The organism is Acinetobacter sp. HA (assembly GCF_000264725.1).
Lineage (GTDB): Bacteria > Pseudomonadota > Gammaproteobacteria > Pseudomonadales > Moraxellaceae > Acinetobacter > Acinetobacter schindleri.
The window spans coordinates 1-57671 of record NZ_AJXD01000096.1 but is presented as its reverse complement, the minus strand read 5'-3'; the positions used below and the strand labels follow the sequence as shown (position 1 = coordinate 57671).

Here is a 57671-nt window from a genome sequence, read left to right as displayed (position 1 = left end):
GCTGACGGAAGCCAAAAATAATATTATTGCTATCTCTGGCCCGGCCCCAGAAGTAGGTAAATCTTTTATTGCAGCAAATCTGGGTGCCATTCTGGCGCAGGGCGGTAAAAAAGTCCTGGTGATGGATGGTGATATGCGCCGCGGCTATTTACACAAGTATTTTAATCAGGATACAGCCCCAGGACTGTCTGAGCTTCTGCTGGGTACTCATACTTTGGAGCAAGTCATCAAGGCCGACAGCTATGAGGGTCTGTACTTTATTTCACGGGGTAAAAACCCATCTAATCCTGCAGAGTTATTAGGTTCACAAAAGTTCCAGGCACTTTTGAGCGAGTTATCTGCTCAGTTTGATCATATTCTGATTGATACGCCGCCTGCCCTGGCAGTCACAGATGGTGTGATCATTGCACAGTCTGCTGGTGTGAACCTGCTGGTGGTACGTCATGCCAAAACTCAGATGAAAGAGCTTGAATTGACCATCAACCGTTTTGAGCAGGCGAAAGTCAAAGTGAATGGTGTGATTCTGAATGATGTACAAAAAGGGGTGGCAAGTAGCTATGGTTATAATTATGCTTATGTATATACTGCAAATAAAGACAATGACTAATTCATTGTAAGCTTTGATTTCACATCCTGCCTTAAGCAGGGTGTGAAATCACCCTCTATTACATTTATCCCAAATGATCATTGTTGAAAAAATCAACTAAAAAACCTATCGTGGTTACAGTTTAAAACTCCTGAGAATTTACAAGAATGTTTAAATCGAAAACACTGCTCGCCAGCTTGGCATTAAGCTCCTCACTAACCTTTGCGCAAGGCATCGTTTTAAATGAGCAAAACCTGCGTACCGATTTAAACTGGTTAAATCAGCAAGGTGTGATTCAAATCAGCACTTCGACCTGGCCAATGAGTGGTGATGAAATTCAACGTGCCCTTTCTCAGGCAAAAGTTAGCAATAGTAATCAACAAAAAGTCATTGATTCTGTCATGGCTCACTTAAATACCAATAACCAGTTACTCAAAGCATCCTTGTTTGCAGAGACAGATCAAAAAAATATTCCTCAAGCCTTTGGTGACCAGCAAAAAGCTCAATATCAAGCAGGTATAGAGTTGAATACAGGTAATCAGAATTGGGATGCTAGACTTCGCGTGAATGCAGAAAAAGATCCCCAGATTGATCATGATCAAGATGTGAATGTTGAAGGGTCTTACCTCGCAGGTAAACTATGGAATCAATGGCTAATTGCTGGGCAAATCCCGACCTACTGGGGACCTGGCCATGATGGCAGCTTAATTCGGGGTGATGCCAGCCGCCCAATCTATGGCATTACTGCGCAGCGTGCCGAACAGCATGCTTTTGCAAATAAATGGCTATCCTGGATCGGACCTTGGCAATATCAAGCCTTTGCCGGACAACTAGATAACTACGATGCTGTACCTGATGCTAAGTTGATTGGTTTACGTGTCACCGCGCAACCTTTACCTTATTTGGAGCTGGGTGCTTCGCGAGCTATTCAATGGGGGGGAGAAGGAAGACCTGAAAGCCTAAGCTCACTTTGGGATGCTTTTGTCGGGAATAAAGACAATGGCGGCACAGGTGAACATGATCCATCAAATCAAATTGCGGGTTTTGATGCACGCTTAAATCTACAACCATTGCTACAAGTCCCAATGGGAATGTATGCACAATATGTTGGTGAAGATGAAGCCGGCGGCTTACCGGCCAAAAAAATGTATTTGGCTGGAGTCGATTATTCCTCTAGCTATAATAATATGCCTTTTCAGCTATATACCGAATGGGCAGACACCCGCACCAATGGCAAGGCCCAAGGTATTTCTTATAATCACAGTGTATATACCGATGGTTTTTACCAGCATGGTTATCCATTAGCGCATGCGATGGGTGGTGATGGGCAAATGATTTCTGTGGGTGGTGATATTCGTTTCGATCGCCTGAATCGTGTTAATGCACGAGTACTGTTTGCCAAGTTGAATGAATCCACCCGAACTACTAATTTAGCTTTTCCAGCGCAAGATAATTTAAAAGCTGTTGATGTGAGCTGGACCCATTATCTACGTCCCGATATTCCACTAAAATTAAATGGCTGGATCAGTAATTCAGACCTATATGGTAATGATGGCGGTGCATCGATTGGAATTGAATTTCCTTTAGAAAAAGGCTTATTTTCCTACTAAGTTCTTTTCAAAAGATACTTTTAGTTGTGACAATCATTGTTGCTAGACATTCTCGAACAATGATTAAAAGCTAAAATAAAAAACCAGCAATAGCTGGTTTTTTATTTTATAAAACTCTACCAAACGGCGATGTTTGCTTGCTAAAAAACCACCCATTCTGCAAGATTTCTTAAAAATTTCTGCTAAGATGGAACGAACATTAACGATAACATCATATTGGAATAATACATGAGTAAGGCCTTACCGATTGCTGTCGCTGTTCTTCTAGGCGGTGCTGCGCTCGTTCCTGTTTACTATGCAACTCAACATCCGGTAAATCAAACTTCTAAGGCATCTAAAGATGCATCTGCAGTTTCTAAGATCAGCTATGCTCTCGGTTATGAAGTCGCACATCAAACTCCACCAGAGCTGGATATCAATAGCTTCATTACTGGTGTTCGTGATGGCCATGCCCGTAATGAGGCAGCCTATAATGAAGAAGAGCTACAGGCAGCTTATGAGCAGTTCCAGAAGGATATGCAGCAAAAGCAGCTTGATGATGCTAAAAAGGCTCAGGCTTCAAGTGATTCTTTCCTGACTGAAAATGGGAAAAAACCTGGCGTCAAGACCACCGCTTCAGGCCTGCAATACCTGGTAACCAAAGAAGGTACAGGAAAATCACCTGCTGCAGATTCTATGGTCAAAGTTCACTATACTGGCAAGCTGGTTGACGGTACGGTATTTGACAGTTCAGTAGAACGTGGTGAACCGATCGAATTCCCACTGAATCAGGTCATTCCAGGCTGGACTGAAGGTCTACAGCTGATGAAAGAAGGTGGCAAAGCCACCTTATATATCCCATCTCAGCTCGGTTATGGTCAGCAAGGGGTACCAGGTACCATCCCGCCAAACAGCACCTTGATTTTTGATGTTGAACTCATCGAAGTAAAATAATACGGTTTAGGGAGAGCAATATGCTCTCCCTTGTTTTTGAGATACTAGAATGAAAATACAAATTAGTCTTGCTGCCCTGCTGTTATGTTCCGGTAGCTTATATGCCAAGGATATCACCACCAAAAGTACAGAAGCAGAACAGGTGGGTTACAGCTTTGGCTATCTTATGGGTCGCAATAATGCCGATTCATTAAAAGGTATCAATCTGGATGCTTTTAGTGCTGGACTGAAAGCTGCCGCAGCAGGGCAAAAAGCCAGCTTGACTGAAGAAGAAATGGCCAAGGTACTGATGCAATACAAGCGTCAGGCAGATGCTCGCGAGTTAATTGAGCTCAAGAAAACAGCTGAAGAAAATGCCAAAATTGGCCGTGAATTCCTGGCTGAAAATGCTAAAAAACCAGAGATTAAAACGACTAAATCAGGACTTCAATACCAGATCTTGCAAGATGGCAAAGGAAAATCGCCAAATGCGAACAGCAATGTCAAAGTACATTATGAAGGTCGTCTGATTGATGGTACTGTGTTTGACAGCTCAATTGCACGTAATCAGCCGGTTGTATTCAAGACCAGTCAGGTGATTATGGGCTGGACCGAAGGTCTGCAACTGATGAAACCTGGTGCCAAATACCGTTTCTTTATACCCGCAGAACTTGCTTATGGACAAATTGGTTCAGGTGATGTGATTGAACCGAATAGCACCTTGATCTTCGATATTGAACTGATTGAAGTCATGAAATAATCAAAAAGGAGATATCCGGGCATATCTCCTTTTTTTGACTAAAAAGAACAAATTAATCTGCTGTAATCCTGTGACATCTGTTTGGCTTTTGCTATGTTTATACTTTCATCCAAATACTGAGCAACAATAGAGGAACTTCCATGGCAGCAATAAAGACACGTGAGATTCAATATACGGCGCAGGATGGCAGCCAGCTAATTGGTTATTTTGCAGCGCCTGAATCCGATACGCCTGTTCCAGGTGTAATTGTGGCACCTGAATGGTGGGGGCGTAATGACTATACCGAACAGCGTGCCCGTGAACTGGCTGAACACGGCTATGCTGCCTTGGCGATTGATATGTATGGCGATAAAAAAGTCACTACGGCATCGAATCAAGCCTATGAATGGATGATGCAGACTTTTGAAGATCCCGATACGATTGTGAACCGTGCTACTGCTGCCCTGAATACCCTCGCGGCACAAGATGAAGTTGATGCAGATAAACTGGCCGCAATCGGTTTCTGTTATGGCGGTAAAGTCGCACTCGATCTGGCGCGTTCTAATGCCCCATTGCAGGCAGTGGCAACTTTCCATGCCAATCTGTCACCCAAAGCACCTGCTCAAGAAGGTCAGGTTCAGGCTGAAATTCTTGTCCTGCACGGTGAACAGGACAGCATGGTTTCACTAGATGATGTTGAAAGTTTCTGTAAGGAAATGCAGGCCGCCAATGTGAAACACGACGTGATCATTTTCAAAGAGGCCAAACATGGCTTTAGCAACCCGCTTGCCGATGAACGGGCCAAAGCCAATGGTGTAGACCTTGGTTACAATGCTGAAGCAGAAAAACAGAGCCTTGAGGCAATGTATGCCCTGCTGGCACGTCGCCTGGCGTAAAGAATATTTGTGCTACTTCACTCTGAGGGGGAGCGGATTAGTGTAAAAAATGATTATTCAAGAAGAAATAAGGAGAATGAAATGGCTGAGAACAACTGTCCATACTGCAACTATGACGAATATGATGTCATTGCCAAAAATGACTTTGGTGTGGTGTTGCCTGAACCGAATTCATTGTCCCAAGGGCATAGTGTAATCGTTCCACTGCGTCATGTGGCTTCCTTTTTTGAAATTACCGATAAGGAACGTAAAAGCTTGATGTCTTTGCTGGAACAGGCACGTAATGAACTGAATTTACGTTATCAGCCATCTGGCTTCCATGTAGGTTTTAATGATGGTGAGGTATTTAAGGCAAAGTCTGAACACCTGCATATTCACCTTATTCCACGTTATGAAGGCAAAGTGCTGAAACTGGATGCCCGTTGGGGAATTGAAGACTAAATTCAGTTTTTAGCTCAAGTTTTACCAGAGTGAATGAACTTCGGATCATTCACTTTTTTATTGCCTGATCTGCCTATTTACCTTGATACACTTTTCACCGATTCCTTTAGCTGAATCCGCTATAATGCCTTCCTGTTTCCCTGCCTTGTCCAGTATTCATGTTTGTATTTTCAGATGCGCTTTTAGAATGGTTTGATGTTCATGGCCGGCATGACTTGCCGTGGCAGGTAGCAGATGATCCCTACAAAGTCTGGGTCTCTGAAATTATGCTGCAGCAGACTCAGGTCAAAACGGTATTACAGTACTTTGACCGTTTTATTGCACGCTTTCCTACGGTTCAGGACTTGGGAACCGCGACCTGGGATGAAGTTGCCCCCTACTGGGCTGGACTTGGCTATTATGCCCGGGCACGTAATCTGCATAAAGCAGCTGGAATTGTAGCTAAGCAAGGTCATTTTCCTGAAACCCTGGAAGAATGGATTGCCCTGCCGGGTATTGGCCGCTCGACGGCTGGTGCATTGATGTCTTTAGGGCTACGTAAATATGGCGTGATTATGGATGGTAATGTCAAACGGGTTTTGTCGCGTTTCTTTGCCATTGAAGATGATCTGTCTAAGCCCATTCATGAACGTGCCATGTGGCAACTGGCTGAAGAGCTATGTCCTCACGAGCGTAATCATGACTATACCCAGGCAATTATGGATCTGGGAGCCACAGTTTGTACGCCCAAGAAACCGCTGTGTCTGTATTGTCCGATGCAACAGCATTGCCAGGCACATCAACAAGGCTTAGAAAACGAGCTGCCTTTTAAGAAAGCTAAAAAACCAGTACCGGTGAAATCTGCCCAGGTACTGATCTTACAATGTGGTGATCAATGGCTGTGGCAGCAACGTCCTAATACTGGACTTTGGGGTGGTCTGTGGTGCTTGCCGATTATCGAAGAAGTACATGAACTGGATATATTAAAACAGAGTCTAGGCTTAAAACAGTTCATACAAAAAGTCGAAATTTCGCATAGTTTTACCCATTTTACCTGGCAACTGGAAGGTCTGGTATTTGTCATTGATGCTGATCTGCAAGAGCATTTAGCTATTGAACTGAATGGCATCTGGCTGGAGCCAACCGCGGCAGTTCAGGCCGGCATCCCCACAGCAATGAAAAAATTGATCTCTGCAACTCAACTGTGACATATTTAGAAATACGAGATTTTTAACTTAATAATTTTGAATTTGATACAGGCGCACAAGGAAGGATGCTTTGCAGCACAATATTCGTTTTGCCATTATTTCTGTTTTGATGCTGCTATTGGCAGCGTGTAGCTCTACTCCCAAACAGCCGGGTTCTGCAGTACTAAATCCGATTCTGGTGCAGCAACTGAGGAATACAACAATGCCCTCCCGGCTGCCGATCCCGGTAGATAACATTAAGACACGCCAGCTCAAGGATACCTGGGGAGCTTCCCGCAGCAGTGGCCGCCTGCATGAAGGTATCGACATTATGGCTCCACGTGGAACCAAGGTTCTGAGTGCGACGGAGGGCCTGATTGCAGACTTACGCAATAACAATTTGGGTGGTAAAGTGATCTGGATACTCGGCCCGGGTGGAACCTGGCATTATTATGCGCATCTCGACGGGCATAAGCGCGGCTTGAGTGTCGGGGACTATGTCAAAAAAGGTCAGGTGATTGGCTATGTTGGCAATAGCGGTAATGCACGGCATACTGCGCCTCACCTGCATTATGGGCTTTATCTGCAGGGTAAAGGCCGTGGTGCGGTAAATCCCTATCCATATTTACGTTAATTTTAGGAAATGTACATGTCAGAAGCGTTGATCAACCGTCTGGTAGAATTTGCTGAGTCAGGCAATCAACAAAAAATCGTGCTCAATGACCAGACTTATCAGGGCTGGATTATGGAAATCACCGAAGATGCACTTCTGATCAGTACCGGTTATGCCGATAAGAGCGGCAAAGATGCCTGGATCCAGTTTAGTGATCTGGAGCAGGCAGAGTTGTCTTACTGGGATAACCAGCAAGATCAATGGACCACATTTAAACTCTAAAAATAAGGAGCATTACATGACCATTCAACGCTGTGGCTGGTGCTCCGATAATTCTCTTTATATTCAATATCATGACCAAGAATGGGGACAGGTTATTCTGGATGAACCGCGTCTGTTTGAAATGCTGTGTCTGGAAGGACAGCAAGCAGGATTGGCCTGGATCACGGTCCTGAAAAAGCGTGAAGCATACCGTGAACATTTCTTTCAATATTCTATTGCAACCATTGCTGCCTTTACAGATGAGCAACTCACAGCAAAACTGCAAGATGCTAGTCTGATCCGGCATATCGGTAAACTGACCGCAATTCGGGATAATGCCCGAGCCTGGCAACAGCTGAAATCTCAAGGTCATGATGTGGTCGAATGGTTATGGTCTTTTGCCTGGCAGCCGCGTTTAAATAATGATGTAGCAAATTATCGTCAGGCTCCGGCGCAAACTGCTGAAAGTCAGCACATGTCCAAAGCCTTGAAGAAAGCCGGTTTCAGATTTGTTGGTCCAACGATTTGTTATGCCTTTATGCAGGCAGTGGGCATGGTCGATGACCATGAAAATCACTGTCACTTTAAAAACAAGATCCTCTCATTCAAATAAGAGCTGAGCCCATGTCTAATAATACCATTCAAGCCTATGCCGCAATGTCTGCAGGTGCAGCACTAGAGCCTTATCAATTTGATGCAGGTGAACTTCAGCCACATCAGGTCGAAGTCAAAGTTGAATATTGTGGCCTATGCCATTCCGATATTTCAGTGCTCAATAATGACTGGGGATCTTCAGTCTATCCTGTTGTAGCCGGCCATGAAATTATTGGCACAATCACACAACTGGGTTCGGAAGCCAAAGGTTTAAAGGTTGGTCAGCGCGTCGGCATTGGCTGGACAGCAGAAAGTTGCCAGCATTGTGACCCGTGTATTTCAGGTCAACAGGTCATGTGTACTGGCGGTCAGGTGGCCACAATTGTGGGTCATGCCGGTGGGTTCGCCGATAAAGTCCGTGCTGGCTGGCAATGGGCAATTCCTCTACCGGAAGATCTGGATCCGACCAGTGCCGGTCCTCTGCTCTGTGGTGGTATTACCGTATTTGATCCGATTCTGAAACATCAGATTCAGGCCATTCACCATGTCGGGGTTATTGGCATTGGCGGTTTAGGGCATATCGCCATTAAATTGCTCAAAGCTTGGGGCTGTGAGATTACTGCTTTTACCTCCAACCTGGATAAAACCGATGAGCTCAAAGCCATGGGTGCGGATCATGTGGTGAACAGCCGTGATCCGGCAGCGATTAAAAAACTGCGTGGTAAATTCGATTTACTGCTCAGTACCGTGAATGTCACGTTGGACTGGCAGGCTTATCTGGCGACACTGGCACCGAATGGTACCGTGCATATGCTGGGCTTACCTTTAGAGCCGATGCAGATTTCGGCTGGCTCATTAATTGGCGGTGCCAAATCCGTGACTGGTTCACCGACAGGTTCTCCAGCAGCTTTACGTCAGTTACTGAAATTTGCCGCGCGTAAAAATATTGCGCCACAAATTGAATTATTTCCAATGTCAGATATCAATACAGCGATTGAACGCCTGCATTCTGGCAAGGCCCGTTACCGTATCGTGTTAAAAGCAGATTTTTAAATTGTTGATTTGAATACACTCATCTGCCCTTCTGCGATAGTCGGGCAGATTTTTATCCGTTGGAGCGTAAAACTTCGGGGTTCAGCCCGAGGATATAAGCGACTGGCGTAAGCCATTAATGCGGTGTTTGCTGTTGCTGAATATAGTGTTTAATAATTCCGATTGGCGCACCTCCGCATGACGCAGCGAAGTAACTTGGAGACCACAGGGCATTGCCCCATAATTTGCTCTTAATTTCAGGATGCTTAGTTCGTAGAATGCGACTAGACGCACCTTTTAAGCTATTCACTAAACTAGAAATGGCGACTTTAGGTGGATAATTGACGAGCAAATGTACATGATCATGTTCACCGTCAAATTCTATCAATTCAGCTTCAAAGTCTAAGCAGACACGTTCAAATACTTCACGCATCGTTTCAAGCATGGCATTGGTGAAAACATCTCTACGATATTTCGCCACAAATACCAAGTGAACGTGCATATTAAAAACACAGTGACGACCTGTTCTAATTTCTTGACTATTGTTCATAGACTAAATATATTCTAATGATGAAAACACTTAAGTTACGTATAAGAAACAAACATTGCAAGGTGCTAGACCAATTAGCATCTGAGGTGAATTTTGTTTGGAATTATGTGAATGATTTAGGATTTAAACATCTCAAGCGTAAGGGTGAATTTCTATCGGCATACGATATTGCAGAATACACCAAAGGTACTTCTAAGGAATGCAACCTGCATAGTCAAACTGTTCAAGCCATTACAGAAGAACTTATTACCCGAAGAAAGCAATTTAAAAAAGCAAAGCTGAAATGGCGTGTAAGCAACAAAAAATCAGCAAGACGATCTTTGGGTTGGATACCATTTAAAAAATCAGGATTCAAGTATGCCGATGGCTGGGTTGAGTACGGGAAAACTAAATTCAACTTATGGGACAGTTATGGTATAGGCAAATACAAGGTTAAAACTGGCTCATTTGTTGAAGATAGTCGTGGGCGCTGGTATGTGTGCCTCGTGGTTGAATCACCTAAACAAGAAAAACCAATAGCAACCAAAGCCATAGGCATTGATTTAGGTTTAAAAGATATTGCCACCTGCTCTGATGGCGCAGTAATCACAAACCCTAAATTCTATCGGAAGTACGAACAGAAATTAGGGATTGCTCAACGATCAAGGAATAAAAAGCGTGTTCGTGCATTACACGCTAAGATTGCAAATTGTCGTAAAGATCATTTGCACAAAGCAAGCACCATGCTTGTAAAAAACAATGCACTAATTGTTGTGGGTGACTTAAGTGCCAGGAAACTAGTCAAAACTAAAATGGCAAAGTCTGTTTTAGATACAGGGTTTTCGGCACTAAAAACATTGCTCAAGTATAAATGCGAGAACGCAGGGGTATTGTTTGAGGAAGTCAATGAAGCCTATACCACCCAAATCTGTTCGTGCTGTGGTGAGATCACCTCAAGTAGTCCGAAAGGTAGGACGGGTCTTGGAATAAGAGAATGGGAGTGCGTAAGTTGCGGTACAGCTCACGATAGAGATAAAAACTCAGCTCTAAACATTCTTGCGCTCGGGCATGAGCGTCTAGCAGTAGGAATCACCCTCCTTTAGGTGGGTGAGGATGTCAAGACTGACTAACGCAGCGCTTCTGGCAATACCGGAACTGTCGAGGATTTATTCAGTTCCAGCTTCATTTTTTGCAACATCTGATAAGGCTGCTGCTGTACAAACATATTTACAAAAGTCAGCGGGATAGAGCCTTCAGGATTGGCATAACCATAAGTAGAGACCTTGACCTTTTTCTCGCCTAAACGGTTAAAAGTCCAATCACCTTCATAATGGGTCAAGCGTACATAATCCGGATTCAGTGGATAGCCCTTTTGAATGGCTTTGTTCTTAATCGTGATCTGGCCATTGGCTTCACGGATCATCTTCCCTTGTACCACTAAGTCCCGGTCTTTCAGCGGAAACGGAAAATCCAGTACCATATACAAGGTAAAATCCCCCTTTTTGTCATCCCGGGAGAGTAGCTTCACATTGCCCATATAAGGCACCCATTTTACTGCATTATCGACATCAATAATCAGGTGTACTGCCTGTTCTATCGGTACATCATAGGTCGTTTCAGCTTTATACAGAAAAACCGGATTATTCTTGTCTTGATAGGTCCAGACCTTGATATTATTTTTATTAATACTGAGTTTGGCATTTGGTACAGATTTAGGCTGTGCTGCGGCGGCAAATGCCACAGCACAGATCATGAGTATGACTTTTTTCATTTCATTGTCGTCTTATTTTAGTTTTAGTTATTCTTATACTTATAAATGATTTTGACGAAAATTTAAACTTGAATATCGTTAAAACCAAGTACATCTTTCATGTCATATTTGCGCGCATCGCGACCAACTACCCAAGCTGCGGCACGTACTGCACCTGAAGCGAAGTTCATGCGGTTAGTGGCTTTATGGGTAATTTCAACGCGTTCACCATCGGCAATAAACATCGCTGTATGTTCACCCACAATATCACCACCACGAATCGTTTGGAAGCCGATACTTTGGCGCTCACGTGGACCTGTATGGCCTTCACGGTGATAGACTGCATCTTTTTTCAGATCACGGCCGAGTGCACCTGCAATTGCCTCACCCCACATCAGTGCTGTACCTGATGGTGCATCCACTTTATGACGATGGTGCGCTTCAATCACTTCAATATCAACGGTATCACCAAATACTTTAGATGCTAGCTCTAGTAGTTTAATTGACACGTTTACACCCACTGAATAGTTGGCAGCGTAGACCACAGGGGTTTCAGTTGCAGACTCATCGAGGTAAGCTTTTTGTTCGTCGTTGAGACCCGTGGTACCAATCACGATGGCCACGCCATTTTCACGGCACACTTTAAGGTGATGTATAGTGGCTGCAGGTGCAGTGAAGTCAATGACCACATCACAGTCTTTCACCACTTCTTCAAGGCTACCCACGACTTTTACACCAACTACACCAATACCTGCCATTTCACCTGCATCTGTACCAATTAAAGTACTTTCTGGGCGTTCAACTGCTGCGCCCAATTGATAGCCGGCTTCTTTCACTGCCTGAATAAGGATGCGTCCCATACGGCCGCCTGCACCTAAAATTCCAATGCGTGGTGTCGCTGACATAACATAGTCCTGATATTGATTCGAAATTGTTCTTACTATAGCAAAACTCGCTCCTAACACTAAGATTGATCGCATAAAAATCAATGAAAAGAATTAAAGAAGATCATGAGCGTTTTTGATATGCAGGAAATGTTTAATTAAATTTTAAAGAGTCGGCTTTCTATAAAATATTGGGCAAGCTGTTTTTCCTGTATACACGATGAGCTCAGGATTAAAAATATAAAAAGCCCATAGGATCACCATGGGCCAGTTGTATGAGAGCAATACCTTGAAAATAGAAAACTAAAAATTCAGCTTTGAATATCTGAAAGATTTACTCTTCTAACAGACTTCTTAACATCCAGGCTGTTTTCTCGTGTACATTCAGACGTTGAGTCAGGATATCTGCAGTTGGCTGGTCATTTGCCTTGTCTACAATGTCAAACATGCTTCTTGCGGTACGGGCAACCGTCTCATGGGCATTGACCAGTAAGCGAATCATTTCCTCCGCTTTAGGAACACCTTCAATTTCCTCAATAGAAGTCAGCTTTGCAAACTGCTGATAGGTTCCTGGCGTCGGAAAGCCCAAAGAACGGATCCGTTCTGCAATAATGTCTAAAGCATTCCACTGTTCGGTATATTGCTGCATAAACATGTTATGTAGAGTATTAAATTGCGGGCCGGTGACATTCCAGTGAAAGTTATGGGTCATTAAATATAAGGTGTAGCTATCGGCAAGTAGTCTGGATAGACCTTCTACAATTTCCGCTCTGTCTTCGGCTGAAATACCAATATTTACTTTTATCATCTCGGTTACCTTAAATTTTAAAAAAATTATGCGTGATCAACTTCTTTATTCTTATAATCAGTTTAGCTACTTCAGCAAATTGCAAAAGATGAGATCAGTATCATTTATGTTAGCTTTGTTGAAATAAAAGAGTAAGTTCAAGCCACAGGAATGTAAGGTATGACAGGAGCTTTACTGAGCAGTAAACTTATACAGAAACCTGAGGAAGATACCAATTTTTTCTCTTTAAAAATCGGTGGACTATAAAGCTAAGATATAAAAAAGGACGCCTGAGCATCCTTTTTTATTTTCATTCAATTAGTCAAACAGACGATCAAAGAATGATTTTTTCTTCGGTGAAGATTGGCTACCTTCCCCATCCATTGATGCTTGCAGCTCTTTCAACAATTCACGCTGACGTGCAGTCAGGTTTACCGGTGTTTCAACCACAATCCGGCATAACAGGTCACCAGTCATGCTGGTACGAACAGGTTTTACACCCTTACCACGTAAACGGAATAATTTACCGGTTTGCGTACCTTCCGGGATTTTCAGGCTGACACGGCCATCCAGGGTTGGGATTTCAATCTCTTTACCCAATGCAGCATCAGCAATTGAAACAGGCACATCCATATACAGGTCAGCACCATCACGCTGGAAGATCTCGTGCTCACGCACCACTACTTCTACGTACAGATCGCCTGATTGACCATCACGAATCGCTTCACCCTTACCGGTTAAACGTACGCGGTCGCCATTGTCCACACCCGCTGGAATGGTAACTTCCAGGGTTTGCTGACGATCAGATACGCCCGAACCATGACATTTATTACATGGATTCTTGATGATCTTGCCTTGACCACGACAGGTGCTACAGGTTTGCTGTACAGAGAAGAAGCCCTGCTGCATACGTACCTGGCCTGCACCATGACAGGTCGGACAAGTTTCCACATCATTCGGATTTTTGGAACCTTTACCATCACAGGCATCACATGGTGCAGGTGCAGTGAAAGTAATAGTTTTCTTGACGCCTTTGACTGCTTCTTCCAGGCTCAGTTCCATGACATAACGTAAGTCAGAACCACGGCGCGCACGTTGTTGCTGACGACCACCACCAAATGCCCCACCAAAGATGTCACCGAACTGGCTGAAAATATCTTCTGCGCTAAAACCACCGCCGAAGCCACCGCCGCCGCCCATACCACCTTCAAAGGCCTGATGGCCCATGCGGTCGTACATGCTGCGCTTTTCGCTGTCAGACAGTACTTCATAAGCTTCTGAAGCTTCCTTGAACTTTTCTTCAGCTTCTGGATTGTCAGGGTTGCGGTCTGGATGATATTTCATCGCCAACTTACGGTAGGCTTTTTTAATCTCATCATCACTAGCGGTTTTAGCAACACCCAAAACCTCATAATAATCACGTTTAGCCATGTCTGGCGATGCTCCTCACGGAATTTTATTTAATACTTAACTGTGGTCTGAAATTGGGGGTCAAACCAGTTTTTACAAGGGGGAATATGAAAAAAAATCGAAAGCCTAGAAAACAGCTTTGCTTTGATAGAATTTGGAAACGCCCTTGAACCAGGCATTAATCATGAAAATAAACGCAATAAAGCTGAATACGACGCCAGCGACCGTGCAGGCTTTCACCCATAACATGCTGTCCCAGGCATGGAAAAAGAGTGGAATGAACCAGAGGGCTGCAAAAACAGCCAGCATGGTATAGATTACCACATTACGCATGATCCACAGCGCTTGTGCCTGTAGCCAGACTTCTGCATAGTCGACCTGAGCGACTTTGCGTGCTAACCAATAAGAAAAAATTCCAAAAATCACGGTAAAAGAGGCTAAAAACATGAACACATATGCAATGGCTACAGAGCGCCGCATTTGAGTTAAACTTTTTTGATTCATGTCTCTTTCAACCTCGTTGCCCGTTTCTGCAACACGGGAAAAACGGCAACTTCGCATTTTTTAAAATTGTAAAATTATCAGGCACTACTATATTAAAAAATTTAATATTTCGCACCTGATTTTAAGACAGTTTTAGACCGATCGCGAAGTTTTCTTTACCTTAAACCATTGCGCATACAAGGCCGGCAGGAAAAACAGGGTTAACAGTGTCGCCACAATCAGTCCGCCCATGATAGCAACTGCCATGGGACCGAAGAAAATGCTACGTGAAAGTGGAATCATGGCCAGTACAGCAGCCAAGGCAGTCAATACAATTGGACGGCAACGGCGTACCGTGGCATTGATGATGGCATCCCATTGTGATTCCCCAGCCTGAATATCCTGTTCAATTTGATCAATCAGAATCAGGGAATTACGCATGATCATGCCTGAGAGTGCAATCGTACCCAGCATGGCGACGAAACCAAACGGTTTATTAAACAATAACAGAAAGAGTACCACGCCAATGATGCCCAGTGGGGCGGTCAGGAACACAATAAAGGTCCGTGACATACTTCTTAGCTGGATCATCAGCAGGGTCAGAACCACTGCCAGGAACAATGGCATACCGGCATTCACAGAGGTCTGACCACGTGCTGATTCCTCTACGGTTCCGCCTACCTCAATCAAGTAGCCACTTGGTAATTGAGCTTTAATGCTCTCCAAGACAGGAGCAAGCTGATTGACCACGGTGGCTGGTTGTAAATTGCTACGGATATCCGCACGTACGGTAATCGTCGGCAAACGGTTACGATGCCAGATTAGTCCCTCTTCAAAGCTGTATTCAATATTGGCAATCTGCGCCAAGGGCACAAAGTTACCACGTGCAGTGGGTACCGCCAGACTGCTTAAAGATGCCACATCGACACGTTCAGCCTGCTCACCACGCAGACGGATTTCAATCAGCTCACGTTTTTCCCGGAACTGATCCAGTCCCGCGCCTGCAATGGAGCTGTTCAGGAAATTGGCCAGATCACTACTGCTCACACCCATCTGACGGGCACGGTCCTGATCAATGTCTAATTTGATCACTTTACTTGGCTCGCCCCAGTCCAGATGCACATTGGTGGTGTTCTGGTTTTCAGCTACCTTGGCAGCGACTTTTTGTGCCCAGCTGCGTACCAGTGCCAAGTCTTCACCCGACACCCGGAATTGAAGTGGATAGCCGACTGGTGGACCATTTTCCAGCAAGGATACACGAGTACGTACTTCAGGTAACAGCAGACGAATCTGCTTGCTTAAAGATTCACGGATTTCATTGCGATCTTCCAGGGAAGAGGCCAGTACCACAAACTGGGCAAAGCTGGTTTGAGGCAATTGCTGATCAAGTGGCAAATAGAAACGCGGTGAACCGGTGCCGACGTAAACCACGTAATTATCAATGCCCTCCTGTTTAGACAGGAAAGCTTCGACTTTTTTCACAGCAGCTTCGGTGGCTTTCAGTGAAGCCCCCTCTTCTAGTTTCAGATCGACCAGGATCTCCGCCCGATTGGAGGGTGGAAAGAACTGTTGCGGTACCAATTTAAACATGATGATCGACAGGACAAAAATTCCTACAGTCAACGCAATCACGGTCTTGCGATAAGTGACACAGGTATTTACCCAGCGTCTAAAACCCTGATAGAACCGGGTTTGATAAGGATCATGATGCTCCCCCGCATGATGCACAATCGGCTCTGGTTCAGGCTGCTTGCGCAGACGTGCCCAGAGGCGCTGATACCAAGGTGCTTTCTGGATCAGGTCTTTATTAAAATCCGGCAGGAGTTTGTCACCCAGATAAGGGACAAACAGCACCGCAGCAATCCAGGACACCAGCAAGGCCAGGGTCACCACCTGAAAGATAGAACGGGTATATTCCCCAGTGCTGGATGCAGCAGTCGCAATTGGCAGGAAGCCAGCTGCCGTAATCAGGGTTCCGGTCAACATCGGAAATGCCGTGGTACGCCAGGCATGCCCGGCAGCTTCCAGCCGGCTATAGCCCTGTTCCATTTTGATCGCCATCATCTCAATGGCAATAATGGCATCATCGACCAGCAGGCCAAGTGCCAGAATCAGTGCACCTAGGGAAATCTTGTGCAGACCGACATCAAATAGCTGCATCCCGGCAAAGGTCATCGCCAGCACCAAAGGAATCGAAAAAGCCACCACCAGACCCGGACGGAAACCGAGAGAGAAGAAGCTGACCAGAAGCACGATAATCACCGCTTCCGCCAGCACCTTCATAAACTCGTTGATACTGCGTTTGACCGCCACCGGCTGATCCGATACTTTTTGCAGGTCCATCCCCAGAGGCAGGGATTTCTGCAGGCGGGCAAATTCCTGTTCCAGATGTTTACCCAAGGCAATGATGTCCCCACCCTTACGCATCGATACCGCAATACCAATACCGTTTTCCCCCATAAAACGCATACGTGGCTGGGCGGGATCGGTAAAGCCGCGATAGACCTCTGCGACATCGCCGAGCTGGATGGTTTTACCATTCACATACAGTGGCATCTGCTGTAGCTCTTCTACAGTCTGCAATGCACCGCTGACCCGAACCTGAATCCGGTCTGTGTCAGTTTCAAAGAAACCGGCATTGCTCATAGCATTTTGCTGTTGTAGCGATTGCTGAATGGCAGTGACTGGAATACCCAGCTGTGCAGCTTTGGTATTAGAAATCTCAATCCAGATTTTCTGGTCTTGCAGGCCAATCAGCTCAACTTTGGCAACATCTTTGACACGCTGCAATTGCAGTTGCAGACGGTCGGCATATTCTTTGAGTGTCGCGTAGTCGAAATCTTTGCCTTTCAGCACATAGATATTGCCGAAGGTATCGCCGAATTCATCGTTAAAGAACGGACCTTGCACGCCTTGTGGCAGTTCATGCCGGATATCATTGACTTTTTTGCGCACCTGATACCAAACATCAGGAATATCTTTGGAGCGTAAACTGTCTTTGGCAATAAAGGTCACCAAAGATTCCCCTGGACGTGAGTACGCCATAATGCGTTCATACTGTCCCGTGGTCATCAGCTCCTTTTCAATCCGGTCCGTGACCTGCAGGGAAACTTCCTGTGCACTGGCCCCCGGCCAGTAGGTCTGGACCACCATCACCTTAAAGGTAAAAGGTGGATCTTCGCTCTGTGACAGTTTGGAATAGGACATGATGCCGACCAGACCGAGCAGAATCATGAAGTACAGCACCAGACCCTTATTTTTCAGGGCCCATTCGGAAAGGTTAAAATTCATGTTTAACCTCCAGCCCGAATGGTCACACTACGGTTCTGACGGTCAATCGGACGGATTTTTTGCTGATCCCGGAGCAGGTGAATGCCTCCAATCACGACATAATCATCTGCTTTGAGGCCACTCAGCACAGGCACAGAGTCACGGCCATAAGCACCAATCTGTACCGGCAGCTTACGCACGGTAGAATCCGGCTTAACCACCATGACATAGGCCTGGCCATCCGTCGCAGAGACACTGGATAAGGGTACGCTCAGCGCATTGTCCTGAGTTTTGATAAAAAACACACGGGCACTTTGTCCGAGCTGAATCGACTTCTGACCTTCACGTAGTGCTACCCGCACCGTAAAAGTCCGGGACTGATCTGCAGCCGGAGAAATCTCACGCACATAAGCACTGAATTTTTCATCTTTTTTCGACCAGAGGGTAACCCAGGCCGGCTGACCAACCTTAATCTCGCTCACCGCCTGTTCCGGTACCCCAATCACCACTTCACGATCTCCGGAGAGTGCAATTTCAAAGGCTGCCTGTCCTGCTGCCACGACCTGACCGACTTCAATATGACGTGCAGTAATCACGCCATTTTTATTGGCAATTAAGCGGTTATAACCCGTCTGGTTACGGCTGACATCATAATTGGACTGGGCCTGCTTTAGATTCGATCTAGCTGCCTTATATTGATTCTCGACTGCATCATATTGCGAGCGGCTGACCGCATTGGCCGGCAGTAACTGTTTAAAACGGTTCAGTTCATCTTCCGCAATTTTGGCTGCGGACTGGGCACTTTCCAGTTGGGCACGCGCTGCGTTTAACTGCAGTTCCGCATCCTTGACATCTAAGCTTGCCAGTACCTGCCCGACCCGCACCTGATCCCCGACATCGACATAGCGCTGGATGATCTGACCAGCGACCCGGAACGCCAGCGGCGTTTGCTGACGTGCCTGCACATCCCCGGCATAGCTTTTCTGTTCTAAATAGGAAGTATTCGGCTGAGTCACCATGACAAAGGGAACTTCCTGTTCTGTTGCCGCATTGTTTTTGCTGCATCCCCCTAAGGTCACACTGCAAGCTATAATCATGCCGGTCAGGACGTACTGAATCGTGCTCATGTTGTCTGCTCTTATCAAATAATGATTTTTCTGGTCGATAGACTGCGCTATAGTGAACTGGTTATTTTTTAATTAATATACCATGCGGCACACTAATTAGAATTCCCCCCATAAAACAATGACCATTTTTATTTTTTTGGAAAAAAATGTGCAAATTCCCGTAGGACGTCCTAAAGATCTCGAAAAGCGCCGGCGTATTCTGGATGCGGCCAAACACCTGTTTCTGCAGCATGGCTATCATGGTTCCAGCATGAACCAGATTGCGCAGGCTGCAGGCGTAACCAAGCTGACGGTGTATAACCATTTTCAGGACAAAGCCACACTGTTTACCTGCGCGATTGAAGATACTTGCGAGCATCTGATTCCAGCCAGTCCAACGACACTGCTGCATGCCAAGAGCAATTTTTGTGATGCGTTGCATGAAGCCTGTATATTGTCGATGAATATGGTCAATCTGCCGGAAGCGATTAAACTGGATTTACTGCTGATGGAACTGGCTTCCGAGCAAAGTCCTTTAACTCAACAATTCTTTAATGCCTCGCATCTGCGATTAAGCCAGCTCTGGCAAGAGTTCTTTCATCTGGCCCAGAGCTATCATTTTATTCAGCAAGATGATCCATTGCGTCAAACTGAACTGATGCTCTCACTGCTATTTGGTAACCGGCATCAGAAAGTTCTGCTGGGTGTGTTTCCCGTACCTGCCTTAGAAAAACAGCAAATAATTATTCAGGACGCTATTCATATTTTCTTATTGCGCTATGCCGCCTAAAATGCCAATTTGTAATTAGATTCATACAAATTGGCATTCACCTTGCTATTTTATAGGCAGGTCGTGTCCGACTTTTGTCTGTAATGGGCTTGGAATGCTTTCCAGGCGCGGTATAGTCAGGAAATGCAACAGAGGGAATATAAAAATGGCTCAACAAATTGATGCACCACTACGCGAAGACGTACGTTTACTGGGCAATCTGCTCGGTGAAACCTTAAAGCTACATGCGGGGCAGGATTTGTTTAATCAGGTGGAACAGATTCGGGCGCTTTCCAAAGGTGCTCGCGACGGCCAGCTAGAAGCAGAAAAACAACTCGAACAGCTATTTCTCAGTCTGGAAGATGATGAAATTCTTCCGCTTACCCGCGCCTTTACCCACTTCCTGAACTTTGCCAATATTGCCGAGCAATATCACGTGGTCCGTCGTCGCCGTCAAAGCGAATTTGATGAAACTGCCGAATCGCCAAATCCCCTGGTTCCCCTATTTGAAAAATTTAAACAGCAGGAAATTTCCGCTGAAAGCCTATATCAGCAGATCTGTGAACTGAAAATTGAACTGGTACTGACTGCGCATCCGACTGAAGTCAGCCGACGTACCCTGATTCAAAAATATGATGGTATCAATGACTGTCTGTCCAAATGCGACCAGCAGAAACTCACCCCGCGTGAACGCCAAGCCATTTTGGCCGAACTGAAACAGCTAATCACGTCTGCCTGGCAGACCGATGAAATCCGTCAGCATCGTCCGACACCAGTCGATGAAGCCAAATGGGGCTTTACTACCATTGAACAGACCTTATGGAATGCAGTACCAAAATTCATCCGTGAACTGGATGGCATGGTACAGGAACAGTGCGGTCAGTCATTACCGCTCAGTGTTGCGCCAGTGCGTTTTGCCTCCTGGATGGGAGGTGACCGTGACGGTAACCCGAATGTGACCCATCACATTACTCAGGAAGTACTATGGCTGTCACGCTGGAAAGCCGCTGATCTGTATTTACGTGATATTGAAGATCTGCGCTGGGAACTGTCGATCCAGCAATGCAGTGAAGAACTGCAACAGGCGCTGGGCAGCTCACATCCGGAACCTTATCGTGAATATCTCCGTGACACCCGTGAACGCCTGAAAGCAACGCGGCACTGGCTAGCAGAAAAACTGCATGGTCATGATGCCGATGACAGCCAGGTAATTAAAACCAAAGATGAGTTATTACAGCCTTTATTGCTGTGCTATCGCTCGCTGCTAGCGTGCAATCTACCAGAAATTGCCAATGGCAAACTGCTGGACTTTATTTACCGTGTGAACAGTTTCGGCATTGAATTGCTGAAACTGGATATCCGTCAGGAATCTGGCCGTCACCGTCAGGCGATCTCTGCGATTACGGAGTATCTTGGCTTAGGTAATTTTGAAACCTGGACTGAACAGGCACGTCAAAATTTCTTATTACAGGAACTGCAAAGCAAGCGTCCGTTATTACCAAAATACCTCAATGAACCGGCCGGTAGCCTGATTGAGCATCCGGATGTGCAGGAAGTCTTCGCGACCATGCGTACGCTGGCAGAACAGCCAAGTGAATCACTCGGTGCCTATATCATTTCGATGGCGGAATATCCAAGTGATGTACTGGCGGTTTTATTGCTGCAAAAAGAAGCAGGCATCAAACAGGCTTTACGTGTAGTGCCTCTCTTTGAAACTTTGAAAGATCTCGACGACGCAGCCAGCACCATGTCGACCCTGTTCAATATGCACTGGTATAAACAGCATATTCAGGGCAAGCATGAAGTCATGATTGGCTATTCAGATTCAGCCAAGGATGCCGGTTTTATGTCTGCCAACTGGGCGCAATACCGTGCCCAAGAGGAACTAACGGCTGTTGCAAAACAGCATGGTATCCAGCTGACGCTGTTCCACGGCCGTGGCGGTTCAATCAGCCGAGGGGGTGCTCCAACACAACAGGCCCTGTTCTCACAACCACCCGGCTCGATCTCAGGTGCGATTCGTGTCACTGAACAGGGTGAGATGATCCGCTTCAAGTTCGGTCTGGAAGGCATCGCGCTACAAAACCTGGAGATCTATACCGCGGCAACACTGGAAGCAACGCTATTGCCGCCCCCTGTGCCGAAAACAGAATGGCGTGACCTGATGCATCAGATGACCGATTTATCGGTACAGGTCTATCGCCAGACAGTCCGTGAAAATCCTCACTTTGTAAAATACCTGCGTACCGTCACCCCTGAGCTGGAACTGCAAATGCTGCCCTTAGGTTCACGTCCAGCGAAACGTAAAGTCAGTGGTGGGATTGAATCTTTACGTGCAATTCCATGGGTCTTTGCCTGGACCCAGATCCGTCTGATGCTACCTGCCTGGCTCGGTACCGGTGCTGCATTAAATGAGGTACTGGATCAGGGTCAACGTGCTACACTCGATGAAATGCTAGCGCAGTGGCCATATTTCCAGACCCTGATTGATATGCTGGAAATGGTCCTGTCCAAAGCAGATGGTGATGTGGCATTGTATTATGAGTCACACTTGACTCATGATCCCGACCTGAAAGTATTGGGTGAGGAACTGCGTCAACGTCTGAAAGATGCAGTACAAACGCTACTGACTTTAAAAGGTGAATCAAAACTGCTGACCAGTAACGATGTGCTGGATCAATCAATGCGTGTGCGTAAGCCCTATTTACTGCCGCTGCACTTGTTACAGGCCGAACTGATGAAACGCCGTCGTCTGTATCTGGCAGAGCAAAATGCTGAACACACCCCGGTAGATCATGCCTTAATGGTAAGTATTGCTGGAATTGCCGCTGGTTTACGTAATACGGGCTAAGTAATTTTTAATCATGAAGAAGCACATCTCCATGATGTGCTTTTTTATTGATCAGTCAATAGCCAAAAAAGCTTTCTTTTATATATCACATTAGATTTATTTATAGATCATCCCAAGAAGTAGCTGATGAATTAATCTACTGATTTCACTTTATTTTTAAACCACTTTACTTTTACCACACGGTAAAATCTCAAATAAAGTCATAGAATTAATTTGAACAAAAATTTTGTTTTGGTAATTAAATCTTCGAAAGAACAAGAGTATGATGTGCTCAATTTATCTTTTGAGTGCTCATTTTATGTCCAGTTGGTTTCCCAAATGGCGCCCTTATGAGGGCAGTATCGATGCACGACCAGTAGGTACCGCAGAGTATTTACCACCCGCACAAACTTTAATTCTAGGTGTACAACACGCTTTTGCAATGTTTGGTGCCACTGTACTGGCCCCGTTTTTGATGGGCTTTGATCCCAACCTGGCCATCTTAATGTCAGGGATCTGTACCATTCTGTTCTTTATCATGACAGGTGGCCGGGTTCCAAGTTATCTAGGATCAAGCTTTGCCTTCATTGGGGTCGTGATTGCGGCAACCGGTTATGCCGGTGGTGGCCTCAATCCGAATATTGGCGTTGCAGCAGGCGGGATTATTGCCTGTGGTATCTTCTATGCCCTGATGGGTTTTCTGGTCATGGCAACAGGAACCCGCTGGATTGAGAAATTGATGCCGCCTGTGGTGACTGGTGCGGTGGTCATGATTATTGGTCTGAACCTGGCTCCTGTGACTGTAAAAAGCGTGATGGGCAATACTTTTAATATGTGGATGTCTTTGGTCACAGTATTGTGTATGGGTTCAATTGCCGTCTTCACCCGTGGTCTATTACAGCGTCTGCTTTTATTGGTCGGCCTGTTATTGGCTTATCTGATCTATTTCGTACTTAGCAATGTCATGGGTTATGGCACTGCTATCAATTTCCTGCCAATTCAGCAAGCAGCTTGGTTTGGTGTACCGACCTTCCATGCGCCGACTTTTGAATTGAATGCCATGCTGATCATTGCACCGATTGCCTTGATTCTGGTCGCTGAAAACCTCGGGCATATTAAAGCAGTCGGCGCAATGACTGGAGAAAACCTGGATCCGCATATCGGTAAAGCCTTTGTTGCAGATGGTGTTGCGACTACCTTGGCTGGTGGTGTCGGTGCTCCGGGGATGACCACGTATGGTGAAAACATCGGTGTGATGGCTGTGACCCGGGTTTACTCCACCATTATCTTTGCCGTAGCCGGTGTGTTTGCAGTCTTCCTTGGCCTATCACCGAAGTTTGGTGCAATTATTCATACCATTCCAACTGCGATTCTGACTGGTGCTTCGATTGTAGTCTTTGGTTTGATCACCATTGCCGGTGCAAAAATCTGGATTGAAAATAAAGTCGACTTCTCACAAAACAAAAATCTGATGGTTGCGGCTGTGACCATTATTTTAGGTACGGGTGACTTTGCCCTGACCTTCGGTAACTTTAACCTAGGTGGAATTGGTACAGCGACCTTTGCTGCGTTATTCCTGAACTGGTTCTTTAGCCTAGTTGATAAAAAATAATTCGAAGACTTAAATTTTCAAGCAGCCTCCAGGCTGCTTTTTTTATATCGCAAGAATTGTTTAAATAGGCCTGATCTTTTATATGAGCATCCTGCCGATGCGTCTGGATTTTTTTGATTTACGTCTTTTTCTCAATATAGTCGACACAGGTAGTCTGACCAAAGGTGCTGAACGCTCTGCTATTTCCTTACAGGCAGCCAGTGAGCGGATTAAAAAGCTGGAACAGCAATATCAGGTCAGTCTGTTTAGCCGCCATTCTGGCGGAGTGAAAATGACTTTTGCAGGTCAGGTCTTTGCTGAGCATGCCCAAGCCATCCTGCAACAGGGACAACAGCTGTCACGAGCTATGGCAGTTTTTAGTGAAGGACAGCATTCTAATATCAGCTTGTGGTGTAATTCATCAGCACAAAGTGAATATCTTCCCCTGTTGCTACCCAAGTATCTGGTCAATAACCGTTATTTAAAACCTACTCAAACCTACTCAAACCTACTTACGTGGGCTTAATGTCTAATTCCTGCTTCACTATCAAGAACCAATCGCAATTGCTTTTGGGATTACCTCAATTCCACAGGCTGTCACGGTGTAACTCACCGCCATTGGTAGCTTAGGTGGCTACCAATTCTTTATCTGCATGTTTTAGGATATTAATCGCAGCATTAATATCCCGATCATGCAGGGTTTTACATGAACATCGCCACTTACGCATTGATAGCGTTAAGTTTTGATTTAATTCACCACAATGCGAACACATTTTACTACTTGGAAAGAATCTACCAACAGATAGAATTGACTTGCCATGTTGTGCTGCCTTGTAGATCAGTTGTCGCTTGAACTCATGAAATCCCATATCAGATATGGCTCTTGAGAGTTTACGGTTCTTAACCATACCTTTCACATTTAAATCCTCAATTGCAATTACATCGAATCGCTTGATTAAATTCGATGTGACTTGATGAAGATGGTTCTTTCTCAGGCATGATATTTTGTAGTGCAAACGAGAGAGCTTGGTTTTCGCTTTTTCTCTATTTTGACTACCTTTCTGTTTGCGGCTAAAAGACTTTGTAAGTCGTCTTAGTTTGGCTAGTTGTCTTTTTAATGGCGCACTTGATGGGATAACCTCACCATTGGATAGCGTGGCAAGATTAGAAACACCCAAATCAACACCAATAGCCACACCTGTTTTTGGGTGAAGATTCTCAGCTTGATTTAACTCAACACTAATAGAAGCAAACCACTTGCCACCTTGTTTAAATATTTTTGCTGATAGGATTTTACCTTGATAGCGTAAATCCTCAGTCATCTTTACCCAACCCAAGTTTGGGATACTGATTTTTCTATCTTTAATGCGAAACTGGTCATTTGATAATGAAAAACGATCATCTACGCCTTTTTTTCTAGGTCTAGGATACTTTGACTGACCACTGAAGAAGCGATCAAATGAGTTGCCTAGCTGCTTAATAGCAAGCTGTGGGGCGCACTTGGTTACTTTCAGCATAAATGGATATTTTGAACGCTTAAATGAGTTTAAGTGTTTTCTAATCTTGCCTTCGGATGGCTTATTGAGGAGTTTTTTATCAACCTCGACACCATAATATTCACACTGATCTCGATATTCTTTATCCGCTTTATACTGACGTTGCCATTCTTTTAATGCCCAATTATAAGATAAACGTGCAACACCACTTGCCTGTGCAAAATGAGTGGCTTGCTTATCGTTTGGCAGTAATTGAATGACATGCCCTCGTATAAATCGGCTCATAGTGCGTCTTTAACCGCCTGAATGAGCTTCTGGTTTTTTTGCTACGACTACCGTACAATCTTGCTGAAAAAACAGTAATAATTTCCAAAACGTCTTGAGCAAGTTCTTCCTCAAAAGATAAATTTTCACCTTTATTAAGAATAACAATTTCAACACTCTTAGCTTCGCATAAGGCAAAAACCAATTCAGCTCCAAAGCGCAACAAACGGTCTTTATGCGTTAAAACCAAACGCCCAATTTCATCATTCATAATGGCTTCAAGGAGCTTATTTAAGCCTTTTTTCTTGTAGTTCATACCTGAACCAAGATCGGAAATTAACTCAAACGTCCAACCTTGATTGGCGCAATACATTTCTAAAACTTGTTGCTGACGGATTAAATCTTCTTTTTGATCATGACTAGACACCCTTGCGTATGCAATGGTTTTTCTTTGATCCTGACTATCAAGCTTATGGATTTGCTCAGGCGTGATCTTACTCAGATCATATCGCCTGTGATTTTTAGGGGTTCGATCTGCAACCAAAGCGCCTTCTTCATCCCAACGTCTTAATGTTTGAATGGAAACGCCTAGTGTTTTAGCTGCAACGCTAATGCTTACATACTTACTCATAATTTATATATTAGTATAGAAATGAGTAGATTTCAACTAGCAGTTATGACCCCCAATATCCAGATTGATCTAAAAGAAGCAGAGAGCAATGACATTATTGCAGCATTGACCAGTGGCACTGCCAAACTTGGTTTAATTTCCAGCTTCTTTGCTGCTCCACAGTTGCAAACCCTGGAATTTTCAGATGATCCTTTGGTGCTAATCTGTCCAGAACAGCATGATCTCAGTACCAGTAAAGCATTGAAATTAGGGGACTGTCTGAATTATCCCTTTGTGGGTTTAATGCAATATCACTCCTTACAACAGTCTATTGAAGCTCAGGCCAGATTACTCCACTGCGAAATCCAATACCGCTTAAGATTGCCGAATTTTTCTGCTATTGCTCAGGTGGTTGCGAATGGTGTTGGCATTGCCATCATGCCGCAACGTGCTGCGCAACGTTTGGCCAAGCTCTATGCATTTAAGCAAATCCAGTTGACTGGAGATTGGGCCAACCGCAAGTTACTGTTAGCTGCGAAAAATTTTGATGAACTGAGTATTGCCTATCAACATTTTAGCCAATTTTTACTTTCTGCCGAGATTCAGAAAGTCTTGGATTAAATCCAGCCGAACTGGTGCAGTGTCATATAACTGCCCAAAGCAATCAGACCGATAAAAAATACAGTACGGAATTTCTGCTCAGGAATTCGATAGCGAATTTTCTTACCCAACCACATGCCGATGAGCGCAGGAACTAAAGCAATTGCCGACATCGGAAAGCAATCATCTGATGATCCCAAATTTATTTAGAACCATGCTATAAAAATGACTGCCAAAGAAAAATCAGGGTTTTAAGGATACAGCCTCAAGCAAATCTTGAGGCTCAAGATGTACTTTGCTGGAAAGCATCAGATTGACCAGCACAGATTTTAAATAAAGGGCGCTTAAGGACGAAATTCTTTCAGTTCGCGCTGAATAAAATGCTGGAACATTTCCCGATACAGGTGCTCGATAAACACTGGATCAATGCCCTGCTTTTGAGCTTGGGCTTTGACATTTTCAACAACCTGCTCCATCCGTTCCGGAGATTGCAGGTCAGTTTCAGTTTTCTTGAAACGGGTGGTTTGATCTACATAAAACTGGCGCGCAGCAATCAGCTCAACCAAAGCTGTATCAATCGCGTCAATCTGCTCACGTGCATGTTGTAATGATTCAGCTTTTACTTTGTTCATGTTTATTCAGTTCACTTTCAGTTTGATTATCACTCTTATACTTTTCTTCTAACACATTACTGAAAATACTTTCAATCATCCAGACACGATATAAGCTATTAAATACAAAACTTTGATTATCAATCCGAAGTTCCAGCACCGGCAAGTTGGGCTGAGACTTCATTTCACAGAGCATATCATTGTCTCTAAGCTTAGCCTGAATATCTTCTTCGGTCAGTTGCCCAACTCCCAGTTCCTGCTGTAAGGCATTGAAATGTGGGGTATAACTCAAGTCACGTCCACGCGTCCAGACCGCCTGCAAAATCCGGTACATCGCATCCACCCGCCCTTCTTCCGGGCAGCTGTAATACAGCTGTGCCATCGGCAAAATGCTTTGTACCGTCGGTCGGCAAAATGGGGTAAATTCGACTTCAGTCCGTTTTGACAGGCGCGTTGCCAGTCCCCAGTCAAAGCCATCACGGCCACGATAAGACAGCGGATAGACATTCAGATGGATATTATAAAAATCAGCCAGTTCTTCCCTAATATAGGCCAGCAACAGCCAGGAAATTGGATCTTCCAGGGCAATATACAGATCCAGTTCCGGATCTAAGCCCTGAATTTCATTCAGTTCTTCAGCATCACTGATCAGGTGCTCACGCCATTCAATATGATTGATCAGGAAGATTGGATTACCCGTCAGTAATTTTTGCTGTTTCAGACGGCGGGTTAAACGCAGCAGATCATCTACGGCATGATACTGACGGCCACCGAAATCAAAATAGCTGGCCAAAACCGGGGTTGTGTCAAAGACCCGTTCAGAAAAATCCTGTGGCTGATGATGGCGACTGGCCATGGTATGCAAGGTACGCAGTTTGCCATACTGCTTTTGCCACAGCATATGAAAGATATCTTCCAGCAGATAAAGAAAATCCTGGCCACGCAATGGGGTTCGGCGCAGAATGGTTTCGGCCTGTTTTAAGGCTTCTGCAGTGGGTAATTCTGGTGTTTCATGAAAGCTGAAACGATGCTGTCTGGAGAGGATTTTGGCATCATTAATACAGTAATTTTGCCATTCTTCAAAAGACATCTGATTCGGTATTTCGCCCCGTTGACTGGAGATGACTACCTTCAACGGTTTTAATTCCGGACTCAGGATCTCTTCCAGTTGTGGTAACAGCTGCACTGCCAGATAGCTATACACATCATCCAGACGCAGATAAATCGTTAAGCCATCTTCAGCAGATAGCACCGCCTGGCGGGTTGGCTTTTGATAAAACCAACTCGATCGGATTGGATCGAACCAACGGCGTAACAGGGACATGAGATCAGCCTCAGTAGAGAACAACGCAGCAGATGACAGCGTCTAACTGCTACAGGATACTATCTTTTTCACCAGAATAGCAGATCACCTGGATCTGCTGTATGTGAAAAAAACTTATATCAATTCAAGACAAAATGATCAATGTTTACAGAGCGTTTAGATCTCGAGATTTAGGTCAGTCACTGCCCCGGTTTCTGCACCAGAGGTCAGTTTGGCAAACTTGGCTAATGCTCCATGCGTGTAATTCGGTTTTGGTTTAATCCAGGCGGCCTGACGTGCAGCGATTTCCTCATCCGAGACATGCCAGGTCATTTCACGGGTTTCTGCATTTATCGAAATCTCATCGCCATTTTGTACCAGACCGATCGGTCCACCTTCATAGGCTTCTGGGGTGACATGACCAATCACAAACCCATGACTACCACCGGAGAATCGGCCATCGGTAATCAGTGCTACGGAATCCCCTAAGCCTTTACCAATAATCGCTGAGGTCGGTTTCAGCATTTCTGGCATGCCTGGTCCACCTTTAGGACCAACACCGCGAATCACCACCACTTCACCCGGCTGAACTTCACCATCCAGAATCCCGCGCATGGCGCCCTGTTCACCCTCAAAGACCCGTGCTGCTCCTTTGAAGTAAAGGCCTTCCTTACCGGTAATTTTGGCCACGGCACCTTTTGGTGAAAGGTTACCTTTCATAATGATCAGATGTGAATCTTTTTTCACCGGCTGGTCAAATGACAGGATAATCTGCTGACCTTCAGGATAATCTTTTACATTCGCCAGGTTTTCTGCCAGAGTTTTACCAGTCACAGTCAGGCAGGAACCATCCAGCATGCCGGCATCCAGCATACGTTTCATCAATGGTTGAATCCCGCCAATCGCAATCAGCTCCGACATCAGATATTTACCCGATGGACGTACATCAGCGACTACAGGAATGTCTTTACCAATCCGGACAAAATCATCCAGACTGAGCTCCACACCTGCGGTATGTGCCATGGCCAACAGATGGAGTACACCATTGGTCGAACCACCCAAAGCAATCAGAACTTTAATTGAATTTTCAAAAGCCGCTTTGGTCATGATGTCACGTGGTTTGATGTCCAGACGTAACAGATTCATCACGGCTTCACCAGCACGGGCACAGTCGATCTGCTTGTCTTCAGAGACGGCTTCCTGTGCAGAAGAACCCGGCAGGCTCATACCGAGTGCTTCAATCGCAGAAGCCATGGAATTCGCGGTATACATCCCGCCACAAGAACCTGGACCCGGCAAAGCCACTTCTTCAATATGCTTGACCTGAATCGCATTGATTTCACCTTTGGCATGCTGTCCGACTGCTTCAAATACGGAAATCATGTCGGTATGACCTTCGCCCGGTTTGATGGTACCGCCATAAATAAACAGACCTGGACGGTTTAGACGTGCCAGTCCCATGATGCAGCCCGGCATATTTTTATCACAGCCACCAATGGCAATTACACCATCATAGGCCTGACAGCCGACCACTGCTTCAATCGAATCCGCAATGATTTCACGGGACAGCAAGGAATATTTCATACCTTCGGTACCATTAGAAATCCCGTCGGAAATGGTAATGGTATTGAAGATAATGCCCTTGCCACCCGCAGCACTCACACCCTGTTCTACCGTTCTGGCCAGACCGTCAATATGCATATTACACGGGGTGACATTGGCCCAGGTCGAAGCAATGCCAATAAAAGGACGATTAAAGTCTTCATCCTGAAAACCCGTGGCACGCATCATGGATCGGGCCGGGGCATTTTCGATGCCTTCATAAACGGGGGCTGAGTGCTCTCGGATATTATCTTTACTCATCTTGTTTTGTCCTGGATGTAATTCTTGTGAAGCCTGAAAGCTGTCTAGGTTTTATCCGATTGTATAGAAAGCCGTGTCCACATAAAAGTAAGACTCTGTGTATCACCTAAGTCTGTTTTTCTCTTGCTCTAGGCGCATGAGTAAGAGCGATATCAATGTCGCTGCCTTGCATTCATCTTAAAGCAATGCTTTAAACTTGTTCAGGCAATAGAGTCAGTGCAATAAAAGTATTTTTTACTTTGGCGCTATCCAAAGTAAAAGTCTGCCTATGCAAAAATTATTAGAACCCTAAAAGTGATTTGAGGCAGTGAATTATCAAACAATCAGACTAGCATTTGCAGTGCAATATCAGGGGGTTGCCATATGACCTGACTCGGACTTTTAAAGCCGAGTCTTTTTCTTGGACGATGGTTCAAATGTTAGAGAACTGAGATAGATTCATTCACATAGTCATTCAAATCACTGCCTGGCGCATTTTTAATATATGTGCTTAATTCAACTGATGAAGATCAAGTTCTTCATTGGATGCCAAGATCACAGATCCAAGAATCGGAGCTCCCAAAATTACAGGAACAGCTAAAATCCAGAATACGACGGTGTAATGTGGATCAAAGAAAAATTGAATACTAAGTGCGGCTAAAATCATAATGAGCACTAAAATTACGACAAAGCGGCTAATAAATTTCATTGACATGCGTGTAATCACTTTTGCATTGATACTGTATTTTTACTATACACCTACTTTTATTAAGCCTTTATTGGTTTTAAATATCTAAAGTACTGCCATGATTGCTTTTATGAAAGTTCACGTGATTTACCCAACCTTAAATATCTAAGAAATAAAAAAAGCACCCCATCTGGAGTGCTTTTTTGTGCTATAAAAATTTACAGCTTAGATATCACGTACTGCACCTTTCGCAGCACTCGTGGTGTGCATTGCATAGGCTTTCAAGGCTTTAGAAATCTTGCGTGGACGCTCTTCCGCAGGCTTCCAACCTTTGGCTTCTTGCGCTGCACGACGTTCTGCCATTACAGCGTCCTCAACAGCCAGGTGAATCGTACGATTCGGAATATCGATTTCGATACGGTCGCCATCTTCAACCAGACCAATCGCACCACCTTCCGCAGCTTCTGGTGACACGTGACCAATTGAAAGACCTGATGAACCACCCGAGAAACGACCATCTGTTACAAGTGCACAGTCTTTCCCTAAACCTTTTGATTTCAGGTAGCTGGTTGGATACAACATTTCTTGCATACCTGGGCCACCACGTGGGCCTTCGTAACGAATTACAACCACATCGCCGGCCGTGATTTTACCGCCCAAGATCGCTTCAACTGCTGAATCCTGGCTTTCAAATACACGTGCTGTACCGTTGAACTTCAAGATCGACTCATCTACACCAGCCGTTTTTACAATACAGCCATCCAGTGCGATGTTGCCATAAAGTACTGCCAGACCGCCGTCTTTAGAGAAGGCATGTTCGGCATTGCGGATCACACCATTTTCACGGTCACCATCTAAACGTGAGTAGTAGCGGTCTTGTGAGAATGCGGTTTGTGTTGGTACACCGCCCGGTGCTGATTTAAAGAAGGTATACACTTCTTCATCTTCAGTACGGATAATGTCCCATTTATCCAAGGCATCTTTTAAAGTTGCTTCATGGACGGTGGGTACAGAGGTATCCAACAAGCCTGCGCGATCCAGTTCACCCAAGATCGACATGATGCCACCAGCGCGGTGTACATCTTCCATATGTACGTCCTGCTTTGCAGGTGCAACTTTACACAGGACTGGCACTTTACGAGACAGACGGTCAATGTCATTCATGGTGAAATCAACACCAGCTTCATGAGCAGCTGCCAATAAGTGAAGTACCGTATTGGTTGAACCGCCCATCGCGATATCTAAAGTCATAGCATTTTCATACGATGCTTTGGTTGCGATATTGCGTGGCAGCAAGCTGTAATCATTTTGCTCGTAGTGACGTTTGGTGATCTCTACGATGAGTTGACCTGCTTTTTCGAATAACTTTTTACGGTTTGCATGTGTAGCAAGTGTTGAACCATTACCTGGTAAAGACAGACCCAATGCTTCAGTTAAGCAGTTCATTGAGTTCGCTGTGAACATACCAGAACATGAACCACAAGTTGGACATGCAGAACGTTCATATGCTGCAACTTCTTCATCAGTGAAGCTATCATCTGCTGCAACCACCATGGCATCAACAAGGTCAATCGCGTGTTCATTACCACGGATTTTCACTTTACCGGCTTCCATTGGGCCGCCTGACACGAATACGACTGGAATGTTCAGGCGCATTGCCGCCATCAGCATCCCCGGTGTGATTTTGTCACAGTTCGAGATACAGACCATCGCGTCAGCACAGTGTGCATTCACCATGTACTCAACCGAGTCCGCGATCAGGTCACGTGAAGGCAGTGAATACAACATGCCATCATGACCCATCGCGATACCATCATCCACAGCAATGGTATTAAATTCTTTTGCTACGCCGCCTGCTTGTTCAATCTGACGCGCCACCAATTGACCGAGGTCTTTAAGATGTACGTGGCCCGGAACGAACTGGGTAAATGAGTTGACCACTGCAATAATTGGCTTGCCGAAGTCTTCATCCTTCATACCAGTGGCGCGCCATAAGCCACGCGCACCCGCCATGTTTCTTCCGTGTGTCGATGTTTTTGAACGATAGTCAGGCATTGTGTTATTCCAACAAAGGTTGTGCTTGAGATGAATGAGTTCATTCACTCTGGCGAAATCTGTCTGATCGAGAGCATGAAATCAGTCGAAAATTGAACATATCATACACCAAGTTACACGGCGGATCAGGCGCTTATCAATGTGACAGGCGGGGATATGCTCAGAGCAGTTTCAGTACGTACACGATTAAAATATTTTATTAAAAACTACTATACCGTTATCGTTCCGGTTTAAATACAAAACTTTCATGAATATTTTTTACAATTTGCATGAGTTTTTTTTATATGAAATTTGAGTGATTTATCATGGTAATGGGTGGTACTGAGCTTTAAGCTTTTGCTGAATTAGGCTGCGAATTGCCTTATGCCTTATAATGCCCTTAAGTTTATTTGGAATTTCATCCGTGAAAATCATTTTTGCAGGCACACCAGAATTTGCAGCCACTGCATTGGCTGCGCTGCTAAAAACCGACCATGAGATTGTGGCGGTGTATACCCAACCGGACCGTAAAGCGGGTCGCGGCCAAAAACTCACTGCATCTGCGGTTAAACAGCTGGCACTGGAACACAATATTCCGGTCTATCAACCGCTACACTTTAAATCTTCAACAGACGAAGGTCTGGCAGCTCAAGCTGAGTTAAAAGCCTTAAATGCGGATGTCATGGTTGTGGCAGCTTATGGTCTGATCCTGCCGCAAGTGGTTTTAGATACGCCGAAATATGGCTGTCTGAATATTCACGGTTCATTACTGCCGCGCTGGCGTGGTGCCGCACCAATCCAGCGTGCCATCGCTACGGGTGATGCCGAGACTGGTGTGACCATTATGAAAATGGCAGCTGGTCTGGATACTGGCGACATGATGTATAAAACCATCTGCCCGATTGAGCCACAAGACACCTCTGCTTCTTTGCATGACAAGCTGGCTCAGCAAGGTGCTGAAGCAACAGTCAAAGTGCTGGAATCAGAAGAATCTCTACAGCACTATCTTGATCACCGCAAAGTGCAGGATGAAGCGCTTACGGTTTATGCACATAAATTATCCAAGGCAGAAGCTAAAATTGATTGGACTCAGGATGCGGTCACGATTGACCGCAATATCCGTGCATTTAATCCATGGCCAGTAGCATTTACGCCTATTGATGAAACAAATAACCTGCGCGTTTGGGGTTCTTTGTTATCTCATGAAAATGCGGAAGGCAAGGTACCTGGAACTATCCTCGCGCTAGATAAACATGGCGTACATGTGGCTTGTGGTGATCAAAAAGCTATTTGCCTGACCTCACTGCAGTGGCCGGGCGGTAAAGCGCTGAACCCGGTTCAAATCAATCAAACCCAAAAATTACATGTAGGACAAATACTGGCATGAGTCATTACGAAGCCGGCACATCACACCTGAACTTACGTGCCCAGGTGATTCGCACCCTGCTCGCGGTACAGCAAGGGCAATCACTTGCCAGTGTTTTGCCACAACATCTTGGCAAAGTGGCAGAGCGTGACCGCGCCCTGTTCCATGAACTGGTTCTTGGGACACTGCGTCAGTGGTATGCGCTGAAAAGCGTGACCCTGCCACTCTTGGTGAAACCGATTAACAATGATACGGTCGAAACCTGTCTCTATGTCGGTCTATATCAGTTGCTGGAAACCCGGATTGCGCCGCATGCCGCAATTTCCGAGACCGTAACGGCTGTTAAACAGCTCGGTTATCAGGCTTTAAGTGGGGTAGTGAATGCCATCCTGCGTCGTGTTTCACGTGAAACACCTGACTTTCAGGCAGCATTAAAACAGGCGCATGGTTTGCCAAGCTGGTTATATAAACGTCTGAAGAAAGACTGGCCTGAACAGCTGCTGGAACTTAGCACTGAACTGAAGCAGGTGGCTCCTCTGACCTTACGCGTCAATGAACGTCAGGTGAGCCGTGATGAGTATTTAGAAATTCTGGAAGAACATGATATTGCTGTGCATGCCTGCAGTATTTCTGAAGTGGGTATCGTGCTGGATGAGAGTATCCATGTACCGCACCTGCCCGGCTTCGATATTGGTGGTTTCTCGGTACAGGATGAGCATGCCCAGCTCTGTGCCACTTTACTGCCCAACCTGAATAATAAATATGTCGTCGATGCCTGCGCAGCACCGGGTGGCAAGACCGCACATATTCTGGAAAAATACAGTCCTAAAAAGCTGATTGCATTGGATCAGGATGCCAAACGTCTGCTGCGCGTCCAGGAAAACCTGGAACGTCTGCTACTTGAAGGTGAGCATGTAGAAATCGTTACTGCTGATGCAATCAACTGGCAGGCGGCTGAGCAGCCGGACTGTATCGTACTGGATGCACCCTGCTCAGCGATTGGCGTGATGCGTCGTCATCCGGATATTCGCCTGCTGCGTCAATCTACTGATATCGCCCAGACGGTGGAACTGCAAAAACAGATTCTGGAAAATATGTGGCAGCAGCTGAAAGTTGGCGGTACTTTGCTTTATATCACCTGTTCGATTCTAAAAGCAGAAAATGAACAGCAGATGGTCGAGTTCTTTACTACCCATGCGGATGCCAAAGAAATCAAGATCAAAGCGAATTGGGGTATTGAGCAGATTCATGGTCGTCAGCTTTTACCTAAAGCGGGTCAAGGCGATGGTTTCTTCTATTGCCGAATCGAAAAAACGGCTTAAATAGTTGTTTGAAGAAAAAGGCAGCTTCGGCTGCCTTTTTTTATTCTAGATTTATTGGAGAAATTTGAAAATCACCAGACTGCTGGCAAGCGCCGCCATCCCGCTAATCAGGCCATAAACCGTTTCGTGACCTTTGGAATAACGCTTGGCGGTTGGCAACATTTCATCCAAGGCCAGATAGACCATCACGCCACCGATCAGACCGAAAATGATGCCATAGATGGTGGTATTCAGATACGGTGCCAGAATGAAGTAGCCCAATGCGGCTCCCAAAGGTTCCGCCAGACCAGAAACCAAACTGGCGAGCAATGCATAGGATTGTCGATGTGTCGCCATATATACCGGTAAAGCAATCGCTACACCTTCTGGGATATTGTGAATCGCAATCGCTACCGCCAACGGCGCACCCAGCATCGGGCTTTCCAGGGTTGCAAAAAAGGTCGCCATGCCTTCCGGCAAATTATGTGCAGTGATGGCAAATAACGTGAGCAAGCCGGTGCGCAGCAACTGTTCCTGTCCTAGATCCTGGGTATTATTTTTTTCCAAGGTCTCATGCGGATTGGGGACCAGATGATCCAGTAACAGCACCAAGACTGCACCCAGTAATAAAGTCAAGGTTCCCCAGGCATACCCCATTTTCGCGCCATACGCCACGCTAAAAGAATCAATGGATTTGGTCAGAATCTCAGTAAGAGACACATAAATCATCGCTCCAGCAGCAAAGGCCAGACCGAAGGACATGACACGCAGGTTGGGCTTTTTTAAAAATAATACCAGTCCCCCACCCACCACGGTGGCCAAGCCGGCAAATAGAGTTACGGCAAAGGCTGTATAGACTTGTGCATCAGTAACGGAAGCAATACCCATAAGTCAGCCATTAAAAAAGTCATTATCAGCAAAGATGATAATGACTTTCATTTACAGCAACAATCAGTTTATGTGAAGATTGTTAGTCTTCTGGTTCTTCCGGATTTTTTACCAGATGAATCACAGAGAGTACCAGACCACCCCATAATAAAACGATGGAGAAAATCATCATGATCAATGCAGATGTATTCATATTGGTTCTCCTAACTATGACGGTCTTTAACTAGACTGAGCAGAATGGCGCCCAGAATAAAGAATGCAAGGGTGCCCCCACCAATCGTCCATAGTGTACTTGCGGGATAACCACCATAACCTTCTGCCATGATTGATTTCAGGGTTAAACCCAATGCCAGCAATAATGACAAAGGTGTGATCACTGTCAGCATGAACTTCCAGCTGGCACCAAGTTTCACACTGGCAAATTCATTGACATGCATTTCCAGCTGTTTCATCAATGGACGGCGGAACCAGGACAATAAAATAATCGATAACAGGCCACCACCGACAATACCGATGTTATTGGCAAAGTAGTCAATAATGTCGACAAATGTAATGGCACTATGGGTCGAGAAGATCAAAGTCGATACCACTGCTGAACCACCGGCAATAATCGTCACGGACTTGTTCTTTGACCAACCCAGCTTGTCCTGGAATGCCGCAATTGGCACCTGCAGGATACTTACCATGGAGGTAATACCCGCCACTGTTAATGACGCAAAGAATAGGAAGCCGAACAGGTCTCCACCTGCACCTAAACTGGAAATGATTTTCGGGAAGGCAATAAAGGCCAGACCGATACCACCAGATACTACATCTTCAACCTTTGCACCTGAGCTGAATGCCATGAAACCAAGTGCTGCAAAGACACCAATACCTGCCAGAATTTCAAAAGACGAGTTCGCCAATGCCACCACGATACCTGAACCGGTCAGGTTGGTTTTACGTTTCAAGTAAGACGCATAGGTCAACATAATCCCGAAACCCACCGAAAGTGAGAAGAAGATGTGGCCAAAAGCTGCCAGCCAGACTTTATAATTAGTCATGGCTTCCCAGTTTGGAGTAAAGAAGGCATTTAAGCCATCGACTGCACCAGGTAAACGTACTGCCTGAATCACCAGGATCGTGAATAAAATCACCAGCAATGGCATAAAGATTTTATTCGCCAGTTCTACCCCACGGCGTACTCCACCGTAAAGGATCAGCATCACCGCTGCCCAAACGACTACCAGACCAAAAAACAGTACCGGAACAAAACCGAAGGTCAGGCCTTCACCATTTTGCAGATAGGTATTGAAGAAGAAGCCTTGAGTATCGGTTCCCCACTGTTGTCCGAAGGAATAGAACATATAACTGCCAGCCCAGGACAATACGCTGGCATAATAAATCCCGATGATCAGGGTCACCATCACCTGCCACCAACCCAGAGATTCTGCATTCATGAGTTTTTTATAGGCCATCGGTGGTGCTTTGCGGAACTTGTGTCCAACTGCATAATCTAAAAACAATAATGGCAAACCTGCTGCGAAAATCGCAATCAGATAAGGAATCAGGAATGCGCCTCCGCCATTTTCATAGGCAACGTATGGAAAGCGCCAAATATTCCCTAACCCTACTGCAGAGCCAATCGCTGCAATAATAAATCCTGATCGTGCCGACCAATTCTCTCGAGTATCTGTCATAGAACACCTAAACCTTAGGTCTCTTTAGATGCTGCTTATTGTGGTTATCGCGCGAGCAAAAAAAGTACCAATAAAAATAATTCTGGGTGCTTCAATTGGAGCCTTGCCTTGTGAGCTTCAGCTTCTAAATCAGCCAACGGTCTAGCATGTCAAATCCTGGATAAAGCATCTTGCCCACACTGTCCGTGTATATGGATTTAACAATACTGAGTTTTAAGTATGATTTGTGTAAATTCTGCTCCTAATATTAATTTTTTATAATATATCTTGTTCAACCGTTCAATATTTCTCCAGGCTTAGCTTGATTTATTAAGTTATAAGTGAATTAACTTTTAGGAATATATTGTTTTTTAAGTATATCTTGATGAGTTATAAAAATTATTCCTGTTCTCTTCTTATTGAATAGCTGAACTTTAAAAACTCAGATCATGAGCAAATGTGCGCATGATCTGAACACTTAAAATTTAAATCATTATTCAGGCTTTAATCACCAGTATTCGTTCTTCCTGCATGTCACGAATTGCAGACTGGATGCCTTCACGCCCTAATCCCGAATCCTTTACACCGCCATACGGCATATTATCAACACGGAAGGATGGAATGTCGTTGATGATCACGCCACCGACATGCAACTGGTTCCAGGCATATAGCATCTTGTTCAGGTTCTGGGTATAAACACCCGCCTGCAAACCAAAACGACTGCTGTTGATGCATTCAATCCCGGCCTCAAAATCGCTGTATTTTTCCAAGATTGCCATTGGACCAAACACTTCATCTTTATACACTTCTAGCCCATGATCGACATCTTCCAGTAAGGTCGGCTCAAACATCACGCCATCCAGCTTGCCGCCACTGAGCACTTTAGCGCCTTTCTTCACGGCTTTATCCAGCCATTTTTTCAAACGTTGGGCTTCAGCTTCCTTGATCATTGGACCGACTAGGGTGGTGTCCAAATCCGGATCCGCTGGTTTAAGCTTTTTCAGTTTGGTTACCAGTTTTTTCTTCACCTCAGCGTAGATATCTTGATGCACCAAAATACGCTGCACGCTGATGCAGACCTGTCCGGCATGACCAAAAGCACCACCGATCAGGCGATCAATAAAGCTATCCGTAATTTCAGTATCCGGCTCGATCATTACTGCGGCATTACCACCCAGTTCCAGCGTGACTTTCTTGCGCCCTGCCCGCGCTTTCATATCCCAACCGACCACATCAGAACCGGTAAAGCTGAGCATTTTGAAACGGTCATCTGTCACCAGTACATCCGCCAGTTCACGTGGACAGGGCAGTATCGAGAACGCATTTGGTGGTAAATCAGTCTCTGCCAGAATCTCAGCAATCTTTAAGGCAGATACCGGTGTCAGGCTGGCAGGTTTTAAGACAAAGGGACAACCCGCTGCAATTGCAGGCGCAATCTTGTGAGCGGTCAGATTCAGCGGAAAATTAAAAGGACTGATCAGGGAGACGGCGCCAATCGGAACCTGTTTCACAAAACCCTGATAGCCCGATGCAGCTGCTGTAACTGCTAATGGCATCATACGGCCTGAATCAACCTGAGTCACGGCATCAGCAGCAATCTGGAAAGTATTGATCAGACGTTCCACTTCAGCTGCGGCAGCTTTACGTGGCTTACCCCCCTCAGCAATCAGAATCTCGGTCAACTGACTGCGAATTTCATTAAAGCGCTTCACACAGTGCAACAGGATTTTCTGTTTCTGATAAGGCTCCAGAGCCGCCATTTCCGCTTCGGCTTTGACTGCTGCTTTAATGGCTTTTTCCAGAATTTTGGCATCTGCCAATGACACACGTGCGCAAACCTTATGCGTATATTTATCCTGAACCTCCAGCCACTCTGAGGTTTCCACTGGCTTACCTGCAACATAAAGCGGATAGTCGATTACTGCTCGGGGTTTAGTCATGTCATGTCCTTTCAGGGTCACGCAATATTTCGATATATTTGATTATATGCTCAAGATCCAGTGACATGCGTTTTTAAAATGTAGACCTTGATTGAAATGGCTGAAAAGCCTGCTATGCAATTGTTCTAGATCTAGCAAAATAAAACTGAACAATTAAGCTCAATCTGACTGGATGGTTCCCTACTTGCTGCCATATACATTTTGAAAATTACCTATATGATGCAGCTAGCCAGAAATACTAAAAATATGGATTTAGGTCATAAAACTGCTCAATTTGAGTCAAGCACAAGGAAATTCAACCTATGCACGCAAGAATCATCAATACTTTATTATGCGGACTGGCGCTGAGTAGCGTCAGCCATGCCGATATCATTGGTCTGAAAGCAGATGCCAGCTACTGGAATTTTGACGGATATAGCCAGTCTGACAATGCCAATAAACATGATCTGGACCGTCAAGGTACGGCACAGCTGTCTGTAGCTTTGGAACATCCGGTACCGTTGTTGCCAAATGCGAAAATCAAATATGTAAATCTCGACAGCAACAGCGAGCAAAGCACTGTACTTAATGCTTCAGATATCGAGCTGAACAATATTGACTATATTCTGTATTACGAATTGCTGGATACGGTTGTGCATGCGGATGTCGGTGTCGGCTTAACAAACTTAGATGGTACGGTGAAAAACCTGAACGCCGGTGCTTTAAGCCAATATGATCTGGATGAATACAGCCCTCTGCTCTACGCAACAGCAGGTGTCAAACTGCCATTTACCGGGATGAGCGCCAAAGCTGAAGCTGTTTACAGCCATGGCAGCGACACTAAAAAGACCGATGTACAAGCTGAACTTCAATACGACTTTATTGATAATCTAGCGGTAGACCTTGGTGCCAAACTGGGTTATCGCATGATGAAAATTGATGCGGAGCAAAATAATGTGCCAGATCTTCAGCTGGAATTTAAAGGTCCTTATATTGGTCTGGACATGCACTTTTAATGAAAAGAATGACTTACATAATACCACTTACATTCTGTAAGCCCAGGCGTACAACATAAGCTGTTATCTGCGTCTTTCAAGCTACATTAAGCTGCAGTATCTTAAACCCATAGAGAGCAGGATGCTCCAAAACATAAAAACAAAAATAAGCAGATGCACCAGGACGTGAGGTACGACAGGAGTTATACCTAAATCACGAAATACGGAAAAGCCCCGATAGGATATCGGGGCTTTTTTCCATCTATTGTTTTTCTCTGTTGTTCTATCAGGCTTTTCTTCTATAAATGCTTACAGTCCTCGGCTAAAAAAGCAACATTTCTAAAAATGCCTTATTGCTAAGCTAAAGACCCCTGCAGATATTGAGATTTACAATCATGGTCAAGAAAGTTCTGATTATCACCTCGAACGAAGGCATTGAACACGATGAATTAGTCCAGCCCCTGGATTTCTTGCAGTCACATGGTTTTGTGGTGATTCATGCTGCAGAAAAAAATGAAGATGTCCACACCATGGAAGCTGACAGCAAGCCAAGTGCACAATACACACCTGATACAACCATGCATGAAGTCAGTGTAGAAGATTATGATCTGCTGGTGATTCCTGGCGGAACAGTGAATGCGGATAAATTACGTACCAATGAAGATGCTCAACGCATCATCCAGTACTTTGCCGATAACCAGAAACCGATTGCGGCAATCTGTCATGGTCCATGGGCACTGATTGATGCGGGTCGCGTCAAAGATAAAAACCTGACTTCTTATAAGAGTATCAAGCTGGATCTAGAGAATGCCGGTGCAAAATGGGTCGATGAAGAAGTACACCGTTGCAATACCAATGGCTGGGTGCTGATTACTTCACGTAATCCGGATGATTTACCGGCTTTTAATACTGCAATTGTGGAAGAACTGGAAGCGGATATGGATATTATTCCGTAATCCTAAACCGTTCTCAAAAAGAAACCCCAGCTTGTGGGGTTTCTTTTTTTATTCTTTTTATTTAGGAATGCTGCCTTTCAGGCTTTTTAAATATTCCACGACATCTTTATTACCTGCCATTTCAGCCAGCTCTAAAGCAGTATAAGTACTGCGATGATCGACATCTGCACCTTTACTCACCAGTAACTTTACCACTTCAAGATGATCATTTTCGGCAGCAGCCTGTAATGCGCTATAGCCTTCTTTATCGGCGGAGTTAACGTTTAGACCCTCTTGTAAGCCCTGCTCGACCTGTTCAACGTCGCCGACTGAAGCCCAGTACACCAGTTCAGGAAGATGTAGTTCATCATCATCTTCAGGGATTGGGGAGATCGAATTGAATTCCATATACTTTACCCATTACTATTTTTACTTAAATAATGGACTATATCTTGCCATAAGTTCTTCTTCAGTCCTTCCTGTAATTTTTGATATTTTTTTATAATCAGGTAAAGGACATTCCTCTAGTAAGAGATGAATTGCTTTATTCGTTTTCAAATCAAGATGTAATATAAACCCATAATTTTTCAATAAATTTAAATCTATTTTCTTACTTACAGCTGCAGGAAATTCGTTTAAAAATTTATAAAACTCAATAATTAAGTCATCGGTAAGCCGCAAACTACGTTCTGTTAGATCAATTAAACAAGATAAATCACTTTGATTAATTTTTGACTCTATTTCTTCATCACTTAAATCAGCATATGCTATATTTAAATTATTAGCTTTAAAGAACTGTATACGAACTTTATCGTTAATTTCATTTCTAATATTCCACATTGAAAGCAAAGTATTGTAATTAGCGAAGAGAGTTCTTAGATAGGCTACGTTCAACCATTTAGTTTCTTTTTGGTCTGTAATAAAAACTAATTCATGATATTCGAATTGATAATTTTGACCCATACCAATAATTGATGGAACAGCAAGAAATCTCTGATAGGGATGTGAAGTTAAATTACCGTAATAATTATATTTAGTAGCAAGTAATGATTGATGTATTTCATCTGCGATCAAAATCCATTTATTAAGTATATCTAGCTTTCTTCTTTCTGCAGTTAGCTTTTCTTGTCTTAAATAGACCCTATACCCCTACTATTGCACCAATTAATGAAGAAACAAGTGCCATAGCTATAGGGAAAATATAATCTTTAATAACATTTGATTCTTGTTTAAGTTGCAAAATTGCTTCAGCTATTAATTGTTCTTCATTCATCTTTTAGAATTTATTTTTAAAAATTAGATTCTTATAACATAAAAAAGCCCCCTTTCGGAGGCTTCATTTTAAAACTCAATTTTTTAAGCTTTCGACACTGCTGGCTCGACTGAACCAATCTTGTTAGCCTCATTTTCATGCATGATCAATGCAACCGCAATTGCTGTAATCAGAACCGGTAAACCGACTGCCATAAAGTTGAAGTGTGCAGGCAGGTTCATACCCAGTAAGCCACCAATCAGGATTGGACCTACAATCGCACCCATACGACCAATCGCAGAAGACCAGCCAATACCTGTAGAACGTACTGCCAGTGGGTAGTACTGCGCTACATAACTGTATAGCAACATTTGTGAACCGATTGATGCTGCACCAGCCAGGAACACCAAGATATAAAGTAAGAACTGGTTAGACGCAAAGCCCATTGAGCTCATCACAATCGCACCCATAATACCCAGGAACATCAGTACTGGTTTCAGGTGGAAACGGTCAGCCAGAATACCACCGCCGACGATACCAACTACTGCACCCACATTCATGACCATCATGAACATCAGGCTGTTATCCATTGAGTAGCCCGCAGTCATCATTAGTTTTGGCAACCAGCTGCTAAGTGCATACATCGTCAGCAAGCAAGTGAAGAATGCTACCCAGAACAATAATGTATTGACTGCACGACCGCGGCGGAACAGGCTAACCACGTTCGCAGCTTCAGGTACATTTTCCTGGGGTAAAGTGAATACTGTATTTTCAGTTACTTTTAAATCTGGTGCCATACGACGCACAATCTCTCGTGCTTCCGCTTGGCGATTTTGTTTCACCATAAATGAAATAGATTCAGGTAAAAACTTCCAGATCACAGGTAATAAGAACAGTGGAATTCCCGCGATAAAGAACATGATCTGCCAACCAAAATCTGGAGTAAACCATGAGCCAAGTAAAGCGGCCATGACACCACCTACGGCATAGCCACTGAACATTGTGGTTACTAAGGTACTACGCATCTTTTGTGGCGCATATTCAGAAGTCAGTGCTACCAGGTTTGGCATTACACCACCAATGCCTAAACCAGCAAGGAAACGTAAAATCCCAAACTCAGTCGGGTTAGATGCAAAGCCGCCCGCGAAAGTTAAACCACTAAACAGCACGATACAGATCATGATCACTTTTTTACGGCCAATCTTGTCTGCCAGCGAACCAAAAATCATAGCACCAAACATCATGCCTGCAAGTGCTGTACTGGCCAGCATACCTGCTTGTACTGCGCTTAAGCCCCAATCTTGCATTAAGAGTGGCAGCGTCACACCATTAATTGCTAAATCGTAGCCATCAAATAAGATAATGAGTAAACACCAAGCAACTACATTGAAGTGAAAAGGCGTAAATTTCGCATTATCGACTACAGAATTAACATCTATTTTTTCCGTTGTCATCGTTCTCATCTCCCATGAGTACTTGTCCATAAATCCTGCTGACTATTACGACAAAACAGTCAGTTCGAGCGAATATACTGAAGTGGATTTCGCGTTACAATAAGACCATAGTTAAGGTAAATTAAAGCTTTAGAGATATACATTTATGTGATTATTCACGTTGTTATTAATATTTAAATGCTTGTTTTATATATTTAAAATCTATTTTTAAGTGGGTCTTTTAGTAATTTTTCTAAGCAAGAAATATATTTTGATTTCTATTAAAAATTATGAATTTAAACGTTGAAACCCCTTATTTGAAGGGGTTTCAACGTTTTTAAAGATTAAAAATGAATATAAGAACCAGTGGGTCATTAAGCCTTGACAGTTTTAAGCTTCGGCTCTGCCATTGGATCTGCATTTACAACGCGGTCTTTACGCACAATCAGTGATACGGCAATGGCTACAATCACCACTGGTAGGCCAACAGCCATGAAGTTCAGCTGATGTGGTAATTCCATACCCAGCAGCATCCCGATCAGGATTGGACCGACAATTGCCCCACTACGCCCTACCGCTGAAGCCCAACCAATACCGGTTGAACGAACAGTTAATGGATAGTATTGCGCCACATAGCTATAAAGCAGAATCTGACCACCAATCGCTGAAGCACCTGCCACGGCAACCAGGAAGTAAATCACAGGTTGAGGAGATTTAAAGCCTAATAGCGATAATGCCACTGCACCTGACAAACATAGAGTGATAATCACAGGTTTTAAGTGGAATTTGTCTGCTAGGATACCGCCGCCTACGGTACCAATGACTGCACCAATATTCATTGCCAGCAGGAACATTAAACTGTTACCTAACGAATAGCCTGCTGCCATCATCAGTTTCGGTAACCAGCTGCCTAAGGCATACAGTGTCAGTAAACACATAAAGAAGGCTAACCAGAATAACAGTGTGCTTGCGGTACTCCCCTGCTTAAACAGGCTGCTCACAAAAGCAGGTTCAGCAATTTTAATCTCGCTTAAAGCCAATTGAGTCTGGTCATTTAAACTGAGCTGATCATCTAAACGCTGCATCATTTGACGAGCATTATCATGCTTCTGCGCTTTCACCAAGAATGTCAGAGATTCTGGCAGGAATTTCCAGATTAGAGGCAATAACAGTAAAGGCACACCTGCGATAAAGAACATGATTTGCCAACCAAAATTAGGAGTAAACCATGCACCTAATAAAGCAGCCATTACACCACCCACCGCATAACCACTGAACATGGTAGTGACCAAAGTTGCACGTAAGCGTGGCATATTCAAAAGTTAAAGCCACCAGGTTCGGCATTACACCGCCAATGCCTAAACCAACAAGGAAACGTAAAATACCGAATTCTGTCGGGTTAGACGCAAAGCCACCTGCAAAGGTAAAACCGCTAAACAGCACCACACAGATCATGATGACTTTCTTACGGCCAATCTTGTCTGCCAGCGTACCAAACATCATCGCGCCAAACATCATGCCTGCAAGTGCTGTAATCGCCAGCATACCCGCCTGTACTGCACTTAAAGACCACTCCTGCATTAAGAGCAGTAAAGCCACGCCATTATTGCCAGGTCATAACCATCAAATAAAATAATCAGCAAACACCAGAACACGACATTAAAGTGAAATGGAGTAAATTTGGCCTTATCAATGACCTCATTCACATTGACTGTATTCATTGTGACGTCTCACCTCCTGTGAGTTTTCAATTTCATTGTTTTAAACCGCGACACATGACATTTAACTATTTAATCTTATTTTTATTGATTTATCCCGCCATGCTTTCGCAACAGCCCTAGTTGAGCACGCTGAGCTTTGCTCAAATACTATACAAAGGTCGCAAAATGGCATAGAAAGTTAGACCGTGTGGTTCAGTTTTTAATTAATTTAATAGCAGACTAGGAAAGACAATTACATGAATATTCAAGTTTTAGAAGATAGAAGATCCATATTTAATATGGCTTGAAGATGAATTTGGGGACATATCCGCTCCATAGACTGGTTTAGTATACGCCTCTCAATTTTATTTTTATGTGATATTTCAGTCGAAATGACATATAAATAACATTTATTTGATTAAATTCTTCCCATAAAAAAACACCCCCTTCTATTGAAGGGGGTGTTTAGAATAATGAGCTGGCGATGACTTACTCTCACATGGGAAACCCCACACTACCATCAGCGCTAAGAGGTTTCACTTCTGAGTTCGGGAAGGGATCAGGTGGTTCACTCTTGCTATGGTCGCCAGCACAACTGTTTATGACTTTGCGTTTGGTCTTATTTAGATGCCAATGCTTGGTCAAATGAGTTTAACAGATAATATCTGAGTTGCAGTATTTTGTTCTTTAGCGTTCACTAAATCAAGTTTTTGTTTGATCGTTAGATCAATATGAAATCAATTGAGCGTTACACAACAACTGTTTGGGTGTTGTATAGTCAAGCCTCACGAGCAATTAGTATTGGTCAGCTTCACATATCGCTATGCTTCCACATCCAACCTATCAACGTCGTAGTCTTCAACGGCTCTTTAGGTGACATAAAGTCACAGGGAAATCTTATCTTGAGGTAGGCTTCCCGCTTAGATGCTTTCAGCGGTTATCCCTTCCGAACATAGCTACCCGGCGATGCGACTGGCGTCACAACCGGTACACCAGAGGTTCGTCCACTCTGGTCCTCTCGTACTAGGAGCAGATCCTCTCAAATTTCCAGCGCCCACGGTAGATAGGGACCGAACTGTCTCACGACGTTCTAAACCCAGCTCGCGTACCTCTTTAAATGGCGAACAGCCATACCCTTGGGACCTGCTTCAGCCCCAGGATGAGATGAGCCGACATCGAGGTGCCAAACACCGCCGTCGATATGAACTCTTGGGCGGTATCAGCCTGTTATCCCCAGAGTACCTTTTATCCGTTGAGCGATGGCCCTTCCATACAGAACCACCGGATCACTAAGACCTACTTTCGTACCTGCTCGACTTGTGGGTCTCGCAGTTAAGCGCGCTTTTGCCTTTATACTCTACGCGTGATTTCCGACCACGCTGAGCGCACCTTCGTACTCCTCCGTTACTCTTTAGGAGGAGACCGCCCCAGTCAAACTACCCACCAGACATGGTCCTCGTCCCGGATAACGGGACAGAGTTAGAACCTCAATATTACCAGGGTGGTATTTCAAGGACGGCTCCATGGCAACTAGCGTCGCCACTTCAAAGCCTCCCACCTATCCTACACAAGTAAGATCAAAGTTCAATGTCAAGCTGCAGTAAAGGTTCACGGGGTCTTTCCGTCTAGCCGCGGGTACACCGCATCTTCACGGCGATTTCGATTTCACTGAGCCTCTGCTGGAGACAGCGCCCCCATCATTATGCCATTCGTGCAGGTCGGAACTTACCCGACAAGGAATTTCGCTACCTTAGGACCGTTATAGTTACGGCCGCCGTTTACTGGGGCTTCGATCAATAGCTTCGCTTGCGCTAACCACATCAATTAACCTTCCAGCACCGGGCAGGCATCACACCCTATACGTCCACTTTCGTGTTTGCAGAGTGCTATGTTTTTAATAAACAGTTGCAGGGGCCTGGTTTCTGAGGCTGCCAACAGCTCAAGGAGCAAGTCCTATCACCGCCGGCAGCGTACCTTCTCCCGAAGTTACGGTACCATTTTGCCTAGTTCCTTCAGCAGAGTTCTCTCAAGCGCTTTGGTCTACTCGACCTGACCACCTGTGTCGGTTTCGGGTACGATTCCTGTTTAACTGAAGCTTAGAGACTTTTCCTGGAAGTATGGTATCAGCCACTTCACTGCACAAGTGCAGCTTGCTATCAGTTCTCAGCATAGAGTACCCCGGATTTGCCTAAGATACATGCCTACAACCTTCCACCTGGACAACCAACGCCAGGCTGACTTAACCTTCTCCGTCCTCTCATCGCATTAAACAGAAGTATTGGAATATTAACCAATTTCCCATCGACTACGCCTCTCGGCCTCGCCTTAGGGGTCGACTCACCCAGCCCCGATTAACGTTGGACTGGAACCCTTGGTCTTTCAGCGAGCGGGTTTTTCACCCGCTTTGTCGTTACTCACGTCAGCATTCGCACTTCTGATACCTCCAGCAGACTTCTCAATCCACCTTCATCGGCTTACAGAACGCTCCCCTACCACTTGCAATAAATTGCAAATCCGCAGCTTCGGCATATAGTTTTAGCCCCGTTACATCTTCCGCGCAGGCCGACTCGACTAGTGAGCTATTACGCTTTCTTTAAAGGGTGGCTGCTTCTAAGCCAACCTCCTAGCTGTCTATGCCTTCCCACATCGTTTCCCACTTAACTATAATTTAGGGGCCTTAGCTGGCGGTCTGGATTGTTTTCCTCTTGACTACGGACGTTAGCACCCGCAGTCTGTCTCCCGGATAGTACTCATTGGTATTCGGAGTTTGCATCGGTTTGGTAAGTCGGGATGACCCCCTAGCCGAAACAGTGCTCTACCCCCAATGGTATTCGTCCGAGGCGCTACCTAAATAGCTTTCGGGGAGAACCAGCTATCACCGAGTTTGATTAGCCTTTCACCCCTATCCACAAGTCATCCCCTGGCTTTTCAACGACAGTGGGTTCGGTCCTCCAGTCAGTGTTACCTAACCTTCAACCTGCTCATGGATAGATCACCCGGTTTCGGGTCTATACCCAGCAACTAAACGCCCTATTAAGACTCGGTTTCCCTACGGCTCCCCTATTCGGTTAACCTCGCTACTGAATATAAGTCGCTGACCCATTATACAAAAGGTACGCAGTCACCGAACAAGTCGGCTCCCACTGCTTGTATGCATGCGGTTTCAGGATCTATTTCACTCCCCTCACAGGGGTTCTTTTCGCCTTTCCCTCACGGTACTGGTTCACTATCGGTCAGTCAGGAGTATTTAGCCTTGGAGGATGGTCCCCCCATATTCAGACAAGGTTTCACGTGCCTCGCCCTACTCGACATCATCATATCAGCCCTTTCGTGTACAGGACTATCACCCACTATGGTTGCACTTCCCAGAGCATTCCACTAAAACTGATATGACTTAATGGGCTGTTCCCCGTTCGCTCGCCGCTACTGAGGGAATCTCAATTGATTTCTTTTCCTAGAGGTACTGAGATGTTTCACTTCCCTCCGTTCGCCTCGTATGACTATGTATTCATCATACGATACCTGGCTTATACCAGGTGGGTTTCCCCATTCAGACATCTCCGGATCACAGGATATTTGCCGCCTCCCCGGAGCTTTTCGCAGGCTATCACGTCTTTCTTCGCCTCTGACTGCCAAGGCATCCACCACATGCACTTAATTACTTGACTATACAACCCCAAACAGTCGTTAATCCTTACAAGTAAGATTAACAACAAGATCAACTAGTAAACTAGCCTTTCTCACAGTTAGAGTTTCGTGCACTTAAGCACTGTACAGCTTCAATTAGATTCATATACCAAAACGCTTGATTCAGTTTAATCGCTAGAACTCATTTCTTAATCTTCATGTCTCAGTAATAAATTACTGTTAATGTTGATCTTAAAACGAGTTTGAACAAATTATTTCAACTCAAATATATTCTGTTAATGATTCACTGTATCCTCGTCGGACTACAGTCAACTGTGATAAATCACAGAGCTTAATAACAATGCCGCGCATTATACGCAACTTAATCACTAAGCTCTATAAGCTATCAGTTCGTTTGCTTACTACGTAGTCTTTCAACTGCGCGAAGCGTAGCTTCTTGCTTAAATTTCAAGGAAAAGCATGCTTTTCTTATCTTGAAATTTGGTGGAGACTAGGAGAGTCGAACTCCTGACCTCCTGCGTGCAAAGCAGGCGCTCTACCAACTAAGCTAAGTCCCCAGCTTATCATATAGGATTCAATGTTCTGATTTTCTGTTTGCAGATGGTGGGTCTGACAAGACTTGAACTTGTGACCCCACGCTTATCAAGCGTGTGCTCTAACCAACTGAGCTACAGACCCTCAGATACATCGTCATGAAGAACAACTTGTTGTGGATTCTTACCAATCGTCAATCTTTCGTTAAGGAGGTGATCCAGCCGCAGGTTCCCCTACGGCTACCTTGTTACGACTTCACCCCAGTCATCGGCCACACCGTGGTAAGCGTCCTCCTTGCGGTTAGACTACCTACTTCTGGTGCAACAAACTCCCATGGTGTGACGGGCGGTGTGTACAAGGCCCGGGAACGTATTCACCGCGGCATTCTGATCCGCGATTACTAGCGATTCCGACTTCACGCAGTCGAGTTGCAGACTGCGATCCGGACTACGATCGGCTTTTTGAGATTAGCATCCTCTCGCGAGGTAGCAACCCTTTGTACCGACCATTGTAGCACGTGTGTAGCCCTGGCCGTAAGGGCCATGATGACTTGACGTCGTCCCCGCCTTCCTCCAGTTTGTCACTGGCAGTATCCTTAAAGTTCCCGGCATGACCCGCTGGCAAATAAGGAAAAGGGTTGCGCTCGTTGCGGGACTTAACCCAACATCTCACGACACGAGCTGACGACAGCCATGCAGCACCTGTATCTAAGTTCCCGAAGGCACCAATCCATCTCTGGAAAGTTCTTAGTATGTCAAGGCCAGGTAAGGTTCTTCGCGTTGCATCGAATTAAACCACATGCTCCACCGCTTGTGCGGGCCCCCGTCAATTCATTTGAGTTTTAGTCTTGCGACCGTACTCCCCAGGCGGTCTACTTATCGCGTTAGCTGCGCCACTAAAGCCTCAAAGGCCCCAACGGCTAGTAGACATCGTTTACGGCATGGACTACCAGGGTATCTAATCCTGTTTGCTCCCCATGCTTTCGTACCTCAGCGTCAGTATTAGGCCAGATGGCTGCCTTCGCCATCGGTATTCCTCCAGATCTCTACGCATTTCACCGCTACACCTGGAATTCTACCATCCTCTCCCATACTCTAGCTTTCCAGTATCGAATGCAATTCCTAAGTTAAGCTCAGGGATTTCACATCCGACTTAAAAAGCCGCCTACGCACGCTTTACGCCCAGTAAATCCGATTAACGCTCGCACCCTCTGTATTACCGCGGCTGCTGGCACAGAGTTAGCCGGTGCTTATTCTGCGAGTAACGTCCACTCTCTTTAGGTATTAACTAAAGGAGCCTCCTCCTCGCTTAAAGTGCTTTACAACCAAAAGGCCTTCTTCACACACGCGGCATGGCTGGATCAGGCTTGCGCCCATTGTCCAATATTCCCCACTGCTGCCTCCCGTAGGAGTCTGGGCCGTGTCTCAGTCCCAGTGTGGCGGATCATCCTCTCAGACCCGCTACAGATCGTCGCCTTGGTAGGCCTTTACCCCACCAACTAGCTAATCCGACTTAGGCTCATCTATTAGCGCAAGGTCCGAAGATCCCCTGCTTTCCCCCGTAGGGCGTATGCGGTATTAGCGTTCCTTTCGGAACGTTGTCCCCCACTAATAGGCAGATTCCTAAGCATTACTCACCCGTCCGCCGCTAGGTCAGTTACCGAAGCAACCTTCCCCGCTCGACTTGCATGTGTTAAGCCTGCCGCCAGCGTTCAATCTGAGCCATGATCAAACTCTTCAGTTTAAAATCAATAGTGCTTTATTCAAAACACCAAATCTGGCTCATCAATTTTCTGACATCAATTTCTCAAATAAACTTCGAGTAATTTCTACCATCAATCAATGAAAATAATTTCGATCAATCAACCAGTAAAAATCCACACAAGTTGTTCTTCATAATCTCTTAATGATCTTCTTGCTACTTCGTCAGCAGCAAGCTAGGTCGGCTATATTACTCTCTATCTCTAGAAAGTCAACCAGTAAATCAGATTATTTTTAAACTTATCAAATAAAACCTAACTCAACCAATCTTAACTAAGTTACTGTTTTATCAGAAGTTTTAATCTTCATCACCGCCGATGGATGTGCATTCTACAGTATTTCAGGAGGCTTGCAACCCCCTTTTTCAACAAAAACCACCGTCTGTTTATTTATTCTACAGAAATCAGCTTTTTCTCTATCTTTTGACTAAAAATGGTACAGAATCAGGCACGTTACTTAATATTTTTTCTTCTTTGCTGAGTTCCTGGAAGCGCAAAGCTCGGCAATCAATGTATTCAATATAGCCCCCTTCCCCATTTTCTTGCTGATCATTAATCTTTACCTGATAGCTAAAACTACCCACATAGCCTGCCCCAAGACCAAATTTAAAATCACCTCGACTTTGTCCTTGAATTGAAATCTGAATTCCATCTTTACTTTCACAGTGCCATTCGAATTCACGTGGTAAATACATTTTCTGGCCATTTGGTGTGGTCACACTTGGATAGACCCGATGCACTTTAAAAATTACCTTTTCATCCAGCATTTGGGTCTGCTGGCTTTCCAAATCTTTATAGTAAATGCGTGACTGAATAATCTTATTAAAGCTATCTCGTACCTGAACCAGGATAATCTGTCGGTTTTGACTCAGGTTAATCATCTGATAAGTCAAGAAAGCAAATGGCAAATAGGGAAACTTGAAACTACGGGCATATTCAAAGCTACCCAGACTTTCGATTTGGTATTGTTGATCTTTATATTGAATGACACCTTCACACCAGCATGGAATCGACCAATAATCAGCCAGAGAAAATCGAAGCTGGGTAAAGTGGGTAATCAACTCGATAGCTCTAATTTTCAGATCAACACTGAGCTCGTCATCCTGGCGGGTGAAATGAAATTCCGGAAATATACTGCTCAATTGCTCACGTGTATGAAAATTAAAGTTACAGCTTTCAAAGCGACACTCATTCTGGATGGAATAATGATTCAACTGACCGACCATGTGCGGACTGGTACTACAGATTACCGTTGCTGTATCCAAGGCATCCGTATGAATGGCATCGGGATTACATAGCATCGGCACATTCGGCTGACCGATCATGCTAAAAAAATTGAAATAATGCAGTGGCGCAGGCAGATTGGGAATAACAAAACGATGGTGAATATATTTATATTTTTTATTAGGACCGTGACAGGCCAGATCGGCTTGGGCAGCAGGAGTCTGATTCAGCTGTTTCGAACGATCCAATAAATCCTGAAGAAACGCCATATCAGACTCTCCTGCATACTAGCTCACTTGTCGTTTCGCCATAAAAGTTGTAACAAAACCAGACAAAGCATAAATTACAGAGATAACCAGAATCCCGACCGGAATATTGTAAGTCATCGCTGCAAAGATAAATACGGCAATTGGCAAGACAAAAAATGGAACTCGTTTACGCTCTACCGTTTTAAAAGAATAGTATTTGATATTGGAGATCATCAGCAAACCGGTAATCACAATCGCAACGGCATTGATGATCTGAACCACTGAATCTTTAATATCGAAAATTTCCGGGAAATCTAAACCGACCCAGACCAGCGAAATAATCATTACGGCAGCAAGTGGACTCGCGACGCCAATGAAGTAGCGTTTATCAACCACACCGATCTGCACATTGAAACGTGCCAGACGGAAAGCGGCACAAGCGGTATAAACAAAACATGCCGCCAGACCAATCCGGCCCAACTCACTTAAGCCCCAGCTGTACATCAAGATAGCAGGCGCCACACCAAAGGCCAGCATATCCGATAGCGAATCAAACTGTTCACCGAACGGACTTTGCGCACCAATGGCACGTGCAACACGTCCATCTAGGCCATCAAGTAATGCTGCAATAAAAATCGCATAAATGGCTTGCTGAAAATTGCCATTCATACTGGCAATAATCGAGTAAAAACCTGCTAACAACGCTGCGGTTGTAATCAGGTTAGGCCATAGATAGATACCTCGACGCTTAATTTTCTGCCCTTCCTGAGTATGCTCTTCTTCTTCCACCTCAAAGGTGATGCCATCAAAAGGCGCTTCGGTGGAAGAGTCACGTTCCGGTTTGCTTATATTTGTCATTCTTGTCGATCCTAGCTATGACCTGATCTTTAAAAAATTATTCGCCTACTAACCAGCGAACTGCGGCGTGACCACCAGTTTCCTGCATACGTAAATGCGGGAATAACCATTGAAGTGCTTCATCAGCATCTTCAGAGAACTTCCAAGGTGGGTTAATCACCAACAGACCACAACCATTTAAACCAACAGGAGTGTCGTCTGGCCATACACATATTTCACAGATCAGCTGACGGCGAATACCGGTCTTGAACATTTTTTTCTCGAAACGCTCAATCATGGCACGGTCTTTAATTGGATACCAAACAGCAAATACGCCTGTCGGCCATTTTTTATAAGCTGCTGCAATCAACTCGACTAACTGAGGGAAATCTTTACGTTCCAGCTCATACGGCGGGTCGATCATTACCAGACCGCGTTTTTCTTTCGGTGGAATGACTGCGAGCAAACCTTCATAAGCATCACGCTCATGCAGACCAGCACGCTTGTCAAAAATATTCTGATCAAGCTGCTGGAAGACATCACGCTGCATTTCAAAAATGGTGGCTTTGTCGATTTCACGCATGCCTTCAAGGGCAAACCACGGGGAACCCGGATACGCGCCTTTACCAAAACTTTCACGCATTTTTTCAACAATTTTTAAATATTGCTGTATGCCTTCAGGGGCATTGCGCTTAATCGAATCATCCAGTTTAATCAGGCGATGAATACCGTTTAAGAACTCACCAGACTTCTGCGCTTCTGAAGTCGACAAGTCATATTTACCTGCGCCGCCATGCGTATCAATATAACGATATGGCTTGTCTTTATTATTAAGGCGAGACAAAATCTGAAGCAATAACACGTGCTTCATGACATCGGCAAAGTTGCCTGCATGGAAGTGGTGACGATAATTCATGTTTCAATTATTCCTAAGATCAATAGCTATTTTAACATGAAAAACTGATTCGTTCAGAAACGATTATTGCTCTAAAATAGCAAACCTTTTTTACCACACGCTCGAGAATTGAAAAATGGAAGCAGTTGTCATCCCAGGGGATTGGAATGTTGATCAAATCTTAGATGATTTAGATCAACATGGCTTTAGTGTTATTGACGGTGCTTATTCAATTGAATATCAACATGCGGTCAGTCAAGAATGCCTAAGTCACTTAAACGAATTTCGTGATGCCGCGATTCAAAATGGCGTAGTAAGCAACATCCGCAGTGATCATATTCTTTGGTTACAACCTAAATTTCAAATCTCTCACCAACATACCGAAACCCTGCAACAATTTTCTCAAGTTTTAAACCGCGCATTTTATTTGGGTATTAAAGATGTCGAAGCACATTTTGCCTGCTATAACGCAGGTGAATTCTATGCTCTTCACCGCGATAACCCGCAAGGTAAGAATGGCCGTATGATTTCCTCGGTATATTATCTGCATGAAGAATGGCAAGATGACTGGGGGGGTGAACTACATTTACAAGATAAAAATGGACAGTGGCATACGATTTCACCTAAGCCCAACCGTTTAGCATTCTTCCAAAGTGACTTATTGCACGAAGTATTAGTAGCCAAACATCAACGTTTATCCATTACCGCGTGGTTACGCTCAGATACCTCTTTAATCTAGTCTTTAAAAGCAGACAATCATCCTCATATACCAATCATTAAGACACGAGGACTGCGTTCATGCGACCAACCACCAAAGAGATCATTGCACGCATTGGTGAAACAGATCAGCTATTTTTAAATGGCAATACCCCTGAGCTGGCGCTTGAACGGGCTGACCTTCGCCTGCAACTGGTAGCGATCAGTCAGTTACGTCAGGAACAGGTACATTTCCTGCAAGAAGCGATTGTTCTGCTGGAACAAGGCCGAATCGAGTTTGAAGAAATGCCTCTCGATCTGTATATCAATCTGTCATTGCATTTGGCTAAAGCCTACATGATCTATTTTGAACTCACAAAAGAAAATCGCTATGCACTGATTACCCAGCAGATTTTAAAACCGATGAGCCGTTATGAGCATGCAGATATCTATTTCTTCCTGGCATATGCCTCAGCAAGCAAAAAAGAACCGGCTATGACCCGTCACTGGTTAAATAAATACAGTAAATTGAACAATTTTGATCTGGAACTGGTAGATCAACATCCAGCATTTGAAGAATACCGTCAACAGGACTGGTTTATTCAAATTCTACACAGCCGGATGCATTAAAACTGCGAAATTATTCTCATAAAAAATGCCTCATGAATGAGGCATT

General features: G+C 44.7%; 47 protein-coding genes, 2 tRNA genes, 3 rRNA genes and 4 pseudogenes (1 of these 56 running past the window's edge). 23 read left to right on the top strand and 33 right to left on the bottom strand.

Annotated features, from left to right (window positions below; genetic code table 11):
* The 11 genes from HADU_RS13195 to ahr form a co-directional block, all read left to right on the top strand.
* Positions 1–607, top strand: the end of a protein-coding gene (locus HADU_RS13195) for a polysaccharide biosynthesis tyrosine autokinase (RefSeq protein ID WP_008307024.1). It extends 1577 nt beyond the left edge of the window; 607 of the gene's 2184 nt are visible here — the last part of the coding sequence; its start codon lies off the left edge, out of view; the stop codon is at positions 605–607.
* Positions 608–753: 146 nt separating this feature from the next.
* Entirely contained in the window at positions 754–2196 is a 1443-nt protein-coding gene (locus HADU_RS13190) for a capsule assembly Wzi family protein (RefSeq protein ID WP_008307022.1), read from the top strand.
* Positions 2197–2424: 228 nt separating this feature from the next.
* Positions 2425–3129 carry an FKBP-type peptidyl-prolyl cis-trans isomerase gene (locus tag HADU_RS13185; protein ID WP_005220396.1) on the top strand — a complete coding sequence of 235 codons (705 nt, stop codon included), beginning with the start codon at positions 2425–2427 and terminating at the stop codon, positions 3127–3129.
* A 49-nt stretch (positions 3130–3178) separates the two neighbouring features.
* Entirely contained in the window at positions 3179–3868 is a 690-nt protein-coding gene (locus HADU_RS13180) for an FKBP-type peptidyl-prolyl cis-trans isomerase (protein ID WP_008307019.1), read from the top strand.
* A gap of 116 nt (positions 3869–3984) precedes the next feature.
* Positions 3985–4743, top strand: a complete 759-nt coding sequence (locus tag HADU_RS13175; RefSeq protein WP_264653532.1) for a dienelactone hydrolase family protein — start codon at positions 3985–3987, stop codon at positions 4741–4743.
* 36 nt (positions 4744–4779) lie between these two features.
* On the top strand, positions 4780–5184 hold the full coding sequence (locus HADU_RS13170) for an HIT family protein (RefSeq protein WP_264653531.1): 405 nt from the start codon (positions 4780–4782) through the stop codon (positions 5182–5184).
* Between the two features lie 158 nt (positions 5185–5342).
* On the top strand, positions 5343–6371 hold the full coding sequence (mutY, locus tag HADU_RS13165) for an A/G-specific adenine glycosylase (RefSeq protein WP_008307012.1): 1029 nt from the start codon (positions 5343–5345) through the stop codon (positions 6369–6371).
* A gap of 109 nt (positions 6372–6480) precedes the next feature.
* Positions 6481–6984: a M23 family metallopeptidase gene (locus HADU_RS13160; RefSeq protein WP_376746327.1), complete on the top strand. Its 504-nt coding sequence runs from the start codon at positions 6481–6483 to the stop codon at positions 6982–6984.
* Between the two features lie 15 nt (positions 6985–6999).
* A complete protein-coding gene (locus HADU_RS13155) occupies positions 7000–7245 on the top strand; it encodes a hypothetical protein (RefSeq protein ID WP_008307008.1) in 246 nt (81 codons plus the stop codon).
* A gap of 16 nt (positions 7246–7261) precedes the next feature.
* Entirely contained in the window at positions 7262–7837 is a 576-nt protein-coding gene (locus HADU_RS13150) for a DNA-3-methyladenine glycosylase I (protein ID WP_008307007.1), read from the top strand.
* An 11-nt stretch (positions 7838–7848) separates the two neighbouring features.
* Positions 7849–8871: an NADPH-dependent aldehyde reductase Ahr gene (ahr, locus tag HADU_RS13145; protein ID WP_008307005.1), complete on the top strand. Its 1023-nt coding sequence runs from the start codon at positions 7849–7851 to the stop codon at positions 8869–8871.
* A gap of 115 nt (positions 8872–8986) precedes the next feature.
* On the opposite strand, the gene tnpA is transcribed toward ahr, so the two are convergent.
* Positions 8987–9400, bottom strand: coding sequence for an IS200/IS605 family transposase (gene tnpA, locus HADU_RS13140; protein WP_004782114.1), 414 nt, complete (start codon positions 9398–9400; stop codon positions 8987–8989).
* Between the two features lie 20 nt (positions 9401–9420).
* Here tnpA and HADU_RS13135 point away from each other — a divergent pair, with 20 nt between their 5' ends.
* Positions 9421–10482: an RNA-guided endonuclease InsQ/TnpB family protein gene (locus tag HADU_RS13135; RefSeq protein ID WP_034592995.1), complete on the top strand. Its 1062-nt coding sequence runs from the start codon at positions 9421–9423 to the stop codon at positions 10480–10482.
* A 23-nt stretch (positions 10483–10505) separates the two neighbouring features.
* Here HADU_RS13135 and HADU_RS13130 read toward each other — a convergent pair whose 3' ends face one another.
* From HADU_RS13130 to HADU_RS13100, 7 genes are all read right to left on the bottom strand, one after another.
* A complete protein-coding gene (locus HADU_RS13130; protein ID WP_034592976.1) occupies positions 10506–11150 on the bottom strand; it encodes a hypothetical protein in 645 nt (214 codons plus the stop codon).
* A 62-nt stretch (positions 11151–11212) separates the two neighbouring features.
* Entirely contained in the window at positions 11213–12034 is an 822-nt protein-coding gene (dapB, locus tag HADU_RS13125) for a 4-hydroxy-tetrahydrodipicolinate reductase (protein WP_008307000.1), read from the bottom strand.
* A gap of 313 nt (positions 12035–12347) precedes the next feature.
* The gene (locus tag HADU_RS13120; protein ID WP_004814100.1) at positions 12348–12821 is read right to left on the bottom strand and encodes a Dps family protein; all 474 of its coding nucleotides are present in this window, start codon (positions 12819–12821) and stop codon (positions 12348–12350) included.
* Between the two features lie 297 nt (positions 12822–13118).
* Positions 13119–14231, bottom strand: coding sequence for a molecular chaperone DnaJ (gene dnaJ / locus HADU_RS13115; RefSeq protein WP_004895889.1), 1113 nt, complete (start codon positions 14229–14231; stop codon positions 13119–13121).
* Between the two features lie 105 nt (positions 14232–14336).
* Positions 14337–14714: a hypothetical protein gene (locus tag HADU_RS13110; protein ID WP_004814094.1), complete on the bottom strand. Its 378-nt coding sequence runs from the start codon at positions 14712–14714 to the stop codon at positions 14337–14339.
* A gap of 132 nt (positions 14715–14846) precedes the next feature.
* Positions 14847–17984 carry an efflux RND transporter permease subunit gene (locus HADU_RS13105; RefSeq protein ID WP_008306994.1) on the bottom strand — a complete coding sequence of 1046 codons (3138 nt, stop codon included), beginning with the start codon at positions 17982–17984 and terminating at the stop codon, positions 14847–14849.
* A 2-nt stretch (positions 17985–17986) separates the two neighbouring features.
* Positions 17987–19090, bottom strand: a complete 1104-nt coding sequence (locus tag HADU_RS13100; RefSeq protein WP_008306992.1) for an efflux RND transporter periplasmic adaptor subunit — start codon at positions 19088–19090, stop codon at positions 17987–17989.
* A gap of 148 nt (positions 19091–19238) precedes the next feature.
* Here HADU_RS13100 and HADU_RS13095 point away from each other — a divergent pair, with 148 nt between their 5' ends.
* The 4 genes and pseudogenes from HADU_RS13095 to HADU_RS13080 all read left to right on the top strand — a co-directional run.
* On the top strand, positions 19239–19859 hold the full coding sequence (locus tag HADU_RS13095; protein ID WP_034592993.1) for a TetR/AcrR family transcriptional regulator: 621 nt from the start codon (positions 19239–19241) through the stop codon (positions 19857–19859).
* A gap of 145 nt (positions 19860–20004) precedes the next feature.
* Positions 20005–22689 carry a phosphoenolpyruvate carboxylase gene (gene ppc, locus HADU_RS13090; protein ID WP_008306988.1) on the top strand — a complete coding sequence of 895 codons (2685 nt, stop codon included), beginning with the start codon at positions 20005–20007 and terminating at the stop codon, positions 22687–22689.
* A gap of 298 nt (positions 22690–22987) precedes the next feature.
* A complete protein-coding gene (locus tag HADU_RS13085; RefSeq protein WP_008306987.1) occupies positions 22988–24280 on the top strand; it encodes a solute carrier family 23 protein in 1293 nt (430 codons plus the stop codon).
* Positions 24281–24377: 97 nt separating this feature from the next.
* Positions 24378–24734: pseudogene (locus HADU_RS13080) on the top strand (LysR family transcriptional regulator); the annotation flags it as partial.
* A 151-nt stretch (positions 24735–24885) separates the two neighbouring features.
* Here the strand turns inward: HADU_RS13080 and HADU_RS13075 are convergent.
* Positions 24886–26040 carry an RNA-guided endonuclease InsQ/TnpB family protein gene (locus HADU_RS13075; protein ID WP_008306985.1) on the bottom strand — a complete coding sequence of 385 codons (1155 nt, stop codon included), beginning with the start codon at positions 26038–26040 and terminating at the stop codon, positions 24886–24888.
* Positions 25991–26650 (bottom strand): IS607 family transposase, encoded by a 660-nt coding sequence (locus HADU_RS13070; RefSeq protein ID WP_008306983.1) that lies wholly within the window; start codon positions 26648–26650, stop codon positions 25991–25993. Before HADU_RS13070 ends, HADU_RS13075 begins: the two co-directional genes overlap by 50 nt.
* 33 nt (positions 26651–26683) lie before the next feature.
* Between HADU_RS13070 and HADU_RS13065 the strand changes: the two are divergent.
* Positions 26684–27250, top strand: a pseudogene (locus HADU_RS13065) (LysR substrate-binding domain-containing protein); the annotation flags it as partial.
* Here the strand turns inward: HADU_RS13065 and HADU_RS15455 are convergent.
* The 6 genes and pseudogenes from HADU_RS15455 to ilvD (HADU_RS13040) all read right to left on the bottom strand — a co-directional run.
* Positions 27247–27408: pseudogene (locus HADU_RS15455) on the bottom strand (sulfite exporter TauE/SafE family protein); the annotation flags it as partial. The pseudogenes HADU_RS13065 and HADU_RS15455 overlap by 4 nt on opposite strands.
* A 165-nt stretch (positions 27409–27573) precedes the next feature.
* Positions 27574–27861 carry a chorismate mutase gene (locus HADU_RS13060; RefSeq protein ID WP_004814081.1) on the bottom strand — a complete coding sequence of 96 codons (288 nt, stop codon included), beginning with the start codon at positions 27859–27861 and terminating at the stop codon, positions 27574–27576.
* Complete coding sequence (locus HADU_RS13055) at positions 27842–29164, bottom strand: hypothetical protein (protein ID WP_008306976.1); 1323 nt, start codon at positions 29162–29164, stop codon at positions 27842–27844. The genes HADU_RS13060 and HADU_RS13055 overlap by 20 nt, the downstream gene beginning before the upstream one ends.
* Before the next feature lie 156 nt (positions 29165–29320).
* Positions 29321–31006: a dihydroxy-acid dehydratase gene (gene ilvD, locus HADU_RS13050; protein ID WP_008306974.1), complete on the bottom strand. Its 1686-nt coding sequence runs from the start codon at positions 31004–31006 to the stop codon at positions 29321–29323.
* Positions 31007–31496: 490 nt separating this feature from the next.
* On the bottom strand, positions 31497–31700 hold the full coding sequence (locus HADU_RS13045; RefSeq protein ID WP_004814075.1) for a hypothetical protein: 204 nt from the start codon (positions 31698–31700) through the stop codon (positions 31497–31499).
* Between the two features lie 198 nt (positions 31701–31898).
* Positions 31899–33728, bottom strand: a complete 1830-nt coding sequence (gene ilvD, locus HADU_RS13040) for a dihydroxy-acid dehydratase (protein ID WP_008306966.1) — start codon at positions 33726–33728, stop codon at positions 31899–31901.
* 403 nt (positions 33729–34131) lie between these two features.
* Here ilvD (HADU_RS13040) and fmt point away from each other — a divergent pair, with 403 nt between their 5' ends.
* A complete protein-coding gene (gene fmt, locus HADU_RS13035) occupies positions 34132–35094 on the top strand; it encodes a methionyl-tRNA formyltransferase (protein ID WP_008306965.1) in 963 nt (320 codons plus the stop codon).
* Positions 35091–36395, top strand: a complete 1305-nt coding sequence (gene rsmB / locus HADU_RS13030; RefSeq protein ID WP_008306964.1) for a 16S rRNA (cytosine(967)-C(5))-methyltransferase RsmB — start codon at positions 35091–35093, stop codon at positions 36393–36395. Before fmt ends, rsmB begins: the two co-directional genes overlap by 4 nt.
* A 51-nt stretch (positions 36396–36446) precedes the next feature.
* On the opposite strand, the gene zupT is transcribed toward rsmB, so the two are convergent.
* The 4 genes from zupT to HADU_RS13015 all read right to left on the bottom strand — a co-directional run bounded on the left by zupT (position 36447) and on the right by HADU_RS13015 (position 40860).
* Positions 36447–37262: a zinc transporter ZupT gene (gene zupT / locus HADU_RS13025; protein ID WP_008306963.1), complete on the bottom strand. Its 816-nt coding sequence runs from the start codon at positions 37260–37262 to the stop codon at positions 36447–36449.
* An 82-nt stretch (positions 37263–37344) separates the two neighbouring features.
* Positions 37345–37455, bottom strand: a complete 111-nt coding sequence (locus tag HADU_RS15450) for a methionine/alanine import family NSS transporter small subunit (RefSeq protein ID WP_008306962.1) — start codon at positions 37453–37455, stop codon at positions 37345–37347.
* A 10-nt stretch (positions 37456–37465) separates the two neighbouring features.
* Positions 37466–38941 (bottom strand): sodium-dependent transporter, encoded by a 1476-nt coding sequence (locus HADU_RS13020; RefSeq protein ID WP_004814063.1) that lies wholly within the window; start codon positions 38939–38941, stop codon positions 37466–37468.
* A 476-nt stretch (positions 38942–39417) separates the two neighbouring features.
* Positions 39418–40860 (bottom strand): aldehyde dehydrogenase family protein, encoded by a 1443-nt coding sequence (locus tag HADU_RS13015; RefSeq protein WP_008306961.1) that lies wholly within the window; start codon positions 40858–40860, stop codon positions 39418–39420.
* A 302-nt stretch (positions 40861–41162) separates the two neighbouring features.
* Here HADU_RS13015 and HADU_RS13010 point away from each other — a divergent pair, with 302 nt between their 5' ends.
* Entirely contained in the window at positions 41163–41855 is a 693-nt protein-coding gene (locus HADU_RS13010) for a TIGR04219 family outer membrane beta-barrel protein (protein WP_008306960.1), read from the top strand.
* A 374-nt stretch (positions 41856–42229) separates the two neighbouring features.
* Entirely contained in the window at positions 42230–42790 is a 561-nt protein-coding gene (locus HADU_RS13005) for a type 1 glutamine amidotransferase domain-containing protein (RefSeq protein ID WP_008306959.1), read from the top strand.
* A gap of 57 nt (positions 42791–42847) precedes the next feature.
* On the opposite strand, the gene HADU_RS13000 is transcribed toward HADU_RS13005, so the two are convergent.
* From HADU_RS13000 to HADU_RS12945, 13 genes and pseudogenes are all read right to left on the bottom strand, one after another.
* Positions 42848–43177 carry an ankyrin repeat domain-containing protein gene (locus HADU_RS13000; protein ID WP_008306958.1) on the bottom strand — a complete coding sequence of 110 codons (330 nt, stop codon included), beginning with the start codon at positions 43175–43177 and terminating at the stop codon, positions 42848–42850.
* A 21-nt stretch (positions 43178–43198) separates the two neighbouring features.
* A complete protein-coding gene (locus HADU_RS12995; protein ID WP_004814056.1) occupies positions 43199–43843 on the bottom strand; it encodes a hypothetical protein in 645 nt (214 codons plus the stop codon).
* Between the two features lie 67 nt (positions 43844–43910).
* On the bottom strand, positions 43911–44042 hold the full coding sequence (locus HADU_RS16040) for a hypothetical protein (protein ID WP_260396158.1): 132 nt from the start codon (positions 44040–44042) through the stop codon (positions 43911–43913).
* Positions 44043–44125: 83 nt separating this feature from the next.
* On the bottom strand, positions 44126–45475 hold the full coding sequence (locus tag HADU_RS12990) for an aromatic acid/H+ symport family MFS transporter (protein WP_008306956.1): 1350 nt from the start codon (positions 45473–45475) through the stop codon (positions 44126–44128).
* Positions 45476–45828: 353 nt separating this feature from the next.
* Positions 45829–47175 (bottom strand): annotated as a pseudogene (locus tag HADU_RS12985) (MFS transporter).
* A 455-nt stretch (positions 47176–47630) separates the two neighbouring features.
* A 5S ribosomal RNA gene (gene rrf, locus HADU_RS12980) occupies positions 47631–47745 on the bottom strand.
* A 183-nt stretch (positions 47746–47928) separates the two neighbouring features.
* Positions 47929–50822 (bottom strand): 23S ribosomal RNA (locus HADU_RS12975).
* Between the two features lie 461 nt (positions 50823–51283).
* Positions 51284–51359, bottom strand: a tRNA-Ala gene (locus HADU_RS12970).
* 44 nt (positions 51360–51403) lie between these two features.
* Positions 51404–51480, bottom strand: a tRNA-Ile gene (locus HADU_RS12965).
* Positions 51481–51541: 61 nt separating this feature from the next.
* Positions 51542–53079: ribosomal RNA gene (locus HADU_RS12960) — 16S ribosomal RNA — on the bottom strand.
* Together the 16S, 23S and 5S rRNA genes with 2 tRNA genes alongside form the textbook arrangement of a ribosomal RNA operon.
* A gap of 432 nt (positions 53080–53511) precedes the next feature.
* Positions 53512–54588, bottom strand: coding sequence for a DUF6670 family protein (locus HADU_RS12955; protein WP_008307097.1), 1077 nt, complete (start codon positions 54586–54588; stop codon positions 53512–53514).
* 18 nt (positions 54589–54606) lie between these two features.
* Entirely contained in the window at positions 54607–55425 is an 819-nt protein-coding gene (gene pssA / locus HADU_RS12950) for a CDP-diacylglycerol--serine O-phosphatidyltransferase (protein WP_004809697.1), read from the bottom strand.
* A gap of 37 nt (positions 55426–55462) precedes the next feature.
* Positions 55463–56320 carry a 23S rRNA (adenine(2030)-N(6))-methyltransferase RlmJ gene (locus HADU_RS12945; RefSeq protein WP_004809698.1) on the bottom strand — a complete coding sequence of 286 codons (858 nt, stop codon included), beginning with the start codon at positions 56318–56320 and terminating at the stop codon, positions 55463–55465.
* Between the two features lie 115 nt (positions 56321–56435).
* On the opposite strand from HADU_RS12945, the gene HADU_RS12940 reads away from it, so the two are divergent.
* Both HADU_RS12940 and HADU_RS12935 read left to right on the top strand, forming a co-directional pair.
* A complete protein-coding gene (locus HADU_RS12940; RefSeq protein WP_008307096.1) occupies positions 56436–57038 on the top strand; it encodes a 2OG-Fe(II) oxygenase in 603 nt (200 codons plus the stop codon).
* A 59-nt stretch (positions 57039–57097) separates the two neighbouring features.
* Positions 57098–57625, top strand: coding sequence for a hypothetical protein (locus HADU_RS12935; RefSeq protein ID WP_008307094.1), 528 nt, complete (start codon positions 57098–57100; stop codon positions 57623–57625).
* Positions 57626–57671: the final 46 nt, after the last annotated feature.

Bases quoted from the DNA above. Each gene is read 5' to 3' on its own strand.
- HADU_RS15450 (WP_008306962.1), bottom strand. From the start codon at position 37,455: ATGAATACATCTGCATTGATCATGATGATTTTCTCCATCGTTTTATTA.
- HADU_RS12940 (WP_008307096.1), top strand. From the start codon at position 56,436: ATGGAAGCAGTTGTCATCCCAGGGGATTGGAATGTTGATCAAATCTTA.
- tnpA (WP_004782114.1), bottom strand. From the start codon at position 9,400: ATGAACAATAGTCAAGAAATTAGAACAGGTCGTCACTGTGTTTTTAAT.
- dnaJ (WP_004895889.1), bottom strand. From the start codon at position 14,231: ATGGCTAAACGTGATTATTATGAGGTTTTGGGTGTTGCTAAAACCGCT.
- ahr (WP_008307005.1), top strand. From the start codon at position 7,849: ATGTCTAATAATACCATTCAAGCCTATGCCGCAATGTCTGCAGGTGCA.
- HADU_RS13015 (WP_008306961.1), bottom strand. From the start codon at position 40,860: ATGACTAAACCCCGAGCAGTAATCGACTATCCGCTTTATGTTGCAGGT.
- mutY (WP_008307012.1), top strand. From the start codon at position 5,343: ATGTTTGTATTTTCAGATGCGCTTTTAGAATGGTTTGATGTTCATGGC.
- zupT (WP_008306963.1), bottom strand. From the start codon at position 37,262: ATGGGTATTGCTTCCGTTACTGATGCACAAGTCTATACAGCCTTTGCC.
- HADU_RS13105 (WP_008306994.1), bottom strand. From the start codon at position 17,984: ATGAATTTTAACCTTTCCGAATGGGCCCTGAAAAATAAGGGTCTGGTG.
- HADU_RS13135 (WP_034592995.1), top strand. From the start codon at position 9,421: ATGAAAACACTTAAGTTACGTATAAGAAACAAACATTGCAAGGTGCTA.
- HADU_RS12955 (WP_008307097.1), bottom strand. From the start codon at position 54,588: ATGGCGTTTCTTCAGGATTTATTGGATCGTTCGAAACAGCTGAATCAG.
- HADU_RS13160 (WP_376746327.1), top strand. From the start codon at position 6,481: ATGCTGCTATTGGCAGCGTGTAGCTCTACTCCCAAACAGCCGGGTTCT.
- HADU_RS13190 (WP_008307022.1), top strand. From the start codon at position 754: ATGTTTAAATCGAAAACACTGCTCGCCAGCTTGGCATTAAGCTCCTCA.
- HADU_RS13020 (WP_004814063.1), bottom strand. From the start codon at position 38,941: ATGACAGATACTCGAGAGAATTGGTCGGCACGATCAGGATTTATTATT.
- HADU_RS13055 (WP_008306976.1), bottom strand. From the start codon at position 29,164: ATGTCCCTGTTACGCCGTTGGTTCGATCCAATCCGATCGAGTTGGTTT.
- HADU_RS13070 (WP_008306983.1), bottom strand. From the start codon at position 26,650: ATGAGTAAGTATGTAAGCATTAGCGTTGCAGCTAAAACACTAGGCGTT.
- HADU_RS16040 (WP_260396158.1), bottom strand. From the start codon at position 44,042: ATGAATGAAGAACAATTAATAGCTGAAGCAATTTTGCAACTTAAACAA.
- HADU_RS13100 (WP_008306992.1), bottom strand. From the start codon at position 19,090: ATGAGCACGATTCAGTACGTCCTGACCGGCATGATTATAGCTTGCAGT.
- HADU_RS13130 (WP_034592976.1), bottom strand. From the start codon at position 11,150: ATGAAAAAAGTCATACTCATGATCTGTGCTGTGGCATTTGCCGCCGCA.
- HADU_RS13060 (WP_004814081.1), bottom strand. From the start codon at position 27,861: ATGAACAAAGTAAAAGCTGAATCATTACAACATGCACGTGAGCAGATT.
- HADU_RS13085 (WP_008306987.1), top strand. From the start codon at position 22,988: ATGTCCAGTTGGTTTCCCAAATGGCGCCCTTATGAGGGCAGTATCGAT.
- HADU_RS13110 (WP_004814094.1), bottom strand. From the start codon at position 14,714: ATGAATCAAAAAAGTTTAACTCAAATGCGGCGCTCTGTAGCCATTGCA.
- HADU_RS13180 (WP_008307019.1), top strand. From the start codon at position 3,179: ATGAAAATACAAATTAGTCTTGCTGCCCTGCTGTTATGTTCCGGTAGC.
- HADU_RS13155 (WP_008307008.1), top strand. From the start codon at position 7,000: ATGTCAGAAGCGTTGATCAACCGTCTGGTAGAATTTGCTGAGTCAGGC.
- HADU_RS12935 (WP_008307094.1), top strand. From the start codon at position 57,098: ATGCGACCAACCACCAAAGAGATCATTGCACGCATTGGTGAAACAGAT.
- HADU_RS13045 (WP_004814075.1), bottom strand. From the start codon at position 31,700: ATGTCAATGAAATTTATTAGCCGCTTTGTCGTAATTTTAGTGCTCATT.
- ilvD (WP_008306974.1), bottom strand. From the start codon at position 31,006: ATGAGTAAAGATAATATCCGAGAGCACTCAGCCCCCGTTTATGAAGGC.
- HADU_RS12990 (WP_008306956.1), bottom strand. From the start codon at position 45,475: ATGACAACGGAAAAAATAGATGTTAATTCTGTAGTCGATAATGCGAAA.
- rsmB (WP_008306964.1), top strand. From the start codon at position 35,091: ATGAGTCATTACGAAGCCGGCACATCACACCTGAACTTACGTGCCCAG.
- HADU_RS12945 (WP_004809698.1), bottom strand. From the start codon at position 56,320: ATGAATTATCGTCACCACTTCCATGCAGGCAACTTTGCCGATGTCATG.
- HADU_RS13150 (WP_008307007.1), top strand. From the start codon at position 7,262: ATGACCATTCAACGCTGTGGCTGGTGCTCCGATAATTCTCTTTATATT.
- dapB (WP_008307000.1), bottom strand. From the start codon at position 12,034: ATGTCAGCGACACCACGCATTGGAATTTTAGGTGCAGGCGGCCGTATG.
- ppc (WP_008306988.1), top strand. From the start codon at position 20,005: ATGGCTCAACAAATTGATGCACCACTACGCGAAGACGTACGTTTACTG.
- HADU_RS13075 (WP_008306985.1), bottom strand. From the start codon at position 26,040: ATGAGCCGATTTATACGAGGGCATGTCATTCAATTACTGCCAAACGAT.
- pssA (WP_004809697.1), bottom strand. From the start codon at position 55,425: ATGACAAATATAAGCAAACCGGAACGTGACTCTTCCACCGAAGCGCCT.
- ilvD (WP_008306966.1), bottom strand. From the start codon at position 33,728: ATGCCTGACTATCGTTCAAAAACATCGACACACGGAAGAAACATGGCG.
- HADU_RS13185 (WP_005220396.1), top strand. From the start codon at position 2,425: ATGAGTAAGGCCTTACCGATTGCTGTCGCTGTTCTTCTAGGCGGTGCT.
- HADU_RS13120 (WP_004814100.1), bottom strand. From the start codon at position 12,821: ATGATAAAAGTAAATATTGGTATTTCAGCCGAAGACAGAGCGGAAATT.
- HADU_RS13005 (WP_008306959.1), top strand. From the start codon at position 42,230: ATGGTCAAGAAAGTTCTGATTATCACCTCGAACGAAGGCATTGAACAC.
- HADU_RS13000 (WP_008306958.1), bottom strand. From the start codon at position 43,177: ATGGAATTCAATTCGATCTCCCCAATCCCTGAAGATGATGATGAACTA.
- HADU_RS13010 (WP_008306960.1), top strand. From the start codon at position 41,163: ATGCACGCAAGAATCATCAATACTTTATTATGCGGACTGGCGCTGAGT.